We start from the raw sequence: 57,671 nt of genomic DNA, 5'->3' as shown, positions 1-57,671 counted from the left end.
AATTTATTTTACTTTGTCGCCACGCCGATAATATGAGGACTAACAATTGGCATTTTTGCATCAAATCGCTCATAGTTGACACTAGTAAAACCAGCATTTTCTAAAGCAATCAAAGTTTCTCTATCTGGATGACAACCATCACCTATCACTTTCCAAATGGGACTAATTTTGCTTTGTAGTTTTCGCAATAGAGTTCCTTGAGGTGCGGCGACATGTTCAATAAATAAGAAGCGTCCACCAGGTTTGAGTACTCTTAAAACAGCTTGTAATGTATATTCTATATTCGGCACTGAACATAAAACTAAAGTACTCACAACATTATCTATGCTATTATCTTCAGCATCTAACCATTCAGCATTACCAATTCGGAGATCGATTTTTAAGCCCAGTTTTTCTGCTTGTTTTTGGAGATAGTAATGCTTATGTAGGTTTGGCTCGATTCCTATCCATTGGATATCTTTAGGGTAGTAGGATAGGTTAGGGCCTGTTCCTGGGCTGATTTCTAACACTTTCCCTTGGAGATTTGCAAAAAGAGAACGTTTGCGTAGGCGTAGGCCGTCGTAGACATCGCTCATAATTTTATCATACGTACTACTACTTTGAGCCATCATCCAGGCAAAGAAACGTTCACCAAAGTTGGCAGAAGTGTGATTTTGGGAATCTCCAATAATTTGGTTTACGGTCATCATCCATTTCCTAATTTCTAAGGCTATAAATTGGTGTGCCAAGCAACCATTTATAGCCTTAAGGTACGATAGGTTCTGTTTTTTTTACCTCACCCATTTGATTCACCTGATTGGGTGATTTTGATTCATAGACACATATAGCAACTTACTACAACCTCCCACGGAAAGAGCAAAAGTAGAATTCTCCTATACAGTCTTTTCAAGGTTGAGCGTTTTCTGATTTGTTCAGATTTTGATGATTTCAAAAGGTATTTATGATTAAAACAAAGAGCGTTCCGCAATTGGGAACGCTCGTTTATAGTAAATTCTGTTAAGATAATATGAATTAAATGACATCAAGCATGGAGATTTGCTTGTTCCTGCAACCAAGGATCTACAGATTGTCCATCTTTGCGGCGTAATTCAATTTCCACTACCATCACTTCTTTGGAACCAGGAGGTGCAGGTTTTTTATGGAAAATAACGTCATAATCTTCTGGATTGTGTTTGTGTTCTTTCAACCATTCTTGCACCTTGGTTGTGGCAAAAAATGATTGCCCTTGCTCAAACATTCGGGTAATCTGCAATTGCAGTGTATAAGGATTTATCCGGCTCATTTTTTACCGCCTTTGTTAAGTAAATTTTAAGACAAGTAATCTGCTTACCCTAGATAATCTAATATTAGTGCGAAGTACACACACCAGCCCAACTCCTGAGCAATATTTGATTTTAATCAGGTTAGAGATGGGGTAGGTGACGAATCGCCAATGTCACGTATAACCTATTATTCCCATTCCTCATTCCCTATTTTCCCTCTGCACACAATTGCTGCACTTTTTGAGGAACTTGCCGACACATTTGCTGGAATGCTTGAGGATTAATTTGCCACCAAGCAAATAATCCTAAACTTGTACCGCCTACAAGCAATGCCACTACTCCCCCCAGCATTACCAAGCGTTTACCCCAATTAGGTTTTGTAATTAAGGTTGGTGGAATTTCTGGGCTTATAAATGGTTCCCCTGGAATATCTAAATCTAGATCCAAATCTAGCAAAGTTTGCGAACTTTCTGTGAAGGAAATTAATTCCTCTAGTTCCTCTAGTTCCTCTAGTTCCTCTAGTTCTTCTAGTTCTTCTAGTTCTTCTTGTATTTCTGCTTCTATAATCTCTTCTGGCAACGCCGGAGTTACAGGTACTAAGTATTCTGGAGAAACACGGCAATAACTGAGAACAACCGACGTATTATCACGCCCATTTTTTTCGTTTGCTAGGTTAATCCAGTTGCGGACGGCATCTTCAACTGTCATGTCACCTGTTAACACGGGTATTGCATAATCCTGCCAAGATTGTTCCACCCTGTTATTATCACTTAAACCATCAGAACACAGTAGTAATATGCCATCTTCTTCTACAATGAATCGCTGAACCTTGAGACGCAAAGATTCTGAATTTCTTGTCCCCAATGCTTGAGTTAAGGCAGTAGCATCTGTTCTAATCAGTGCTTTTCGATACAAATTTTTGGCAAAGCGGACTTCCCGCGTCGCCACATCATCATCTACTGTCAGTAACTGACAATAGTTTCGAGTAATCCAGTAGGCACGGCTATCACCAACATTAGCCAAGTAAAGTTCATGGGTATTATTTGATTGCCACCCAGTACTTGTCTGCACTCGTTGTGGAACTTGGAACGCCATGACAATGGTTGTAGCCATGCGTTCTTTGCCTTGGCGTTTTTGTTCGTTATTGCGGGCACAAATCACATTATTTACCACCCGCAAGCTTGCTTCTAATTGTTCCTGCAACAACTCTGGTGATACAAGTACAGTTTGTTCTGTTACCTCCGCTAGCAAGGCGCGAATTTGCAACTTTACAGACTGCACTGCTAATTTACTCGCAACCTCGCCGCCTTCGTGCCCGCCAATGCCATCGCAAACAATTGACAAGTGGGACAATAAAGGTTCATCTAAATCACTCAAAGCATTGGGGTAGCAAGCATCTTCATTTTGCGCCATAATTGGGCCAATATCCGTAGAGCCTGCCACCTTCAAAACCAATGGCAATTCTGCCGCAGATGCTAGTAATAAACCATTAAGTTGAGTAGCAACATCATCCAACTCAACTTCAGTTTCACACATTTCCTGGACTATGTTTTGTAACCCTTTAGCTACTGATGTCTTTGCAGTAGCTACCCAAAACTGCCAACACTCACCCAGATTTTGTAAACTCAGCTTCTTATCTTCTGGTGTTTGGTAGAGTTCTAATAGTCGCACACACCAACCTTGGACTCTTAAATTGTCTACTACCAGTAAACTGCGGCTAAGTCCTAATTCTGATAAAGGTGTCCAAAGTTGAAGAATTTGCCACAGCCAATAAACTTGTCGTACTGCCGTTGCTTGCTCCCATGCCTCAACAATAGTTGGATAGATATTTCCTCTCTCATCTATCGGTACATTTTCCAATAAGAGGATATCAGTTGTATCTTCCTCACCATCACTAGCAAACCCATAAGCTTGGGGCAGATGTAACCGTTCTTGATATAACTGTAGATAAGGAATTACTTCCTTTGGCAATTCTTCAGGGACATCTGGCGGCAGTCCCGGTTGAGTATCGAGCCAAATCTGGTGAGTAATTACCCCATACCTGTCTGCTACCTTTGTGCCTGGTGTGATTTGAGCAGACAATGAGCCAGTAGCCCAAAGATAACGGTGAACCAAGGGAGTTTGGCAACTGGCACAAACACGGTCTCCAATAGGATTAATGGGGCTATTACACCCTGGATTTATACAATAAATTGTCAGTTGAGTAGAAATCATAAAAGTATAAATTCAAAAAACCAATCAACTCATGAATTTCGATTACATTTAGCTGGCAATGACTTGAAGGCTAGAATAGACTGGATTCGTGTACCGCTAGCTACACCTGGTTACTGAAAGTAATCAAAATTATTGGTAAAAAGACCAAATTTTGCTTTCTGTAAATAACTTACGTCTGGCTGTATCTAATCGTAGAAATGCGTTTACGTCAATGTTGAGTCTAGGATGACGCTATGCCAAGTTTGACCTTAATCTGGCTTCTGGCAGGAGCAGTTTTATGTCTCATGGAACTGTTCTTACCATCGGCGTTTGTCGCCTTCATGATGGGAATTAGCGCTTTTGTGGTGGCGCTGCTGTCTGGAGTTGGTTTGGGAAGTGTATGGTTGCAAGTTTTAGTTTGGCTATTATTTTCCACGTTCCTAATCGTGCTTTCTCGTCGCTTTTTGCAACCACGACGACGCAAATCGAAAATTCAGGATGCTGTCATAGCTGAAACCTTAACAGAGATTCCGCCTGGGAAAACAGGACGGGTGCTGTATGAGGGAAATTCCTGGCAAGCACGGTGTGACGATGACAAATTTACCATACCACCCCATCAAAGAGTTTATGTAGTTCGGAGAGAAGGTACGACTTTGATTGTGATACCAGAAAATCTGTTGAATTCTTAGTTATTTGTCATTTGTCATTGGTCATTAGGAATGGGGGATTGGTTATTCTCCTTATCTCCCCTTTTGTTTGACATTTAATACTTAAAAATCAGGAGATTTACAATGGAACAGTTTTTTTTACTCGTGTTTTTAGCCCTTGGTGGTTCTGCCGTAGCGGGATCTGTGAAAGTCGTCAATCAGGGTAATGAAGCTTTGGTGGAAAGATTGGGTAGTTATAACAAAAAACTGGAACCAGGACTGAACTTTGTCATTCCTTTCCTAGATAGAATTGTTTATAAAGAAACTATCCGCGAAAAAGTTTTAGATATTCCTCCTCAACAGTGCATCACCCGCGACAACGTTGGTATTGAGGTGGATGCAGTGTTTTACTGGCGCATCGTCGATATGGAAAAAGCCTGGTACAAGGTAGAAAATCTCCAGTCGGCAATGATAAATATGGTGTTGACTCAAATTCGTGCCGAAATGGGGCAACTGGAGTTAGATCAAACCTTTACTGCCCGTTCCCACATCAGTGAACTTTTATTACGAGATTTGGATGTTGCTACCGATCCTTGGGGTGTGAAAGTGACACGGGTAGAACTGCGAGATATTATTCCGTCTCAGGCAGTGCGAGAATCGATGGAATTGCAAATGTCAGCAGAACGACGCAAACGGGCAGCAATTTTAACTTCTGAGGGCGATCGCGAAGCTGCTGTCAATAGTGCCAGAGGTAAAGCTGACGCGCAACTCCTGGATGCCGAAGCTCGTCAAAAATCGGTAATTTTGCAGGCTGAAGCTGAACAAAAGGCGATCGTTTTGAGGGCTCAAGCTGAACGTCAGCAGCAAGTTTTGAAAGCACAAGCGATCGCAGAATCAGCAGAAGTAATTGCCCAAAAACTCCAGACTAATCCCAATGCCAATAAAGCAGTGGAAGTTCTGTTTGCTTTGGGCTATCTGGATATGGGCGCGACAATTGGTAGAAGCGATAGCAGCAAGGTGTTATTTATAGATCCTCGCACTATTCCTGCTGCTTTTGAAGGTATGCGTTCAGTGATCTCAAAGGGTCAGGTTGACTCTGAGGAGTTGTTTTCTAAGCAAATCCCAAGGTTAGAAAATAACCGTCCTAGTTAAGAATAGGGAAGCAGGGGAGGCAGGGGAAGAATAATAATTCCTAACTCCTGACTCCTAAATCCTGACAAATGACAAATGACTATCGCTTGTAGATAATATTGCTTGAAGAAGAATTCCGAATCCCGAATCCCGAATCCAGCAATCTTTGAGTGGGGGATTCAAACCCGCCACTAATTGTAGGTTGCTAAATCTTAAATATGCAGAAATTAAATAATTTATTTATTGGAAATCCCTTAGTTCATTTTTGTGGTTGGGAATTTGGTGTTGGACAAGTTTTATTAGGAAAATCACACTGATAAATATAGGATTCTTGCCAACTCAGAGGGATTTCTAATAAATCTCGCGTTCCAGTCATCCCTTGTCCAATAAATAGCAACAAGGCAATGCAGTTTAAAATTGTATGGACGATGCGCCACCGATGAGACTTATCTTGATAAATATCTGGAACAATCGCTAATGAAAAAATCATCAGCAGTGCTGCCGTAATGCCAATATAATAGTGTGACCAATACCACTGACTGGTGAGGCGATATACTCCATCCTGACAGCCTAGAATTACTAAACCTGCACCAGTTAAAGTTGCAAAAACTGCCCGCCACAATCGCTGCTTTGCCCGATAAAGAAATACTAACGAGGTGATGGTAGCAGCAAATATTAACAAGATAAAAACAACTTGAAAAGGTGCTTTATTCCACAATTGATTTTTGATAATATTTTTGCCAATAGGGTAGCTTAATCCGATTAAAGTTAATCCAACAACTGCACCAGTTAGTCTTTCGCCTAACTGTTTATGTTCTGTACCTACCACTGGGGGAATTTTGCTCTTACTCCCGGCTAAAATTTGCAATCTGCGTTGGCGTGTTTGCCAAGCAAAATTAACGACTGTCCCGATAAGTGGAAATACGAATATAACTGCGATCGCTGGGTGTAAAAGACTAAGAAAATCTGTTATTTGCATACAACACCTTTAAATAAACCACTAAATTTATCTCAAAGAATAATTTAGAGCGTTGTCGCATCACTTAAATTAATTTCAGATAAGAATCTGTTTAATATTTGTTTTTGTTATTTTTAGCTGATTTTAAGAAAGTAAATATTTGAATATCTTATAAAAATTTGTCATTATAGCCAATATTGACTTATGATTCAAGACAACTGCCAAAGCAACTAGAAACTGGCAGATAACTTGTTAGATGGAATATTGCGTCAGCGCAACTTAGGAGATTTAGCTAATTTCCAGACCGAATAATAGTTGTCACTGTAAACAACATCTGTATATGATTTATACTTTTTTTCGATTGTTTCGCGCCAAGTATCTGAAGGATTGAATAAAAATATATTGGTATATCCATCAGGAATTTTAGGAGTTTTTTGATTTTTCACTAACAAAAATCGCACTTTTGGTTCCAAAAGATAGCTCAGAGAAAAGATGTTGCCATAATTATTGCCCAAAGCATCACTAATTAAAAGTGGACGAGTTGTTTGATTGATAATTTGGGCAACTTGGGGATTGCCATAGCTTACACCCTTATTCCACCAAGTTTCTGCCTGGGAATTCGCCTTAGAAGAAATCAGACCACAAATAATCACTAATGCCATGATTATGTGCCAAATCCTGCGGCGTGACGCGCTGCCATTATATAATTGTGTCGCTAATAGGTAAGCAACAGTCACTTGAATTCCCAAATAAGATGGTATGAAATATGCTTCGCTAAATGATTGTATACCTCCAGCACTTGGCAGTATTAGAGGTAGTGCTGGTACTACAATTAATGTGACGAGAAAAAACCAGACTTTATAGTTAGTTGTCAGACAAAGAAAATAAATTGAATATCCTACCAAAGTTAAAAAAATTGATGTAACTAAATAGTTCAGAGGATTGTCTGAACTAAGGTCTATATCAAAAAAAATCCGGCTTAACTGCATCATAAAAAATGGGAAAACAGGCATCAAAGATGACTGCATTGTTGTCTTGTCTGCTGAAATCAAAAATTGAAAAAAGTCACCTATCACAATTGTTATCCAAGGCATGAAGGCTAAAAAACCTACCAGTGATGCTAGCAAATAAGTTCGGACAATTTTAGTTAACTTAAATTTGGCAGTAATCATCACATAAATTCCGTGAGCAACTGCTACAAACCCACTCCAAATAAATGTGTAAAAACTAATTGATAAAGTTACTGCATAAATGCTCCAGATAGCAAATAAATCTGGTCGTTGTCGTTGTTTTGCTAGCTCATCTTTATCTTGTGATTCCAGCCGCATTGCTTGCAGCAGAGATGCACTGGATAGTAATATGGTGACTAACCAGAGAATATATTCTTGTGCTTCTTGGGCGTATACTAGGTGAATTGGAGAAATTGCCATGAGTGCAATCGCTACACCAGGAACTGATAATGGCACATTAAATAATTCTCGACATAGCCAATAAACACAAGGAAAAACCAGCAAACCAATCAAAGCAGATAAACTTCTGATCGCCGTCACCGAATTACCAAAAACTTCCATCCACAATCTCGCTATTACGTAATAAAGCGGTGGATGCAAAGAATCTTCTCTAGCCAAAGTCATGATTATATCATTTAAATTTTTTTGATTTACACCTTGGAACTGAGCAAAACTTTCTCCGCCAATGACACTACTATTAAATAGTTTATTTTGTGCTTCAGTTCTTGTATAACCAGAAATTCGCAATGAGGTGTAATTCGTAATTCGTAATTCGTAATTCGTAATTCGTAATTCGTAATTCGTAATTCGTAATTCGTAATTCGTAATTACGAATTATATCTGAGCCTGTTTATGGGACATCCAAACAGCATTATGGCTAAAGATATTTTTACCGAAGAAGAATTCAGCAGTCAGGAGCCAGAATACATTCTGTATTCTGAAGTAACAAAATGGATGAATTGTGGTAGGCGAGCAAGGGATTTTAATCGTGGAGATCAATAAAAATTTTCCTTGCTTGAAACCCCTGACTTGATTACTAGGGTATTCTGACTCCTGGATTCTGCTAGCGGATAGCTAAGGTTTAGCCCATTCTGACTCCTTTTCATAATATTTGATAACGCCATCTAGCAAAGTCTTTGGTATTAGATATGGTTAAAAAATCAATAGTCTTAAAGTGTCGGTCGATAGCTGGAATACTGCATATTTTAGCTCCAATATTTAAGTATGCCTGCAAAATTTTAGGAATTTCAACATTATATGAATCTGGGCAAGTTGGAGGCAGTTCTAGACAAGATTGTGAATTTGGATAAACCAAAATACTTGGATGCATCAAGCCATTATGCTGAAAATAATCATAAGTACAAGTAGCTTGAAAAGGACACTGTGTTAGTAATGATGCACAGCCAAAGAAATATTGATTCTCACTCCAGATGAGATAATTTGCTAGCCCTTTCCATAATAGTAAAAGTGCCTGACTGTTGCGGTATTCTTTAGCTATACATGCACGGCCAACTTCAACTGATGCCTGAAGCACAGAATTGGGAATTGCATTAAGATTAAATATATCAGCAGCATCAAATCCGAGTCTTTGAGAGGCCATTATATAAGTTTGCATCCGATAAGTTCCAATGGTTTTACCCGTTTGTTTGGAAATCATAATTAAATGATGGCAAACTGCATCAAACTTATCTATATCCATCTGGGTAAAGTTAGAAGTAGAAAATCCCAAGCCTAGTTCAAGATTAAAAACTTCAAAGCGCAACCGAAAAATTGATTCTAATTCTTCTTCAGTTGACGCTAGCCGTAGGGTATATTTTTCAGTTTGAAGGACGGGAAAATCTTCAAGAGGGGGAGGAGGATTCAGTGGGTAATTGATGTTGCGTCCAGAAACTTCCATCTATCTTCCTACTTAGATTTGCGAAAATATCCTACGATGATTTAGGCACTATACAAATAGCTCACATTATGCATTAATGTGTCGAAGCGTAATTGAGACAGTTTTCGATAAAATAACCTCTAGAGAGCTTTCTCACTCTTTTGGATTAGAGGTACAGTGCTTTTATTATGGACATTAATTCCGAAAAAATCTGGCAATAAGATACAAAATTTTCCTTTGATATACGCTATAAATGCAAGTCACATCGCTTTGCCCCGAATTAAAAATTAATAATTCCCATCAATAAATTTAGAGGCTTATGTCCTTTTCTTTATCGGTCAGTTAAAAAATCAAATTCAGGGCAGAAAGCCCCCAGATTAATCCAGGGGCTTGGATGGTTTTGGTGCGATGCCTGCGATCGCCTAGGTTGGGTGGGGACGCGATCGCAATCTGCGGTAAATGCACTCTAAAATACTTAATTACGGTGATTATTGCTGTAGTGAACCCTTGTACCTGCCCAAAGCAACTTATCCCGCAGCGTCTGATAGTAGGAATTGTTCTCGCGCAAAATAATAAATTTAGCCCGACAATCTGCCATCCGCACATCAACGCGGTGTCCCGGCCAAATTGAAGTCCCTAAAACTCCATCTGTCCACAGCTTAGTACTCAAATCATAATCCCCCAAAGGCCAAATACTCACCACAGAACCAGGGGGTAAAACGAGGGGGCGACTGGAAAGGCTCATTGCACAAATAGGAGTGATGGTAAGCGCCTCCATACCATCATGCATAATCGGCCCATTAGCAGAAACTGTGTAACCTGTAGAACCTGTGGGAGTAGAAATAATCAACCCATCCCCGACATATTGATCGACTACCTCACCGTCGATTTCCATTTCTAGAATTGAGGTAATCATTCGGTCAGCAGAGGCGGGTTTGACACAAAATTCATTCAAAGCCAGGTAACGCTCGCTCACGGGTTCCAAATTAGACCCGTGACCCTCATACACCGCAGCTTGTAACATCATCCGTCGTTGGATAGCATAGCGATCCTCAAACAGCCGATCCCAAACTTTCTCTGTATCCTGAAACTCTTCTACTGACTCAGTTAAAAACCCCAGATGACCTCCCACATTCACTCCCAGAATCGGGATGCCAGCTGGGGCTAAATGCCTGGCACCAGTTAAAACAGTGCCATCGCCACCGAGTACCAAGGCGAGATCGATTGGTTGAGCCGCCGAAGCCAAAAAGACTGGATAGGGGTTGTCTTTCGGCCCGCTAGGCCCCATCAACACCTGGCACTCGCGGCTTTCTAGTTGTTTAGCACAGACTTCTGCCCATTCTTTACTCCGGGCATCCCGCGCTTTATAAGCAATGATTACCTGCTTGAGTTGCACGCACAATTACCACTTCAGGAGATTAAACTGCTCCATATCGACGGTATCGCGGTTGCGATAAATGGCCAGCACGATCGCTAAACCCACCGCCGCCTCGGCCGCGGCCACGGTAATCACAAATACTGTGAAAACCTGACCCTTAATTAATGTTGAGTCGAGGAAGTTGGAAAATGCCATTAAATTCAGATTAACAGCATTGAGCAGTAACTCAATTGACATCAGCACCCGCACGGCGTTGCGGCTGGTAATTAAACCGTAGATGCCGATGCAAAATAAAGCTGCTGCTAGTAATAAAAAGTATTGGAGTTGCATGAATCTGGGTATCCCTCCTGAAAAATCTGGCTATTTATCTGCGAATGAAGTCGCAAATATTACTCTTTTGTTTCGCTGGTTGTTGATACCAGTTCTCTGGGGCGTTCTGGCAAAGTCAAAACAGTTTGCCGCAGATCGGATTGTGTTAGTTGATCTGGCAAATATTCACGACGTGCCAAAATAATTGCTCCTACCATCGCTATTAGCAGCAAAATGGAAGCCAATTCAAAAGGTAGTAAAAAGTCGGTGAAGAAATGCTCTCCGATCAAAACTATAGAACTTTCACCACCCGCCACAGGAGCGGCTGAGTAAGCCCAAGGAGTAGCCAGCACCATCGTACTTAAAAGACCAAACAATCCTACACTGACTAGACCTGTAAGTAATTTACGCACCCAAGAATTGGGAAATGCGACAAAATTCTCACGCTTGTTTACCAACATAATGGCAAACAAAATCAGCACGTTAACTGCCCCAACGTAAATTAGTATTTGTGCGGCGGCAACAAAATCAGCATTTAACAACAGGTAGATTCCCGCCATGCTGATGAACACACCCCCCAGCAAAAAGGCAGAATAGACGATGTTGGAGAACAGCACCACACCAATGGCCGACCCAATCATCATCACGCCCAGTATGCCAAGCGATACTAACTGTACTCCTTCTGCTAGATTCACTGTTTTTTGTCCTTAGTCATTGATCGTTGGTCATTGGTCACTGGTCACTGGTCATTGGTCATTGGTCATTGGTCATTAGTCAAATAACAAAGGACAAATGACAATAGACAAATGACAAATTGACAAATGACATTTATTTTTCTGTTTGTTCTACCAGGTCTTCTGGACGCGCACCTGCACGTGGCGCATCTGCGGGCAATCCGTGGGGTTCGAGGACACCTTTGGGTAGATAAACTAGTTCGCGCAGTGGTGTAACCATTGGATCGTTTGTTACCTTATAAGGCAGACGACCTAGTGCTACGCTGTCATAGTTCAATTCATGGCGATCGTAAGTGGCAAGCTCATACTCTTCTGTCATCGATAGACAGTTAGTTGGGCAGAATTCCACACAATTACCGCAAAAGATACAAACTCCAAAGTCAATGCTGTAGTGGTTGAGTTTTTTCTTTTTGCTGGCTTTGTCGTATTCCCAATCTACTACAGGCAAGTTAATTGGACAAACGCGAACGCAAACTTCGCAAGCAATGCATTTATCAAATTCAAAGTGAATCCTACCGCGAAACCGTTCGCCAGGAATCAGTTTTTCGTAAGGGTATTGTACGGTAATTGGTCGCCGCCGCATGTGGTCGAAGGTAACAGAAAGCCCCTGACCAATGTAACGCGCAGCTTGTACCGTTTCTTTGGCGTAATCACCAACTTGTTTTAGGAACTTGAGCATTTTGTCTCACTCTCTCTTTTTAAGCTATCAGCGTTATTTGTCCCTTGTCCTTTGTCCTTTGTCCTTGGTCATTAGTCATTAGTGCAAATGACCCTTACGGGTTCGCCAGTCACTCATGGGGGAAACCCCCAAGACCGCGCTGGCTCACTAACGACTAATGACTAATGAATGACTAACCACCAAAAGCGAAGGGAAAGGCTAGTTTCAGGGCGGCGGTTAATAGAAGATTAACTAAACCAACTGGCAACAAAAACTTCCATCCTAAATCTAACAGTTGATCGATCCGTACCCGTGGCACTGTCCAGCGCAATAGGATGGCGACAAACACTAGTAAATAGGCTTTGAAGACGGTCATTGTGATTCCCAAAGCAGCAGTTACTATCTGGAACACGGGATTTAGTTCACTGACTCCCAGCCAACCAGCGATGAGGTTGAGGGGAATAGGAAAGTCCCAACCGCCCAGGTAGAGAATTGCTACTAGTAAGGAAGAAAGGATCAAGTTAACGTAGGAACCCAGGTAGAACAGACCGAATTTCATGCCTGAATATTCAGTCTGATAGCCTGCAACGATTTCTTCTTCCGCTTCGGGTAAGTCAAAGGGTAAGCGTTCGCATTCAGCGAGGGCGGCTATCCAAAAGATTAGAAAACCGATTGGTTGTCGCCAAATGTTCCAGCCCAGAATGCCGTAGCCAGATTGCTGATTGACAATATCAACGGTGTCGAGGCTATTAGACATCATAGCGATCGCTAACACCGCTAATGCCAAAGGAATTTCATAACTGATAGATTGCGCTGCTGCCCGCAAGCCCCCTAAGAGGGAGTATTTGTTATTAGATGCGTAGCCAGCCATCAGCAAGCCAATGGGTTGAATACTAGACAAGGCAATCCACAAGAATACGCCCATGCCCACATTGCTAATAACGATATTCTGCCCAAAGGGAACGATCAGGAACGACAGAAACACCGGAATTACAACAATAATAGGGCCGAGGGTAAACAGCCAGGGGTCAGATTTGGCTGGTACTATATCTTCTTTAAATACCAATTTCAAACCATCCGCTACAGGCACTAGCAACCCAAAAGGCCCCTGGTATTCTGGCCCAATTCGCTGCTGTGCGGAGGCGGAAATTTTTCGTTCTAGCCAAGTAGCAACTAATACCCCCACTGTTGCCCCAATCAGCATCAGTATCATTGGCAGGGGCATCCAAATCGCTTTGGCTGTTCCTGCTGGTAAACCTAAATCCCGGAGGGATTCAATAAAAGTTCCTTGGAGGTCAATTCCTGAGTTCATGTTTCCGCTCTTTAAGACATCGAGTCATGGTGAGTTACAACTATTAGTTAAATTAATACCTGTAAATTCACCCATTTTTAATTTTTGCCCAGATGATGCTTGATAGAAGATTTGTCGCTAATTCCCATGCCTAGTATATCCTTGGATGGTTTTAGCCCTCTGAAGCGATATGAGAACTTCTACTTATGGTTGGCATTGGGATTGGCTATTCAAGGGACAAGGGGACAAGGGAGACAAGGGGACAAGGAGAATAACGAAAGCCCAATTCCCAATCTCCAATTCCCAATACTTCTCTACGAGAGGCTGCGCCAACGGCTGCGCTCAGTACAAGTTCCCAATCCCCAATCCCCAATCCCCAATCCCCAATCCCCAATTACCGTTTGTCAATTGGGGTATAAGTCACTTCGTGATGACCGTTATAAACCTGGGTAGGACGGAAAATCCGGTTTTCTGCTAGTTGTTCTTTCCAGTGGGCTAACCAACCGGCAACGCGAGCGATCGCAAATATTGGCGTAAACAAGTCTGTAGGAATTCCCATCTTCCTATACACCAAACCAGAGTAAAAGTCAATATTGGGATAAATCCCCTTGCTACCGAGTTTTTCCTCTACTACTTGTTCCATCTCTAGGGCGATGTCATAGAACTTGTCATGCCCAAACTTTTCAAACAGTTGTTCTGCTAGACCTTGTAAAATTATGGCTCGTGGGTCTTTCACTTTATACACACGATGTCCAAAGCCCATAATCTTAGATTTAGTTTCTAGACAATGGTCTATGTAGGGACGGACATTTTCTACAGAGCCAATTTTTTCCAACATCTGAATTACTTCTTCATTGGCTCCACCATGCAGGGGCCCTCCCAAAGTTCCCACAGCGCTAGCAACCACAGCATAAGGATCGGTTAATGTAGAAGCTGTCACCCTAGCACTGAAAGTGGAAGCATTCATTGTATGCTCGACTTGAAGTATCAAGCAGATATCAAAAATCCGCGCCATCAGAGGATCGGGTTCTCGCTCATCAAGCATGTATAGAAAGTTGGCGGAGTAATCTAAGTCATCACGGGGACGTATCGGATCGTTGCCTTTTCGCATCAATTGGAACGCCGCCACCATCGTCGGAATGGTTGCTATGAGGCGCACGACGGAATCTCGAATGTAGGCAGGATTATGTAAATCCCGGAGTGAATAAAACAAGCCTAAAGCCGCAGCAGAGGCTTGTAGGGCATCCATTGGGTGGCCGCTTTCTGGAAAGCATTTCATCATGTCCCGAATGCGGTATTTTATCCGCCGGTGGTAACGAACTTCATGCTCAAATGCTTCCAGTTCTTCCTTGTTTGGCAGTTCACCCCAAATCAAGAGATAAGCAGTTTCCAGGAATGTACTTTTTTCTGCTAGTTCCTCAATTCGGATGCCACGATATTCTAGTATTCCTTTTTGCCCATCAACATAGCTGATACTTGATTGAGCGGCGGGAATGCCTTCTAAACCAGGCTTGTATTCGCACACCATCATGGCACCACCATTTGCTTTTTGAAATATCTGATCGAGTTAACTTACCAGAAATTTATTGTCGCCATAACAGTAGCCGTTCTAACAACAATCGAAAATGTTGAAAAACTGTTATAGCAGGTACTTGGGTGGTGTCAACCAAAACATCTGACTCCGACCCACAGGAGAACCTGTTTCTGGTAGTTTTATCCCAATCATACCTGCTTTTTTCAAGACTAAGCTTTCTTTGACTTCTCCCCACAGGAGAATTTCTGCCCAATTGGTTAAATCAGGTTCGTGTCCAACCAGCGCCAGTTGGGTATTTTGGGAATAATTTCTCGGTTCTAACCAGTCTTTTAGCCAACTAGAAATTTGACCATCATGGGCGAGGTGGCTAGATTCTTCTAACTTGGAGCTTAGTTTTTCTTCTATAAGGATTTCAGCCGTTTGGCTGGCCCGCACTAAGGGGCTGGTGAGAATTAAATCAAAGCTTAAACCCAATTTAACAAGTTTTTCGGCAACTTTCTCAGTTTTTTGCCTTCCTTCTTTGGTAAGGCTGCGTTCTTCATCCTTGATGTCTAATGCCTTGTCTTCGGCGATGCCATGACGAATTAAGTATAGTTCCATACTTGGTATTACAAGTGAGCGGTTAGGTTACTCTTAGGCAATGTTAGAACGCTATCCACCACTTAGCAATCTGTCATACTCTGGATGTGACCCAATCCAAAACCAGACAAAATTATCATCTTCTTTTACAGCAAGCGCCCCATAATGTATACCAATACGCACTGACCAAAACTGACCGACTTTTTTGAAATGCAATGATGGGTGTTTGGGATCTTCCTGAAGAAACTGGTAACATCGATTGGCAAGCTCTTGGATATCAATTGGTAACTGGCGATAGTAATACCAAAAATCTGGGGTTGCTCATGATTATCATGATGTTAGCCATTTCTCATACTAAATTTAAGCCGTATTTTTACTTAATTTAGACTATGAGTAGCGGTTGTTAGAGGGTAAATAACTTTACGATTATTGGTCAGCGTTAGGATAAAAGTCTAAGTCTAAAATCTCATCAACAGAAAACGGACAAGCGATCGCAAAGTTATCCTCTGATAAACCAGTTTCCACCATTGCCTCTCGCCGCGCTCTTTGATAAGTAGTATTAATCCACTCGGCATCATTTAAAAAACGCCGCAAGCTAGGACTTTCTTGCAGCAATTCATCTATATTTAGTCGCTCACGGGTAATTGTCACTTGCCAACTGTGACTACGACGTTCTGGTTGATACTTGCATTTCAACAAATGCGATAAGACTAACCGTAACGCACTCTGCAAGGCACGCTGTTGACTCTTACCCAAGTCCACCACTTCCTCAATTAAGTTTTCTAAATCCAGCGTGTCCCACTGATGCGATCGCAAAAGCTCTGCTGTCTGCTCTACCCAAGCATAAAAATCTTGCTCATACAGAGTTTGTAACATTTGCAGTTCTATAATCTTCATGGGATTCTTCTTTTACAAATAATATTAAGCACGAATTACATCCTTAATCTGTTCAGCCTCAGTGAAAAGACCAAAATTCCCGACTTTTATAAAAAGTCGGGAAATACGTTGATCGCGAATGACTTAGGGATGCTATCTGACCAAACACTTTGACTGCTGCATAAGTTAGGAGTTCTCCCCATCTCCTTAATCTCCCTCTACTCCGATTGAATCGGGTTGTCTCTAGGATTAACCAACCTCAGCAGTTTTTGCTTAATTTGAGTGTCGAATACTTCCCATTTCATTTTCGCATAGGCAGAATTTTCGTTGCTGCCGGATAAGAAGCCCATCGGAATTTCAAAGCCGCCTGCGCTTGTCCTTCCACCGCCGAAAAACCGCCCTGCACTATCTTGTCCAAAGGCTTCTTTGATGAATTCATCAGGGTCAAGGGTCAGTTTGCTAGTTCTCAGGGAACCGATGACTATTTCCAGTTCATCGTCTTCATCGTGAACAATGCCGTAAACTACGGCAGTGTGGACGTTTTCTTCTGTGACGAGAAAATCAGCCGCTTGAGGGATGGCATCGCGGTCTTCGTAGCGTAGATAACCAACACCAGCAATGGAAAAGTTATTTTGGACGATGCGATTTTTTAGAGATCGCTCGATCACATCCATTACCCGCTTGGAACGGTTCGCCTGTAAAATAGCATTCAGCAGTTGGGCATCATAAAATCGGCTTAAATACGCCGCTGCCATAAAGTCTTCTTCTTGCGCTTGCATTAACCGATTTGTATCCGATCGCAAGCCGTGCATCAAGGCAGTGGCACATTTCACGTGTTGATTGATGCTGCTATCTAATGCCAGTAATCCTGTTTGAAGATATTGCGTAAAAATTGTTGCCGTCGCTCTTACGTAAGGACGGATATCCTCAAACTCTGAGTGCAGATCGCCTTGGATACTGTGATGGTCAATGAGTACCACTAGGGGAATTCCGGCTTGCTGCACTGCTGACAGTAGCTGTGAAGTGGTTCCTTGGTTATCAATTAATACAAAACCTTGATAAGATGACAAATCTTTAGTTTTCAAGGTTTGCGTTGTCCAGCGTTGGATTGGTAAGTTAGTCAGCCTTACCAAGGCAATATTTTCTTGATGGCTCAATGCGCCAGCATAAATTATCTCACATTTGATATCATATTGCTGGGCAATTAACTGATAAGCCCAGGCACAAGAAAGGGCATCAGGATCGGGAAAATCTTGCAGAATTACCAGTTGGCGATCGTGTCGGTGTGCCAGAAGAGTTTTTTGTAGTTCTTCTGACTTTTGTTGTGCCAGAGAATTACCACGGTGATTGAGATATATGGCCCCATCGCCTACCGATGGCGGTAATGATGGACTTTTAAATGCAATTTCCACTGGCGCTTTCTCTATTTCAGGTTCCTCTGGGTTTGGCTCTGTAGTCAATGACAAACTCTCAAACTGAGTAACGGGAGAATTCAAGTACATAGGGAACTTTTTTAAAGTGTTAGGCTCCTTTAATTCAGAAATACTACGATCGGTAATTCACTGAATTTAGCCACATTATTTTGATCTTCGCAAAAATATCAAGACATTGCACTATACATCTAAGTATATTTTTTGTCAGTAACAGCGCTTGACATCAACTAAATTCCATTGGAGGGGGGTATGAGTGCTGGAAACAAGGAAGTTTTGTATATTGGGCTGAATCTGGCAGCATAAATCTGTTTGAGAAGCTTTTTTCTCTTCGGTAAATTTAATCAGCAGAATTTTTATCTTACTTAAGGCATACTTTCTATCTTATACTTTCGGGTTAGTCCTTGATATTTTAAATATTCTTATGCTCAATCCTCTCATTATTGTGACTATTGAGCAATTAACAATTATTTTTGATTAACAATGGGTGTTTTATCCCCTTGGAAAATTATGAGAATTCAGAGAAGATGCAAAGCAAAAGGTAAACCCCATACACAAGTATCGAGGCTTGAGCGTTAACGGATTGCGCCTATCTACAAGACGCGATCGCCTTCGTTGCAAGCCATATAGCCGCCAATTTTCAGCACTCCATAACTAAAGTTGTTGGTTGTGTCCCAAAGCAGCAAGGTCTTTATTCTTTCTCCTCCGCTTTTTTGCTCAAAGCCCTATAACATACTTTTGCCACTCTGTATGCAATCCACTCTTAAGATGTTTGCTAACCTCGAAATAGAGGCTGCTATAAGGTTGGCGGGGAGGATGACGTAAAGGCATGTGAGCTTCATGGGGAGTGCGACTGCCTTTTTTAACATTGCAACGGACACAAGCGGTCACAATGTTCTCCCAAGTATCGCCCCCGCTGCGCGATCGCGGTATTACATGGTCTAGAGTCAACTCATCTCCTGTGTAACCACAGTATTGACAGGCATGACCATCGCGGTGCAATATATTTCGGCGAGTCAGAGGAATTTCTTTATAAGGAACGCGTACATAATGACGTAACCGGATTACGGTCGGCAATGGAAAATCCGAGTACAGGAATTTACCGTTGTGTTCTACGCGTTCTGCTTTGCCTTTGATTAACAGAACCACAGCACGCCGCCAACTCGTTATATTGAGAGGTTCGTAAGATGCGTTTAAGACTAAAACCTTCCCCATGTATCTGCGCTCAGGGTATTAGCTTTACATAAATGTTAACACAAATACACCCTGCTAGGGAGATGAGAATAAATTATACTTTCGGCAGAATTCTACAATTAATTGATGAGTTAAGAGTTATAAATCAAGAGTTAGCAGTTTGAAAGTAAAACTTCTCACCCGACAGCAGGAATTTTACGTAGGCTAATGCAAATAACACAGCAAAAAGCCGAGCCATAAGATTTACTTCTAACTCCTTGCGAATAAATCTTAACTTTTATTTTACTAACGCAACATCTTGTATCAATTCCAATATGAAGGTTAAACTTCCTATTTAATCTGATCTCGCTTTTAGGAGCGTGTATAGATAGATAACTTGAAAGTTTAGCCGTGGTGGGATAGGAGTCAGTACAAATGTTAAGTCGCAAAGAAATCCCTGGTGTAGTTCCTAATCAGCAGTGCGACCCCTACGCGTGGTTTTCGCAACGAGCTTGGGTAGAAATTGATTTAGGGGCATTGTCGTATAACGTACAGCAATTGGTGCAGTTTTTATCGCCGCGGACTCAGTTGATGGCAGTAGTAAAAGCTGATGCTTATGGACATGGAGCGGTAACAGTCGCCCAAACTGTAATTCAATCGGGAGCTAGTTGGCTGGGAGTCGCTACAGTTCCAGAAGCTATTCAATTGCGAGAAGGCGGGATTGAAGCGCCCATTTTGATTTTAGGAGCAACTCATACACCAGAACAGATTCATGCGATCGCACATTGGAAACTTCAGCCCACACTCTGTAGTCCTAAACAAGCTTTGGTATTTTCCGATACTCTGGAATCCATGAATCATGGTTCTCCAGTGGCCGTACACATCAAATTAGACACGGGAATGTCTAGGTTAGGAACTAATTGGCAGCAAGCTGGTGAATTCGTGCAATTAGTGCAGCGTTTACCACATCTATCTATTGCCAGTATTTATTCTCATTTGGCAACAGCAGACGATCCTGATACAACGGCAATGGAAGAACAGCATAGACGATTTGAGTCAGCGATCGCCCAAATCAAAGCAATGGGAATTGAAGTGCCATGCTTGCACTTGGCAAACTCAGCAGCTGCACTCACAGATCAGTCATTGCACTACGACATTGTGCGAGTAGGTTTAGCTGTTTACGGACTCTACCCAGCACCGCATTTACAAAATGCGATCGATCTCAAACCCGTTTTGCAACTTAAAGCACGAGTCACCCAAGTTAAAACAATTGCCGCTGGAACTGCTGTCAGCTACGGGCATAAATTTATTGCCCCGCGCGAACTTCGCCTTGCTGTCGTGGGAATTGGCTATGCTGACGGCGTTCCTCGCAGTCTTTCTAACAAAATGCAGGTGTTAATTCGCGGTCAGAGAGTTTCGCAAATCGGGACAATTACAATGGATCAGCTGATGCTGGATGTGAGTGCCATACCCAATATCCAAGAAGGAGAAGTAGTCACTTTGTTAGGGGAACAGGGAAAAGAACAGATTTCAGCAGATGATTGGGCTGAACAATTAAATACTATTTCATGGGAAATTCTCTGCGGGTTTAAGCATCGTCTGCCTCGTGTTGCAGTTATGTAATTGGGCATGGGGAAGAGGCAGAGGGGCAGGGAGAAGGGTGCAGGGGGAAAAACTCTTTCTTCTCGCCGACTCATTTATTCCCTATTCCCAAAAATAATTTCTTGTGGTAAGATAGTAAACTGATGCGGATATGGCGAAATTGGCAGACGCGCTAGATTTAGGTTCTAGTTCCGAAAGGAGTGAAGGTTCAAGTCCTTTTATCCGCACTTGTGACTTTGCGATCGCTCATTTATTGGATGATATCAAACCTGAAGACAATCATCTCTTATGGTGATTGCTGCGATCGCTTATCCTACCTTTTTTAGAGAAAATTTTAATTGTGACTGTGCTTTGTTGTTCCATGTAGCACTGCACTATGGACGCTGGTTCGCTTTCGGGTGGGCGAATGCTATGGCAGGGCTTCGCCAATCGCATTTGCTACAAGGCTAAACAGTAACTTCAAGGGAGCCTTGGGATTTTCAGTTAAGTAAGTCGGCATGAAAATTTCAATGTATGTCATTGCGAATGTAACGAAGTGGAATGAAGCAATCGCAAAGGTCTTGTAGTTTTTACATTCTGTTACATGCTTAGATTTATTTGTACCGACTTACTTATATAAAAAAGTTTTGAATAATCACCTCTAAATATAGGAATCCAACTTGAATCTTGCTAGGCATACTAGGGTATAACCCATGTCAGGGAAGATTTTGACCATTAGAACTTTTCAAAAATCAAATATAAATCCTAAAAATAGTTACTTTTGTAACTATTTCAACATGACTTTGTATACAGGCATATACCTGATTATTCCGATTACATTGAAGATGTACAAATCAAGTAATGCAAGGCACATTAAAGGATATATGAACCGCTTTAAATCTATTCTTCTTGGAGGCTTATTAGCAGCTGCTTCAATTGCTGCTGTTTCTCAAAATGCTAATGCTGCTGAATTTAAATCTGAGCATGATAACTTTAATCGTAATACTGTAGCTTTTAACAACAGTAAAGTCGAACACGAACGTCAAGTTCGCGAACAACGCGCTCGTGAATTACGCGAACGTCAAGCTCGTGAATTGCGCGAACGTAAAGCTCGTGAGTTACGCGAACGTCAAGCCCGTGAATTGCGGGAACGTCAAGCCCGTGAATTGCGGGAACGTCAAGCGAGACTTCATCACTAAACTGAAAATTTTCCCTCACTCATATTACGTTAGGAGAGTAGCAATACTCTCCTTTTTTTTGCATAAATAAATCTGCTTAAATTAATGCCCAAATTCAGCTAAATCTGAGGTGATGAGTTTTTCAATTAGTTCCATAACACCATCCCCCCGACTACCATTAGTCACAAAATCTACACGCTCTTTGAGCATCGGCAAAGCATTGGCAACCGCTACTGAATAACCACAAATATTGAGGAAATCATGGTCATTTTCGGCATCGCCAATCCCAACTACATTTTCAGGTGATAACTGCATCTCATCCAAAGCGGCAGCTAACCCTGTGGCTTTATTAATTCCTGATGGTAGCACCATCACCGCACCTTTATTCAATATAACTTGTAATTCTAATCCCATCTGGCGGATAGTTTCTAAAACTATAGTTTCTTGGGGATGCCAAGTCGCAACAATTACACGGCCAACTGACAGGGAATTGACTTGGCGATCGCGCAATGCGTTAATAAATTCTGCTGATGGTTGCGAACCTAATAGTTTCTCCCGACGGGTAGCTGGCGAATACAGCAAAGCGCCGTTTTCTGCTACTACATAATCAAATAAATCTACTTGTCCAAAAACTTGCAGCAATTCATCTAGCTGTCTACCTGTCACCAAGATGAGTTTGTAACCAGAATTCCGCAGACGTGAGAGTGCTGCCAAAGTATTATCATTTACATGATTGTCAGTTGCTAGTGTACCGTCGTAGTCAGTGGCCAATACAGAATAACGCATAAAGCCAGTAAATAAAGACACGAAGCATTCAGAAATTATACATCCTAATGCTTAATCAGCGCACTAACACTACATCCACAGTACGAATAAACTGGCGATCGCGCAAATTTTTTGGACAACCAGAAAAATTCACCTGGAGACTTGGTTAATTTCATACCTTTGGCCGATCTAGTTATTATTTCCTCTGAATTGTGTTTTATTTTTTTCAAAAAAATCAGTATTATCCCTGTAGTCACAACAGGGTTGCTTAATGAAGAGTGGCTTTATTTAGTACTTATATGCTTAAAGACTGGATTTTTTTAAGTGTAAATACAGAAGTTCAAATATATTGATTTAAGAAAATCAGTATTATTCCTGTGGTCAGATTGGGGTTACTCAATGGAAAGTGGCTTCATCTAGTCTTGACATTTCTATGTCTTATTCTCCAAAGATGTCTGTAAATCTCAGTAACAGGAAGTAAATTAATAAGAATTTACGAATTTGCTGAGATTTGATCGTTTGAAAAGAACGCTATTTTCGTTGAGTTTCACCACAAACCCTAAATATAAACTGATGTACTTTAACATACAAAAGTTTGATGCTTTTTACTTGATTTTAATTGTGGAATAACTCTATACGAATTTAGTTTACACGGATCGAATTTAGCTGAAGTAAAAGCAAAATGAGCACAACTCCTATAGGTAGCTACAGGTTGTTCCAGAAACTACATCCGCTATCTCTGTTGGCACAATTAACCAGTCGGCGTGCTACAGGGTGCTTAAGCATATTTACTGGAATAGTTTCTTGGTCAATTTATCTAGAGGACGGTAAACTTACTTATGCCTCCTATTCAGATAAACTGTTTGAGCGGCTTGACAGCCACTTGCGACGCTTAAGCCAGCAAATCCCCGCTCTCAACAGCGCCACTCGCGTGCAGATGCGGCTGATGTTTGAGACAAAGAATGAACATCAATCAATACCCAATGCGGATTACCAAGCTATTTGTTGGTTAGTAAATCAGGACTATATTACTTCTGTACAAGCAGCAAGCCTGATAGATGAATTAGCAAAAGAAGTACTGGAATCATTTTTATGCTTAAAAGAAGGTAGCTATGAATTCAGCCCGGAAAGCTCTTTGGATGAACTACCAAAGTTCTGCCGCCTGGATTTGCGGTTACTTGTTGAATACTGTCAAAAGCAATTACGAAATCGGCAAAATATCCAGTCATCAATTCCGGCTGGTGGGAGTTCCCAAGTTTTGTCTAAAATACAACCGTCTCAAGTTCAGCCACAACTACAAATAAAACTTGGGCAAAAGTTGCCGATACCAATCAATTTTGATATTCCTGAAAATAATAAAACTACTCAGCCAACTGTTGGCAAAAAGCTATATACAATTGCCTGCATCGATGATAGCCAAACAGTTTTGAATTCCATCAAACACTTTTTGGATGAAAATACATTTTCAGTTGTAACTATCAACGATCCTGTGAAGGCTTTAATGCAAATTCTTCGGAGTAAGCCCGATCTGATTTTGCTAGATGTTGAGATGCCAAGTTTAGATGGTTATGAGCTATGTTCATTATTACGAAAACATTCAGCTTTTAAACATACACCTATTATTATGGTGACTGGTAGAACAGGATTTATCGACAGGGCAAAGGCAAAAATGGTCAGATCGTCAGGATATTTGACTAAGCCTTTTACACAATCAGAATTGCTAAAAATGGTTTTTAAACATCTTGGTTAATTTATTAACAACCAATAACTATAACCAAATTTAATCGCCTTAAGTTATTTGTTAGGAGATTTAATAGTGAGTCTGACTTTAATTGGCACAATTCTGATTGTAGAAGATTCTCCCAGTGAATTGGAATTAATGAGCCATTATCTCAAAGAGAGTGGTTACAACGTAATTAAAGCAAGTGGTGCAAAAGAGGGTTTAGAAAAAGCTGTGTTAGAAAAACCAGATGCGATCGTTACTGATGTAGTAATGCCAGAAATGAGCGGATTTGAGTTGTGTCGTTCTTTGAGAAGAAATCCGATTACTTCAAAAGTGCCGATTGTGATTTGTAGTTCCAAAAATCAAGAAATTGACCGTTTATGGGCGATGAGACAAGGCGCAGATGCCTACATAACTAAACCTTATACTCGCGAACATCTGCTACGTACTATTAAATCAGTGGTAATTTGAATCAATGACTAGTACAAACATTACACTTCCTTTAAAACCAACTCAAAATAATTTAGCAGACGGTTATCTAAAGTTTCAGCTAAATCAACAGACTGCTGCGGTTTTATCAATGAAGCATACGCAAGAAGCAATTCTTGTGCCTATTGAATCTGTAACCCCAATGCCTAATATGCCCACCTGCATATTAGGATTAATGAATTGGCGGAGTCGGATAATTTGGGTAGTTGATTTGCCAAGAATGCTCAATTTAGAATCTCTTGATTATCGACTGCGGCAGTACAGTGCGATCGTTATTCAAGTGGAATCATTGGTGCTAGGTTTAGTTGTGCAAGAAATAAAAGGTACCACTAAGTTCATTCCTGATGATATTCAATCACCTATAGGACAAGTGGCATCCAGTTTAGTTCCTTATTTATGTGGCTGTGTTGTCCAACAAGAAGAAATATTGCTGGTATTAGATGCACAGGCAATTGGGCAATCTTCTATTCTCCGCAGTGAGTAGGGTGTACTACTAAAAATTTTAGTGTTCTTATTCACATAGTTAGGATAACTATTTTTATGTTTAATAAAACCAACGGAAATCAAGGTAGTAGCGCTCAAAATCGAGCATCACTGATTTCATCCCAAAAAATAACTGGTAGTGCCATAAAATTGCCAACTAAAAATAGTAGTGAAACGGCTAATAATTCTTCGCTAAATCAAGCTTTTGCCTCTTTTACAAAACTTGGATTGGCTAAGAAAGCGACTATTTTAGCGATCGCAATCGGTACAATACCAGTATTGGGTATTGGTGCGATCGCTTTTACTTTTGCCAATAAGTCCATTACTAAGCAAATTACCCAGTCTCAACAAGCTGAAGCCACTGGTTTAAGTGATAAAGTTAACCGTTTTATGTTGGGACGCTACAGTGATATTCAGGTCATATCAAGTTTGCTTTTTTTGACAAGTCCTCAAGCTAGTGTAAATATCACCACTCAGCAAAAGCAAGCAGTCCTAGATCGAGTTGTCGAAGCCTACAAAGCTTATGACAGCGTTGCTGTTTTCGATCGTCAAGGTAACTTGATTGTCCAATCCACAGGCGAACCTTTGGATAACCAAAAAGACCTTACCTACTTTCAAGACGCTTTACAAAAAGATACTCCTGTCATCAGTAAACCGGAAGCAGCAAAAAACACTGGTGTAGTGAATATTTATATAGCTGCACCTGTGAAAGAGACAAGGACGGGCCAAACCATTGGTGTGGTCAGAGCGCGGATGCCCGTAAAATCTTTAGAGGAAGTCATCAAGAACTACGTAGCCAATGGACAACAATACTATTTGCTCGATGCTTCAGGAACAGTTTTCTTGAGTCCCCAAAAGGAATTATTGGGGAAAGAAGCAAAAGCAGAGTATTCTAATTTACCTAAACTGCTGGCAGCAAATAAGGTAGATAGTTTTATAGATGTTTCCAAAACTGACAAAAAACCAGAATTAGTCAGCTACGTACCAGCCAGTAGGCTAGACGGCTTACCAGATTTAAACTGGCAAGTACTTTTATCCACAGATACAGCAATTGTATTTGAGCCGCAAAAACAGTTGTTGTGGACTATAGCCATCGGTACAGCAGTGACAGCATTGATTGTGGGTGCGATCGCATCTCGGTTAGCTAAACTGACTACACTGCCAATTATCACTGCAACTGCGGCATTAGCAAAGCTTGGTCAAGGTAAATTCAATACCCGTGTGGAAATCGAAAGTGAAGACGAATTAGGGGTATTGAGTGCAAACATCAACCTTATGGCCGAACAATTGCAGGTTTTAGTTAAGGAACAAGAAGTAGATATTGAAGGGGCAAAATTACTAGCAGATATTACCCTACGAATTCGGAAAAGTCTCAAAACTGAAGATATTTTTCACGCAGTAGTGAAAGAAGTTCAGCAAGTGCTAAAAACAGACCGAGTAATCATTTATAGTCTGAATCCAGATAAGCGGGATGGTGTTGTTGTTGCGGAATCGGTAACTGGTAATTGGCCAGAAATGCTTGGAGTGAAAATCGACGAGCCTTATTTTCGGGAACGTTATCTAGAAACTTCTCATGATGGACAGGTGCAAGCAATTGCCAATATTCATCAAGACCAAAGCCTGAAAAATGCCAACGGTTACATTCAATTTTTAGAAAAATTTGCTGTCAAAGGTAATTTGGTCGTACCAATTCTTGTCCAAGAGCAACTTTTAGGCTTATTAATTGCTCACCATTGCGAAACTGTGCGTGTTTGGCAACAACCGGAAATTGACTTGTTTCAACAGATAGCAACTCAAGTCGGTTACGCCTTAGAACAAGCCAAGTTGTTAGAAGAGATAGAACAAGTTAGAAATGTCGCAGTCACCGATTCTGACGATGAACGGCACCAAAAAGAAACACTGCAACAGCAACTTTTAGAACTACTCAACGATGTAGAAGGTGCAGCCAGAGGCGACTTGACAGTGCGTGCAGACGTGACAGCCGGAGAAATAGGCACTGTTGCCGACTTTTTCAACTCCATTGTCGAAAGCCTCCGGGATATTGTTACCCAAGTTCAACAAGCTGCCACCCACGTTAATACTGCCATTGGCTCTAACGAAGGAGCCATTCGCCATTTAGCAGAGGAAGCACTTACCCAAGCTGCCGAAATCAACCGCACCCTCGATGCTGTTGACCAAATGACCCAATCCATGAAAGCCGTAGCCGAAAGTGCCGAAAAAGCTGCTTTCGTTGCCAATCATGCGGCGCACACCGCTACCAAGAGTGGACACGCAATGGATTTAACAGTCCAAAATATCCTGTCTTTGCGGGAAACTGTGGGTGAAACTGCTAAGAAAGTGAAACGTTTGGGAGAATCTTCGCAACAAATTTCCCGTGTGGTTTCCTTGATTAACCAAATCGCCATTCAAACTAACTTACTGGCCATTAACGCTGGTATTGAAGCAGCGCGTGCGGGTGAAGAAGGTCAAGGTTTTGCCGTAGTTGCGGAAGAAGTCGGCGAACTAGCAGTCAGGAGTGCCGCAGCAACCCAAGAAATTGAACAAATTGTTGAAAATATCCAACGAGAAACCAGTGAAGTGGTGCAGGCGATGGAAATAGGCACTACCCAAGTAGTGGAAGGAACTCGAATTGTAGAGGAGGCTAAACAAAGTCTGAGTGAAATTTTGGATGTATCCCTTCAAATTGACTCCTTGGTGCAGTCGATTTCCACTGCAACTGCATCTCAGGTTGAAACATCACAAAGTGTTAGCCAATTGATGAAAGATATTGCTGCTATATCACAACGCACCAGCGATTCTTCTCGTCAAGTTTCCCAATCTCTACAACAAACTGTGGAAATTTCCCAGCAGTTGCAAGAGACTGTCGAGGCTTTCAAAGTTAGTTAAGTTTGTCATTTGTCATTTGTCATTTGTCCTTTGCTAGTGACCAATGATGAATGACTTTTGTTATTTGTTTGTTGTCTTTTTACTAATGGCTAATGACTAATAACTAATGACCAATGACCAATAACTAAGGACAAAAACCATGTTACAAGACAAAGAATTAGAAATCCAGATGCAGTTTCTGGAAGAAGCAACTGATTACTTAAATACGTTAGAAGGTGTGTTGCTAGAAATCGATACTAGTAACCGCATCGATTTAGATAAAATCAATGCTGCACTCCGCGCCGCTCATTCTATTAAAGGTGGTGCGGGGATGATGGGATTTAAATCGCTAAGTCATTTATCTCACCGTTTGGAAGATTCCTTTAAAGTTTTAAAAACTAAAAAAAATTCTCTAGAAATTGACACCCAATTGCAAAGTTTATTGCTATCTGGAGTTGATTGGCTGCGTCAAATTGTCGAATTGCTTGCAGAAGGAAATGTTGTTGAAGATGCGTGGTTAGCAACCTTTTGTTATCCAGTTTTTGATGAGTTGCACGATCGCTTAGGCGACCCCACCCCAGAGGATGCCTCGTCCATGTTATCCCCGGAGGATGGACAAGACGTTATCCCCTTGCTATTTGCCACAGAAGTAGAAGAGTGTTTGCAGCGTCTAGAATCTTTATTGGCAGATAGCCAACAGCCCGGATTGCATGAAGAAGTTGTGATTATGGCGGCGGAATTGGGTGGTTTGGGCGAAATGCTCCAGTTGGTAGCTTTTAGCAAGCTTTGTGAGTCAGTAACGCAGCAATTAGAAACGGCTAGCAGCGATCGCATTCCCGAAATTGCCCAGTTAGCATTGCAAGCATGGCGGCGATCGCAAGCTTTGGTGCTGACAAATCAATTAGATAACTTACCTACAGAACTTGATTTTGGTAGTTATACGCAATCCCAGCTACTATTACCACCAGCAGAAGTAACACCACAACTTCCCCCCGCAGACACAGATATCATCGATACAGAAGTCGTGCCAACATCTGTTTGGCAGCCAGAAAACATTAGAGAAAATTGGACTAATGATGAAGCGTTGGCGCAGCCTAGTGCAGGTATCGCTGCTAATTTTACATTTGTAGATGCAGAGTTTGCCGATGATGTTAATGCTATCAATGTTACAGAACAAAATCCCATATTTGCCAGAGAAAATAATTCTCCAGATGCCAAATCTAGCGAAGGTAAAGGAGAATCAAATGGCGTTGTTAAAGATCGGGAAATTCCTGAGAATAGCGTCCGAGTTCCCAGCAAACAACTAGAGCAAATTAATGATTTATTTGGCGAACTGATTGTTCAACGAAATGGCTTGAACTCGCAACTAGAAAGATTACGCAAACTCGTTCGTAACCTGAACCAGCGAGTACAAGTTCTCGATCGGGAAAACCAGGATTTACGTATAGCTTATGACAAAATTTCTACTCAAGCTGCTACGTCTGTGGGAGTGCAAGCTGAAAATGGACACCAAACACAAGGTACAGAGAGGGAATTTGATGCTTTAGAAATGGATCGTTATAACGATTTAAACCTGCGATCGCAGGAAGTTATGGAAACCATTGTTCAGGTACAGGAAGTTACAACTGATGTGCAACTCAGTGTAGATGATACAGACCAAATTGCTCGTAAAATTAACAAAACATCCAAACAGTTACAGACAAAGTTAAATCACATCAGAATGCGGCCGCTATCCGATTTAACCGAACGTTTTCCTAGAGCTTTGCGCGATTTAAATGTAGAGTATGGGAAAAATGTCCAGTTAAAAATTGAAGGTGGCAACACGTTAATTGAACGCAGCATTTTAGAAACATTAAACGAACCTTTAATGCATCTCTTAAGGAATGCTTTCGATCATGGTATCGAAGATTCTGGCACTCGCCGCCTTCTGGGTAAACCAGAACAAGGATTAATTGAAATTACAGCCAGTCACCGCAGTAATCGTACCCTGATTACCATCCGTGATGATGGTTGGGGCATTTCTTTGGAGAAAATTCGCACCCGCGCCCTCGCTATGGGATTAGATGCTTCTCTACTCGCTAATGCTAGTGATGAAGAACTATTATCACTAATTTTTGAACCAGGTTTTACCACCTCCGAGCAAGTTACAGCATTATCTGGTCGCGGTGTCGGTATGGATGTAGTTCGTAACAACCTCAAACTGATTCGAGGAGATGTGAAAGTTGATACAGAACCAGGAGTTGGTACTACCTTCACCCTATCAGTACCATTTACACTTTCCGTTGCCCGAGTTCTGCTGGTAGAAATCAACAAAATGCTGTTGGCATTTCCTACAGATGTCATTTCAGAAATATTCTTACTCCAAAACGAGCGAGTTTTTCAAATGGCAGGTAGCGAAGTTCTAAATTGGCAAGGAACTATGCTGCCACTGATTCGCCTGACTCCTTATTTAGAGTTTAATTGTCTGCGCTATGATACTTCAGAATTAGAGACTCCAGCAGCAATTAATGCTAACAGTGTATTAGTAGTCAAAGGGAATAATCAGCCAGTAGCAATCCAAATAGACCGTTGCTGGGGCGAACAAGAAGTTGCTATTCGCCAAGTTGAGGGAAATATACCTTTACCGGAAGGCTTCAGCAACTGCACAATTCTCGGTGATGGTCGAGTAGTGCCACTAGTTAATGTTAATGAATTGCTGTATTGGATTGCTACAAATCGCCGGACTCCTAAAGGTATTCAATTACCATCGGCAAGGTTAAAAACGCCATTCTTGATATTTGATGAAAATAAAATATCAGCAGCATCTGTGAAGCAGAAAGGCACAATTTTAATTGTGGATGACTCGATTAATGTTCGCCGCTTTTTAGCCCTGACTCTGGAAAAGGGAGGTTATCAAGTAGAACAAGCTAAAGATGGTCAAGATGCTTTAGAAAAACTCCATAGTGGATTAAGAGTTGAGGCGGTAATTTGTGATATTGAAATGCCTCGACTTGATGGTTATGGCTTTTTAGGTAAGGTAAATTCAGATGTTGATACAAAAAATATTCCAGTTGCGATGTTGACTTCTCGTAGCAGCAATAAACATCGACAACTAGCTATGCAATTGGGGGCGCGGGCTTACTTTTCTAAACCTTATAACGAGCAAGAATTACTCCAAACGTTGGAGGAAATAATTCGTAATGTGGCAGAGAAGGCAGCTTCTAATTGATAATTCATAATTAGATTTCATATATTTTGTAGGGTGCGTTAGCCAAAGGCTAACGCACCGTTTATTTTATAGTGCCTTGGCGATTAGAAATCACGGCTATACAGACAAAACCCCCCTGTGCGGGTTAAAAAGCTGGGTTATGTTCAGTAATAATCGCCCAGCTTTTGCGTAATACTATTTGTATTATTTAATTTAATTTGTAGTGAATTTATGATAACTGTAACACTGACGGCTGTTGCTACTGCGATCGCAACTACGCTTTGGACTAAAGCACAGGAGAAAATCGGCGAAAATATTGGTGATGCTACATGGACCCTAGGTGGCAAGTTAATCGGATTACTCCGCCAGAAGCATCAAGCACCATCTCTCACTAGTGTTGTAGAAGCAAATGAACCGCAACGATTAGATTATGGTCAAGCAGTGCTGGAACTTCAAGCAGCAGCACAAGACCCAGAAATTGCTCAAGCTGTTGTAGAAGTAGAAACAGCAGTCAACAAAGATCAATCTGAGACTGCTAAGGAAATTCAAAAATTAGCAGCAGAAATCAAGTCGGAGCCTTCAGTTATCAACAACTTTGCAAAGTTAGCAGAGAATCTTACGATCGAAAAAACAGCAATGGTTGCCCAACAAATCAATAATACTGGGTCAATCACTAATAACTTCTGACCAAAGTCGTCTCAAGGGGAGGATGGGACAAAATTAACTCCCGATGACTGGCGTAAAATCTGCCGTGAATTGTTGGCAGAACGGCAAAAGCTGACTACAAATCCTCTGACATCGACTGAAGGGGTAGCGCTGCAAGTTAATGATGTTTACGTACCATTGGGATTAATTGAGCGTAAAAAACAATCTAAGCGTCAGGGTGATATTTCTCCAGAACAGGGGTCAGAACTGTACAAAGAGACAGAAATCACCAAAACGTTTGAGCATGATGCTTTTCTTGAACAAGTTCTCAAACAGAAGAACACGCCTAAAAGTCAAGGTAAGCGAATTGCAATTATTGGCGAACCAGGTGCAGGAAAGACAACACTATTACAGCAGATTGCTGATTGGGTATCTCGTGAGATTCACCAGTCAATTGTCATTTGGGTATCTTTAGCCGATTTGCGAGAGAAGGAACTAAAATCTTATCTGTTTGAAACTTGGTTAACTCAGGTTGCTGAGAAAATAGGTAAAGCTGAAGCCACTAAGCAATTGAAGAATGATTTTGTTACTCTGTTTAATCAAAATAATGTGTGGCTGTTGTTAGATGGGTTAGATGAAATGTCCGCATCTAATCCTCTAACAGAGATTGCACGGCAATTTCGTGAAGGGGGGTTAATTTCTCAAGTGCGAATTGTGCTAACCTGTCGGGTTAATCTGTGGGATGGCAGCATTAATGCACTTAATGATTTTGATACCTATCGCACTTTAAATTTTTCTTATCCACAACAGGTAGAGAAATTTATTCACAAATGGTTTGCTGCTATTCCTGAAACTGGAAAGCAGTTATGTACTGCGTTAAAAAAATCAGGTAAAGAACGGATTCAGGATTTAGTGAAAAATCCTTTGCGGTTAACGCTGCTGTGTTTAAATTGGCAATCGGGAGATGGTAAATTACCCGATACTCAAGCGGGACTCTATCAACAATTTGTTGATGACTTCGACAATTGGAAAAAAGCCGAATTTGCTACAAATTCTGACCAGCGTCAGCAACTCAATATCAAATTGGGGGAATTAGCTAAAGAAGCAATAGACAAAGAAGCAACCCGTTTTCGCTTGCGGCAGGATTTTGTTAATCAGTTTTTGGGTGATGCTGATGATGAAAATTCGCTGCTGAAATTGGCACTAAATCGCGGTTGGCTAAACTGTGTTGGGATAGATACGAATAGAAAACATGTTTACGCTTTCTTTCATGCCTCATTTCAAGAGTATTTTGCTGCTAAAGCAATTGATGACTGGCGTTTCTTTCTCAAGCACGTTCCTAAAAATCCCAGTCAAGGAACTTATCGCATCTTTGAACCGCAATGGAAGCAAACAATATTACTTTGGCTAGGACGACCAGAAGAAAACCTCAAACAGCAAAAACAACAGTTTATCGATGCTTTAGTTACTTTTAAAGATGGATGTCGTAAATGTTATGAATATCGTGCCTATTTTTTAGCTGCCGCAGGCATTGCAGAATTTAAAGATTATTTTAAAGCAGATGAAATAATAGCGCAAATTGTCAAGTGGACAATTGATAGTCTGAGGTCAATCGAAGAGGAAGCTAAGTCAGCATTGCAACAAACAGACCGCATAAAAGCGATCGCAGCCTTGGTAAAACAGTTGCAATCAAAAGATGCGAACGACTACACCCGTATACAGATAGCATCTAGCTTAGGGCAAATCGACCCTGGTAATAAAATTGCGATCGTAGCCTTGGTGCAACTGCTGCAATCAAATCATCTAGATGGCTTCATCCGTTGGCAAGCAGGATATAACTTAGGGCAAATCAATCCTGGCGATGAAATTGCGATCGCAACCTTGGTGCAACTGCTGCAATCAACTAATGTGGATGACATTACCCGTAGCCTCGCAGCATCAAGCTTAGGGCTAATCGGCACAGGCAATAAAATTGTGATCGCAACCTTGGTGCAACTGCTGCAATCAACTAATGTGGATGACTTCACCCATAGCTTGGCAGCATCAAGCTTAGGGCAGATCGACCCTGGCAATGAAATCGCAATCGCAACCTTGGCGCAACTGCTGCAATCAATTAATTTGGATGTCTTCACCCGTTGGCTGGCAGAATCTAGCTTAAGGAGAATCGTCACAGGCAATGAAATTGCAATCGCAGCTTTGGTGCAACTACCGCAATCAACTAATATGTATGACTTCGCCCGTAGCTTGGTAGTATCAAGCTACGGGCAAATCGACCCAGACAATGAAATTGCGATCGCCGCCTTAGTGCAACTGCTGCAATCAACTACTGTGAAGGACTCCACCCGTAGGCAGGCAGCAGATAGCTTAGGGGAAATCGACCCAGGCAATGAAATTGCAATCGCCGCCTTGGTGCAACTGCTGCAATCAACTACTGTGGATGACGACACCCGTAGTGAAGCAGCAGATAGCTTAGGGAAAATCGCCACAGGCAATGAAATTGCGATCGCAGCCTTAGTGCAACTGCTGCAATCAACTACTGTGAATGACTCCACCCGTTGGCAGGCAGCAGAAAGCTTAGAGAAAATTCTACAGGATAATAAACATCGCTTTGAGGTAGTTAAAGCTTTAAGTGGTTATTGGCAATTGGATAATGACTGCTACGATTTAACCTGGAATTGCGCCCAGAATATGCCTTACCCCGATTTCTATCAAGCTTGTCATCAGCGTAATCTTGCTACTCGTGTAATGCAAAGCTTAAAGAAAATCCTCTTCACAAGAATAATTTAAGTACTTTTGCAGCAGCGAACTTACAAATGAAGTTCTCATGGTAACGGCAGCTTGTCCATTTGTTACCAACACAGAAGCGGACGTTAAGAATAAAGTTGTTGTCGTTACCACAGCTTGTCCATTCGTTAAGAACACAAGTTGTTTCGTTCAAAATGCTTATCCGTTGGCAACAAAAACTTGTCCATTCGTTCACAACACAAGTTGTTTCGTTCAAAACGCTTATCCGTTGGTAACGAAAACTTGTCCGTTCGTTCACAACACAAGTTATTTTGTTCAGAACGCTTATGTATTTGTGACAAAACTTATGCGATCGTTACCACAGCTTAAGCAAAACTTATCAATGCAGTTGTTTCGTTACCAAAGCTTATCTATTTGTGGCAAACGCTTATGCAATTGTTACCACAGCTTAAGCAAAATTTATATATACAAGTCCTATACAATTACCAGCATAATTCAGATTCACGAAAGGTTGGTACGATGCGATGACCGGAAATACTGTACCTATCTCTCAGTTGTGGCAAGGTATTGATGCAGAGTGAACCACCTTTGATTCAAGTCAAAGCCACGAATAGGCGATCGCTATTCGCTGCATATTGAAGCATTTCTAGCGATACGGGCAATATTTCACAGCCTTTTGAAAATTATTCAATTACATTTTGAATCTGTTAATTATTAAAACCCGCTTTGCAAATTAAATTTAAACATTATGATGTATCTATGTAATTGTACAAATAACTTTTTTATTCTTTGACAAATTAATACCAGGAGTTTTAGGTGATAAAAAACAATAGAAAAAAGGCTGTCGCTCAAGCTATTTCCACAGCCGTTGCTTTGTCCTGGGTAATAATGCAAGTGGAATCAGCCCAAGCTGCTACCTTGACGGTTAACAATCTCAATGACACTGGCATTGGCTCGTTGCGAGACACTATCAACATTGCAACTAGCAATGACGTAGTAGAGTTCCTATTGGGTAGTAATCCCAGTACAATTACCCTGACGAGTGGGGCAGTTGCGATCGCTAAAAACCTAACTATCAATGGCCCAGCTGCTAATTTACTTACTATCAGTGCCAACAATCAATTCCCCGTCTTTGACATTACCGCCGCCGATGTTATACTTTCTGGGCTAGCGATCGCTGGTAATATCAATGGTTACAATTCTAGTAACCTAACGTTTATCAATAGTACTGTTAGCAGTGACGATGTGAAAATAGATAACAGTACTGGTAACGTAACGTTTATCAATAGCACTATCAACGGCAATAGTGTGCAGATTAATGCTAATTCACTGACACTGATTAATGATAGTAATGTAACAGTTCCAAGTAACCCAACCAGCGGCGGCAATTCTGGGCAAAGCAGTAGCGGTGGCAATATTTCAATCGGAGCAGGCACCATCAGTATTACAAACCCTAACGTTACTGTGAGACAAGTACCCGAACCAAGTGCGATCGCTGGTGTTATACTTGCTGGTGGTCTGGCTTGGTTAGTGAAGAGAAAGCAAGTATTTATTAGCTAAAACTCTGAATGAGATTTCCCATAAATGACTATCAGGGTATACTTCTGAGTCTGTAATTGAAAAACTGCGATCGCTTCAGTAAATCACATCCCAAAATCCTTACTGATACTTAGCAAATATTTTAAGACTGTGGAGGTTGACACAAGCCAACCTCCACAAAGTTTAGTTTGATGATTGCTGTAAATTGTGAATCAATTTCCCGGAAACAAAATACTTCTAGGAACCTTTATTAAGCCTCAACTTTTACACCCTTCCAGAAGGCCACATAACCCTCAATATTCTTAGCCTTCTCTTTAGTGCTGGGATAGTACCAAGCAGCATCTTTGTTGATTTGTCCATCAACTTCAATACTGTAGTAGCTAGCGACACCTTTCCAAGGACAAGTACTGTGAGTGTTGCTGTCTGTGAAATACTCCTTGTTAATGGTGTCAGCAGGGAAATAATGGTTGTTTTCCACAACTACGGTGCGATCGCTTTCGGCTAAAACTGCGCCATTCCAAATTGCTTTCGGCATAAGTGAGTTTGCAAATAAACTATACACTTAACATTTTGACACGCTCGGCTTACTTTATCCTCCTGAACGGCTAACTTACATCAGAGTCCATTCAAGCTCAAATTAATAATCAATAAGGTCTATCGAAAACTTTGCAATGCCAATTAATACTGGCATCACTTTTGTTTATCAAATTAAAAATTAAAAGTATTTGCTTCCCTCATGAATATTTCCTAGCATATTGGTATAGAAACGTAGTTAGTAAAAAACTTGAATTTCAGTTTCTAGCCGACAGAAAAAAACTTAGAAGATAAGAGCCTCATTACTATGAAATTTACAAGTTTTATAAGTTATGCACATATTGTTGCTTGGATGAATTCTATGCTTAAAATCACTAGCGTTCGTACAGCCAATAATAACAATAGCGCATCAATAAACCCAGCAGTAAACTCTGACGCTTTATCTAGCTATTCGAGGAATGTAAATTCTCTCAAATCATTTGACACTGCTTTTATTGCATATCAGATGATGGGTCTGAGCAATTTTGATGAAAGAAAATTTTAGAAAGTAGTAACTTAATAACAAAAAAACAAAACTACTAACAATAGGGTTTTATTACTAGATAACGCTAATTAATCTAGTTGAAATTAGGAGAAAATTATGAAGATTATAAACTTGATAAATTCTGCACTGATTGTTGCGTGTATTGCTTTTCTACCTGCAATTGTTGACGCTCAAACAGTTAATACAAACAATAGTGCTGAACAAATCAACACAGATTCGTCAAATGTCAGCTATCTTCAACCTTTCAATATTGCCTTTTTAGCTTATAAAGGTGCTTTCAAAGAGCAGGGTATTCCCAGTGCTGGTCGTTTGATATCTGAATTCCAAATAGGAAATGTGACTGCAAAAGATGTGGTTGAGGCTGCTATCAAGGCTAAAAAGTTACCAGCACAAGTTTTGAACGATCGAGGTTATGTCAATGCGGTCGAGTCGCAGTTGAAATCAACGATCGATGGTATTAGTCAGTGATTTAAGTAACTAAGTGCAGATTGGTCAAAGTTTGTAAATACGCGATAAAAAGTGATGTCTCCGAGGGGCTGTGCCTTCGCTCCTGCCTCTTCTATAGCAAAACAAGCGATCGCAGCCTATAGCCCCTTTAAGGTGGTGAGAACTACCGCAGAAGCAATATCTGCGTTGCTTGTCAAGGCCAGTTTTGCTCAAGGAGGGTAACTGGAAATTAGCTCACCGGTTAAAGAAATTTCCTGACTTTGTTGCGGCTCTAGAGGCTGCTGCTTCTCAAAGTTAGATAAAAATTTATTACACTAATGACCAGCTATATGATAGTATTTCATGGCATTATGCTAAAAAACTTTGCCTGAAACCAAAGAGTTACCAACCCATGAGTTTAGCTGTAATTAAGTTCTCTTCAGAAGAGTGCGGCATTTGCCACAAAATGTCTTTTTATGACAAAAAAGTGGCTGAAGAACTGGGTTTAGAATTTATTGATGTGAAAATGCAGGATACGACTGCTTACCGCAAGTATCGCAAGATTTTATTGACTCAGTATCCCGACAAATCAGAAATGGGATGGCCTACTTACATCATCTGCAATTCTCCAGAAGGGGAATTTCAGATTGTCGGTGAAGTAAAAGGAGGTCATCCCAAAGGTGAATTTAGAAGCCGTCTTCAAGAGGTTCTGAATTCCACAGCTAATCAGAACTAATTACCTCAAAAGATTTAACCTCTAGGACAGGGCCAATCATGGCAGTTGTCATGATATCTTCACGCACCTGTCCCTTAACTTTTGCTTTTTGTGCTTCTTTGAGTAAGTCTTTGTCAGCCCCTCTGAGGATCTCGTAAGTAACGCCCTCTTCTGTGACTAATGCCCATGCGCCTGTGCCAATATCACGGCGTTGGATTGTACCTGTAAGTGTAATGCTCATAAATAGTGCTGATTTGTGAGTGCTGTTAGCGGTAGCGGGGCGTTTAGCCCCTGCTGAGTGGGGAAGTTAGGAGTTATTAAGAATTCTTCCCAATTCCCCATTCCCCATTTATGCTATCTTTTCTTCGTTTTTCAATGCTAAACGAACAAGTCCATAACAGATTAGGGCATTGGCGATGAGGAATAGGCGTGCTATGTTACCACCTCCCAAACCCCAAACGGCTGGATCGAAAAATGCACTTACCGTCAAGCACGCTGCGACACCTAATGTCGAACCAATGGCAAACCATTTCCAACTAGGATGTCCCAACAGCAATGCCATCAACACAATGGGAATCAGTATGCTAGCAAATAGGGGATTCAACGCATCAGTTCCTTGAAGGGTATTACCTAGTTCGGGAATTGAACTGCCCAAAACTCGGAAAGGCCACTGGGGAAGATCAAAAATATAGATTCCCTTAAGGAAGAATAACCCAGAACTGCCGGCAGTTAATCCACTGAATAAAGACCAACTCCAAGTGAAAGGGAAGTAAACTCGTAAAAACCAAGCCAGCAGATAGGAACCAACTACCATTAAAATCTTAGGTAACAGTGCGATCGCACCACCATCAATCCAAAAGCCGGGGTTAAGATAGCCGCTATCCCGTAACCACCGAAAGAAATCTGGAAAACTGATTTGTCCGCTAAAGGCTAGTTTGACTGCTGCTTCTGCATTGAGTTGTCCAGCGCCATAATAGTTCAAACCATCATCCTGAATCACTCGTGCTGACTGTTTGAGGACTTTTAAAACTTCATCTGGTTCTTTGATACCAGCCGCTTTAATTAAAGCTGCAACACCAGCAACATGGGGAGCAGCCATGCTTGTACCCTGGAAGCCTAGAAAGACCCCTTCGCCCTTTTCATCAATAGTTTCTTGGAGAATCTTACCAGCTTCACTACCACCAGGAGCCGAGATATCTACCCCAGCGCCAAAGTTAGAGTAGGGCGCTCTTTCGCCATCTGGGCCAATTGCCGAAACGCCGATTACATAAGGATAGCGGGCTGGATAGCTTGCCCCATTGGTGTTTTCATTCCCAGCTGCGGCAATAATAACTACACCTTTTCTATGGGCATACTCGATCGCTTCTTTCATCAACTTGCTTTCACCGCCACCGCCCAAGCTCATATTAATTACATCTGCGCCTTTATCAGCAGCAAATTTAATCGCTTCGGCAATATCGGCAACTGTACCGCCGCCATAAGAACTGAGTACCTTAAGTGGCATCAGACTGGCTTCATAAGCAATTCCAGCTACGCCATATTTGTTATTTGTGGCTTGGGCAATAGTTCCGGCAACATGAGTACCATGACCATTATCGTCTGTGGCTTCTTCTCGGTCGTTAACAAAATCATAGCCTTTGACGAATTTTGTCTCATATAAGTCGCGCACCTTAGTAATCCCGGTGTCAATTACCGCAATTGTGATGCCACTGCCTTTGGTTTGACTCCATGCGCCTTCAATACCGATTTTGTGCAAGTTCCACTGCTTGCTGTAATATTGGTCATTGGGGCCAGTTAATGAAGGACTTGCTTCATCATCTTCTTGGGGTGTCAAAAATTCTCCAAGCCAAGCAGCTTTGCCGGGTTGTGGAATCTTCCTGTAAATATAATTTGGTTCAATGAATTCTGTAGCTTGGGCAAATTGAGATTTTTTCAGTTCTTGGAGTCGCTGGCGATCGCCTTTGACAATATACACATTATCTTTTTTGGAAAACTTGTTGTCTAATTGGGGTGTAACGTTGTATTGTTTGGCGATCGCTTGCAAATCCTGTTCCACCACAACTGATGGAATATCTTCCCGAAAATCAAGCAAAATCGTCTCAAACTCTCCTTTCGCTGCCAGTCCCTGAAAATTCAGGAAACCAAACATGGCAGATCCCAGCCCAATGACAAACAAGCACAATAATATAAGTTTTCTCATATTAACTCATCACCGCTTTTTGCCAGTTTGCTCACTACCATAACTTATCTGCATCCCTTGTTGGTGGATTTTGCACTTTTAGTTACAAGTTTCGCTCACGACTCAGGATTTTTTAAACGATGGAACGTGGTCTTTTGTGGTTGCCCCTGTTAGTAATGTTTTTCTGGTTGGCTTGGCAAGGCTCGAAGGAGTATCAAAAAGTTGAAGCCTATCGCACTTGGGCAGAGCAATTTGAACGGGCTAAGTACGATATTTATTCAGTATTAGGTCAAAAAAGCAACAATATAACTTGGGGAAAACCAACGCCTAAAGGGCCTATTAGACTAGAAACATTCTCTTTGCTTGATGTAAAACAAATCCATCTTTTAGTAGATGATAAATCAGTAAATATGGAAAACGCACCTGATAAAGGTCGTTCCATAGAATTAGAATTTATATTTTCCGAATCTACTAACTCAATACGCATTCCATTTACAGAAATTCCTTTGGCGGCGCAATGGGGTAAGTTTTTGCAGGAATTATTACAAGATTTGCACTCAGAACCACAGCAGTAGTTATATTTAAACTACAAATCCCAGATGATAAGTAGTCGTACAGAATTAATTACACAAAAACTGGGCTGAAATTCTTGTCTGGGAAAGAATCAATATGTAATTAATTCTGTCGGGGTACTTATAAGAAGTAAAAATTTTGCCATTAAATTACAAAATTATAGGGGCACAAATATATTGCACCCCTATACGATCTATTTAATTTAAAACTGTCTTAAAAGTCGATTCATGTTTGGATTACACTTCGACTCAGTTGAACCGACCCAACTATGCTTGAACGATGAAGTCGGAGGCAGTAAGAGTGGGCGCACCAGTAAGTTTTGCAAATTGACCGCCAGTGCCGAAACCCGCAGCACTACCATTTTGATTGTATAGTAATTGCCCAGTCATTGGGTCGTAAACAATCACAGCATTACTAACTGCCCCTAAACTAGTGATTTGAAAATCGCTAGCGTTACTAAAACCGGTTCCCACAACGGAATTAATAGCATTAAAAGTGGTCTTATCAAGGATAATCTTGTCACCTTGAGAGTGATTGAAGTCAGCGATCGTATCAATACCTACAGCAGCGCTATTGAAGGCAGCATTGATGTCGTAGAGGAAAGAGTCAGCACCCATACCACCCACAAGAGTATCATTGCCTTGTCCACCAATGAGAAGATCGTTGCCAGTACCGCCCCGCAGTAGGTCGTCACCACCGCTGCCATTGATGGTGTCATTACCCCCTTGACCATTAATCACATCGTTGGAATTGTAAAAACCGCTGATGTTATTGTTCAAGTCATTGAGGAATGTGACAGCATTTGCGGTAGAAATATACGGTTGAGTGGAGTTGGCATTAATCACATCAAAGCTTTTGGTAACACTGGCTTCTCCGTTAAATTGGATATTACCGATGGCTGATCTTGTTGTTGATGCGACTAAGTTATCTAGATTTTCTAAGTTAAAGTTTTGCAGAGTGACTTTGGTATTAGCCACATCTTCAAAGGTGACTTCTAAATTGTTGCCATTTTGAGTTAATTGCAGATTTCTCGCAGTTAAGCCAGCCCCAATAAATTGCAAGGTGTCTATTTTGGCAATCACCGCAGCCGAAGGGTTTGAGCTAGTACCTACACCACCAAAGTCCGTGATGATGTCATTGCCATTGTTTAGCTTGGTAATAAAGGTGTCATTGCCGGCTGTGCCATTGATAACTTTAGTTTTGGGTTTAACTATGCCACTAATGGCAAAGTCAAAGGGGCTTTCATCACTATCATTGTTGTTTAAAGTAAAGCTACCACTATAAGTACCGGGTTTAGTGGTATCGAGTGCCACTGTGATGGCTGTAGAAGCATTAGCAGCCACACTCGTCGGAAGAGTTCCTACCAAACTAAATCCGTCGGGAAGTTTCAGATTACTTAGGTTGAGTGCGGCTGTACCGGTGTTCTTGATGGTAAAGGTTTTGGTCAAAGTGTTACCGGCAACGATATCGCCAAAGTTAATCGCAGTAGTACTGCCATCTACAATGTCAACTGTGCCATTGAGAACTTGAATTTCAGGAGCCGGAACGGGTTTAACTATGCCACTAATAGCAAAGTCAAAGGGGCTTTCATTAGTATCATTGTTGTTTAAAGTAAAGCTACCACTATAAGTTCCAGGTGTAGTGGTATTGAGTGCCACTGTGATGGCTGTAGAAGCATTAGCAGCCACACTCGTCGGAAGAGTTCCTACCAAACTAAATCCGTCGGGAAGTTTCAGATTACTTAGGTTGAGTGCGGCTGTACCAGTGTTCTTGATGGTAAAGGTTTTGGTCAAGGTGTTACCGGCAACGACATCGCCAAAGTTAATCGCAGTAGTACTGCCATCTGCAATGTCAACTGTGCCATTGAGAACTTGAATTTCAGGAGCGCTAATAGTGCTGCGGGGGGCTTCGTAGGCACCAATGTCAATCAATGCAGTGCCATTGCCATCACCATCCTGGGGAGTATTCGTACTAATGCCATTGAAAAGATTGGAACCCGCATCAATTGCAGCACTTCCAGTTTTGAGTGCAAAATTTCCTTTGGCGGCATCAACAAATTGGGGATCTTTACCCAAAATATTCTGCAACCCTGTGGCCTTTAGATTATCTGAAGCTTGGAATAGATTCGAGTTATAAACAAGGTTGCGATCGAAAGTTACATCTGTAGAGAACTTGATGAGATTGGCATTTTGATTGTCATTTGCATACATGATGTTGTTATAGACCCGTACATTATCTGAGTAACTAACACCAATCTCTCCAGAGTTTTTAAGAACACGGCTATTCTGATAAACCGTGTTGTTAACAATATCTACATTCGTAGCTTTGAAAGCCTCAATGCCAGAGCTACCATTGTTGTAAACTATGTTATTAGCAACTAAGGTCTTACCGCTATAAGGCACACTATTAGTAGTCTTAGTAGTAGTGTCAAGCATAATCCCGTGACCTTCGGTGATTTTGCCAGCTTCATACCACGGAACTAGGCTTTGATTATCGTAAACAATATTGTCTCGAAAAATCATCCTGTAGTCAGTAGTATTATTATCGTAATTAAAACTACGGAGAGCGCTAATTCCCTGAGTCCCCCAAGGCGAATACCAAGCGTTTCCAGACACAATATTTTTCTCAACAGTAATGTAGTCTGTATTAGTGAATCCCATTCCTGCACCGGAGAAGTTACGGACTGTGTTACCGGTAATGACAATATGATGGGGGTTAGTACCGCCTACCCCTTGACTATTTGTCCAAGCTTTTACTTCAATTCCACTGGCATTAGTTAAAGGGTTGTTGAGGTTATTCTTTTGTTGTAATGCATAGTCTAAAGTTATATTTTCCCGATTGCCTTCTATATCAAGTCCTTCAATCCGCACGTAGGATGAACTAAATACAAGAATGCCACTTCCTGTTGTTTGGATCTTAGGTGTAGCCCCTGGATAAGCTTTTATTGTTGTCCAGTTATCTGGCGAGCCATTTTTGTTAAAAAGCATCGCTCCTTTGTCATAAGTCCCATTCATGACGTAGAGCGTGTCGCCTGTTTTCATCTCATACACGGCTTTGCCCAAGGAGCGAAATGCAGCGCCTTCCTTCAAGCCATTATTGCTATCATTACCTGTTCCAGAAACGTAGTATGTAGTCATTTATTTACTCCGAATGTGTGTGTAAGGGTAATTGGAAGTAGACCTCAGCAACTTTCTTAGGTTGCTAAGGAGCGATTTGAATGGTTAATCTGTCGGGATTTTTCAGACAGTCACAGCTGTCCGATCGCAACTTGAAATTGCGTCAGTTGTAGAAACGCTGTTGTCAAACTGAAAACTTTTTCTCCTGTTAACCGTTGATGGTTAAATCAGGGATATTAATATCGTCAATCGTCAGTGTTTTATTGAGGGTGAGCGGACGATTAGCACGTAGACAAGGCAGCGCAAAGCCGGAGATGTTTCCTGTCTTCTCTGAGCTTTTTGTTAGATATCCTGTGATGAAGTCGAATTGAATAGTATCTTTATCTGTAGCAACCGCGTAGGCATAGCCCGTCGTAGACATCGCTGCTCTTTGCGAGCCAGCTTATCTGCTATATTTGATACGAGAATCGTAAATCTGCATAGTAATTCCTCTGAACTTTGTCCGTTGTTTTAGGTCAGGAAGTTGCCAAATCGGCATGGTAGAATGAACCTCCGGGCTAATAACTGAGGACTTAAAGTTACAGCGATCGAAGTTAAATTGGTTGAAACTTTAGTAGGTTGATCCCTTAACTTAAGGGAACTAATGTAACAACTTAGTCGAACCTGTTGTAGGCGATGTAACTGTGCCTTGTGAACTTAGTTAAAAGTAACCTTTACAAATAGCACTTGATATCAGTGAATATTCTGAATGTGGTAAGTTTTTTTACAACAAAATCAAATAAACTATGGAGGTATAGTGGTGAAGTCCTGTTAATTTCGAGAGTGATATGGGGATAGAGAGTGCTTTGTGCGAGGATTTGATGAAGTTCCTTCAAACATTTTTTGCGAGTTACGCCTACGCCAAGCAAAGACCATCTCATCAGTAAGTAGGTTGCTTTCAGGAGGCACTAAGAAAGAGGGTTTTAGCCGAATTCATCAATCTTTGAGATAGTTTGGTTTGATGATGCCAACTGACTTAATCTTCATAATATGAATACTGAAATAAACTCCAGAATACCTGTTGCTTTAACCATTGCTGGTTCAGATAGTGGTGGCGGTGCAGGAATTCAAGCTGATTTACGCACCTTTGCTTTTCACTGTGTCCACGGTACTAGCGCCATAACCTGCGTCACGGCACAAAACACTTTAGGAGTCAAAAGAGTTGATGCCATACCAACAGAGGCTGTTGTGGCGCAAATTCAGGCAGTAGTTGAAGATATTGGCGTACAAGCTGCTAAAACTGGTATGTTGCTCAATCAGGAAATTATCTTTGCTGTTGCCCAACAGGTGGAAGCTTTACAAATCGAGAATTTAGTAGTCGATCCAGTAATGGTTTCACGTACAGGGGCACAATTGATTGATGATGATGCTGTGAAGACTTTATGCCATGCCCTGATTCCCAAGGCAGTTATAATCACGCCGAATCGCTACGAAGCCCAGATTTTGAGCGGTTTAGAAATTAATTCTTTGGAGGATATGCAAGCTGCGGCTGAAATTATTCACAAGACTTTACGGACGAAGGCTGTTTTAGTCAAGGGTGGTGGTATGCAGGGAGATTTGCGTGGAATTGATATCTGGTTTGATGGGGACAAGTTGGAAGTTTTGACTTGCCAGCAAGTAGAGACAAAAAATACTCACGGTACTGGTTGTACGCTATCGGCTGCGATCGCTGCTAATCTGGCTAAGGGAAATAACTTGTGGTCAGCAGTGCAACAAGCAAAGGAGTATGTGACTACTGCGCTTACTTACGCCCTAGATATTGGCGAAGGGCAAGGCCCTGTAGGACATTTCTTCCCAATTGTGGGGACTAGAGACTAGAGACTGGGGACTAGGGACTGGGGACTGGGGACTAGGAAGATTAACCAATTCCCAATTCCCAATTCCCAACCCCTCATAATAAATCTTTGCCCTTTCGGCATTTTTCTATTATTCTTGGGCATAGTTTCAGGGCTGACTATCTCTGTTAGCATCTCTGTACGATCTACTTACCTTGATTTTTAATACCAAGCCCCGATGCGAACAACCATAGGTTCTGTTCACAGAAATTCGCCAACACCGACTACTCAAGCCTACCCTCCCTCTGTACCACTATCTGTATACAGGGAATTGTCAGCAGAGTTGCAAGCAGCACAGGCGAGGCTAAATGCACTCACCACCCAAAATCAGCAACTAGCACAAGAAAATCAACTATTACGCCAAGAAATTATCAAAGTTGCCGAGTCTTTTTCTCATTTGCAAAATTTTGTAGATTCCCAAGCTACGCCTAGTTATCACCAAGCTTCCCAAGCTTATAGCGGCGTGAAAAGGGCTACCAAACAGCCAGGAACTGAAGCGCCTCCACGTCAGCAGGTTGCTCATCCACGTCCACCTGTTGTCCCCAAAGCCCCGCCCGAAAAAAGCCGCCGCCAAAACTTTTCGACACCTGTAATGGAAATTAATTTCCCGATCCAAGAACCAATTTTTATAGAAGAGCAACAAGTAAGTTATTATTCCACTACTGAGCCAGATGCCAAGGGACTAAGTGGTTGGTGGTTAATTATCACTATTTTGTTAATCATGCTTACTGCCTTTAGCGCCGGATATTTCGTTGTGCGTCCCTTATTTGAACATCAAAAACGTTAGTTTGAAACTCCCACAGTCAGCAGTAGGCTACCAAGCAATTTCTCTGCATTCACTCTCTAAATATTTGAGGATATCTGCTAAATAACGCAATTTATCTATTTCTAGGTTATAAAAGCTACATAAAATGCTAACTTGACAGCAACTTCTTTTTGTTAGAACCTCAAAGATTATCCAATTAATAAATCCTGGCTGGTTCTCATGTCTCAAGCATCAGGCAATGCATCTACACTTTAAGAAAGTGGTAATTATTACATATCTTTTAGGAAAAGCACTGCTAGTTACAGCTTCAGACTGCGGATCTGGTTAGATATATAAACGAAGCTAGTAGAAGTCAGGAGTCAAGAAGATGAAAAAAGTAGAAGCTATTATCCGCCCATTTAAGCTAGATGAGGTAAAAATTGCCTTGGTTAACGCTGGTATTGTCGGCATGACTGTTTCTGAAGTTCGGGGGTTCGGACGGCAGAAAGGCCAAACTGAACGTTATCGCGGTTCTGAGTACACTGTCGAGTTTCTGCAAAAACTCAAAGTGGAAATCGTAGTTGACGACAATCAGGTTGATATGGTAGTAGACAAAATTATTGCTGCTGCCCGCACTGGTGAAATCGGCGATGGTAAAATTTTCATCTCGCCTGTTGAGCAAGTGATTCGGATTCGTACTGGCGAAAAGAACACAGAGGCGGTTTAAAAAAGTGATGAGTAGAGACGCGATTAATCGCGTCTGTACAGGAGTTATGAATTGTGAGTAAGGACTAAATGAATGAAGATTTAGCAGAATTCATAAATCCTAACTCCTAATTCCTAACTCCTAACTCTCAACTCTTTCCAGTTGCGGAAGTAAAGCTGTAAAAGCCTTGCCTCGATGGCTAATTGACCGCTTTAACTCCCGTGTCATCTCAGCAAAAGTCAATTGTAACTCTTGCACATAAAAAATTGGATCGTAGCCGAAACCTCCATCACCACGAGGTGTATGGAGAATTTCACCACGACAAATTCCTTCAGATTGTAATACGATCGCACCATCGGGACGAGCGATCGCTACTGCACAGACAAATTGCGCTTGCCGATTTACCTCGTTGCCTAATTCGCTCAATATCCTAGCAATCCGTTCTGAGTCGGTTTTGGCGTAACGTGCAGAATATACCCCTGGTGCGCCATTTAGGGCATCTACTTGCAAGCCCGAATCATCAGCAATCGCCCAATTTCCCGTAGCTTTAGCAATTTGTGATGCTTTCAGACAAGCATTAGCGGCAAAAGTTTCGCCCGTCTCTTCAATTTCCAATTCTTCGGGTTTGAGGGTTAATTCCCAACCAGAATTTTCCAGGTAAGCTTGCATTTCCCGCAACTTACCTGGATTTCCTGTGGCTACTACAAGTAATTTGGTCATTGGTCATTAGTCATTAGTCATTGGTCATTGGCCATTAGTCATTAGTTATTTACCAAGGACAAAGGACAAATGACTAATGACTAATTAATGAATTTTACCCCGCCCACTGTTTCGCCCAAACAAGAGTTTGATGCACTTGCTCAATTGTTGGGGCTTCACAATAGAGGCGTAAAACTGGTTCAGTCCCGCTAAATCGAATCATTAACCAGCTTTTATCGGCTAGACGATATTTGTAGCCGTCAATTGTTTGGCAATCAATTACTGCTTTACCTGCAATTTCCGTTAAGGGTTGGGTTTGCAGTTGTTGCAAAAGACGCGATCGCACTTGCATATTTGCTAAGGGTAAATCAATGCGATCGTAAGCTGAGTTAAACCCGGTTTGTTTCTGTAAGTAGCGATAATACTCACCTAAATCCAAACCAGATTCAACGATCGCTTCTAAGACGTACAATGCTGACAGCAGGGCATCACGTTCGGGAATATGGCTACCATAGCCAATTCCTCCCGATTCTTCGCCACCGAGCAACACTTTTGCTACTAACATTCTGTCAGCAATGTATTTATAACCAACTGCTGTCTCAAATACTGACAGGTTATGTAGTTTTGCCACAAGGGGCATCAAGTCGGAACCACTAACAGTTTTGACTATTTCTCCAGTAAAACCGCGCCGCAGGGTTAAATGGTCGATTAATATCGGGATTAATACTTGGGAACTTAGGAAGTTGGCTTCTCCATCCACTGCGGCAATGCGATCGCAGTCTCCATCAAATACCAACCCTACCGTTAAACCTGATTTATCGGTTTCTCGGTGAGTCTTGATGACTTCAAATAGCTTTGAAAGGTATTTAGGCAAGGGTTCCGGCGCACCACCACCAAAGAGGGGATCGCGATCGCTGTTGATTTCTTTGACTTGATTGCCTAGTAGTCTCGCCAATCCGCCAGCCGCAGCGCCATGCATCACATCGGCAAATAACGTTAATTTACCAGATGCGATCGCTTCTCTAAGTTTGGCGATATCAACTTTACGTTCTAGTGCTTGGGTATAACTAGGCCAAGGATCGAATTTCTCTTGCTTACCTGGGGTAGCTGCTAGTGGTATATCCACCACCAACTGCTCTTCGATCTCTTTTGTGACTTCTGGCGGTACCGATCCACCAAAATAACCCTTGACTTTTAAACCCAAATATTTACCAGGATTATGGCTGGCTGTAATTACCAGCGCCCCTAAAGCATTGAGTTCTTTTGCCGCCCAACTATAAGCTGGGGTTGGGGCATAGCTCTCGCTCAGTAGCACATCAAATCCGACAGCGGTGACAGTATCGGCGACAACACGAGCAAAGTCTTCGGCCATGAATCGGCGATCGTAACCGACAATTATTGTCCGGCTACCAACCGTAGAAAAATACGTATCATATAATACTTTTGCGGCAACTGGCGCGACCAGGGCTAGGCGTTCAAAGGTGAACTCATCACCAATAATGCCCCGCCAGCCGTCTGTACCAAACTTGATTGAGTTAGCTACAACTGGCATCTAGGTATCCTAACTGTCTACTTGAGGATTCTAGCATTTATACAGTGTGCAGAGTAAAAAAAGAATCTAGTAATAATATGTACTAATAATATTCAAAATAAAATTTGTGATTAATTTTTTAAAATCTAGGGATAGCTTGAACAGAGGAATAAAACCAAACACTTAGAATCCTTGATTTTCTTAGTTGAACAAAGTTAAACCTAACCTATAAATATTTGATTTTTTCAGAGGGATAAAAGAGCGCTAACTGGGTACTCAGAAATGTTTTGGTTATTTGGGCGTTGGCTAGTTGTCTAGTGGAAAAATCGATGATTTGAAAGTTGATATTAAATGTGGGAGCAAAGAAGATAGGGCAGAGATTAAGTGAGTTATCTTTGTATGCGTTAATTAATGCAAAAGGCGAATTATGAACGGTAAACAATTGCTGAGACGTTATGCTGCTGGGGAAAGAGATTTTAGCGGGGTCGATCTCAAAGGAGCTAATCTTAGTGGAGTCAGTAGTCGCTTTGACGTTGGGGCTTATGCCGAACCCTACCGTCAGGGAATCACCTCCGATTTGAGCGGGATTAATCTCAGTGGTGCCGATTTGACTCAGGCTAACTTGAGGGGAGTTAATTTGGAAGGAGCCAACTTGAGTAATGCTAACTTGACCCGTGCTAGTTTGAACTATAGCAATCTCACCAATGCCGATCTGAGTGGAGCTAACTTGACCAACACCTTTCTGGAGTGTGCCGAATTGGATGGTACTAATATGAGAGGGGCTAACTTGTTTGATGCTGTAATCAGAGTTGGCGATGCATTTAGTCCCGATCTGACTGGAGCTAAAAATGTCGATACGGTCGATTTTACTGGTATGGCTATAGAGTTGACTTTGGAGGACGGGACTGTTATCGACACCACCGACTACGATTGGTAAATTAACTGCTTCTTGAGGCCCAACTAATAGAGGAGCTTGCAATATTGGTTTTCAATTTTTAATTCACATTAAACATGATTTATAAAAAGTATTTTATGGATATCGCTCTGTATAACTTGAATAGACGCGATCGCATTTCTAAAAAATATAAACATTAATAATCCTTAATAGTGAATACTATTAAGGATTGTTAATATGAGCAAAAACTGCTCACCAACCTGATTTTTACTTAAAAATCATCGAGAAACTGACTAAGGCGACTGATTACGGGGTCAACCTCTTGAGGAGGGGTAGCAACAGTATAAGAAGTATTATTTACTACTTCTAATTGAGTTGGAGACGGAATGAACGATCGATCGTTGACTATGAGCGCCAGTTGTGCAACTTGTTGAGAAAGTTGCAGTAGATGATGTTCCATCGCCTCCAAACGATTAGATCCCTTGGCAAAAAAGCGTTCCTCAAGTCCAGCCACTTGACGTTGCAGTTCACCGATTTGTTGTTCAACCGGTGTTGTTGCTGCTGTTTGTGGAGCAGGTTGTACAGATTCCGGTACACATAAAGATTGCCACAAGGCTTCTTTACAGAGGTCGCTGAAAGTCTTGTCTGGTTGTTTTTCCAAATAACTTTCTACTTGCGCTAACAAGCTTTCATCAGCAAGCTCTGGGTTGAACGTGACGGATTTAACTACCTTTTTTGACCATTGGAACATCAGCTTTATGCCCTAGCAGCGCGATTGGAGGATAATTGTGCCTCTCCATAAATATACTGCCCCAAAGCATTCGCCTGACGTGAAGGTGCTGCTAAATGAGCATTAATCTTTGCTTCTTTGAGCAGACGTTGAACGTCATCCCAGAAGAACTCACCACCCCCGCCAGTGAGAATCACATCGGTGACGCGTTCTGGCAACCAGGCTAGCACACGGCTACAGATTTCGCGAGAAAACATCTCCGTAAGGTTAGGAAGAAAATCATCTAGGTTGGTGGGCTTGCTAGCGCCTTTAGGACGGTAATAGCGTTCACCTCTGGGTTTGTTCACAGCAGAAATCAGTGCTAGAGATTGACTATCGGCTCCCTCGATTTCGGCGGATACCAATTCATAAAACTTATTCATCCCGAAGTCTTCGCTCTTAGAAGCACCTCTAGCAAAACGGAAGTTATCTACCATCAAAAGATCGACAGTTTGATGTCCAATATCAACGATCGCCACCGATATTTTTGTAAAATCGGGACTGCCAGGGCTTTTCTTTGGTTGAGCTTCAGACCACAATAGGCTGCCGTAGCCTTCTGGCATTACCCATACCTTGCTAACGTTCAGCGATATAGATTCGCCTCGGAAGTTCAACACATGAGGGCCACCTACTTGGCTAATCAACTGTGCTTTTTCTTTTTCAAATTGCTCTAAGGAAAGAAAAGGCAGACCTAGTACAACTGAGATATCGTCTCTGAGTTTGAAGTAGCCAGCACTTGCTAACACTTTTACCAGTGCAGCCTCTACCTTAGATTGTCCGACTCCTAAATTCGCCCCAAAATCTGCTGCTAGTTGACCAACAGCATATCCATTTCCTTGATACTCCAGCCACAAATCCATTAAGGGGTCAGTAGCTCTGGCTTCAAAAACACCACCGCGGACTTGTTCTATCGACATCTGCTTGACGTTAGCAGGTACGAACACCACACTGCCTGGTTCGCGACTCACACAAGTTTTTGTGGAAGTTCTGCCTAAATCAACACTGAGAATGGTTTTCCCGGAACCACCGCCTGGCTTGCTAGTGGGAGGATTATTATTAACAGCATTGATGGGAGTCGTCGATGCTAACGGCTGCCTATTCATGGGTATAGCAGCAGTATTCATAGGGTTAGCGGCGGAAGGTTGGTCTGTCATGAAAGCTCCTAGTTCAAACTTAACTGTAAAAAGTTGTCATGCTCATCTTACAAAAATGCGAGCAACCAGAAATTCTAGGTTGCGTCAAGTGTAGCTAGAAATACGCCAAAAATTAATTCGGGCGATATCTCCGATGGGCTCATGCCTTCGCACATCTAGTATTATTTGGCATAGTGTAGGCGAATTTTGGCCAGATGTAACCCCTGCTTTTACTGCTTTCAAACCAAAAGCGTCCGTGTTTCATCTTCTAGTACGTCTTAACTGGCGCTTGAATATCCAAGAAACAAATGCTAGAACCAAACCCCCAAGTACGATTTTGGATACAGGAGCAAGGTAATTGTCCACAAGTTCATACTGACTACCCAAGGCGTATCCAGAGTATGTTAGCAAACCTACCCAAGCCGCGCTACCTACCGTTGTGTAAAACAAAAATGGTAGTAAAGGCATATTGCTGATCCCTGCGGGAACAGAAATCAAGGTGCGGATTCCTGGCACAAGGCGACCAATTAATACTGCTTTTCTACCTTGTTGGTCAAACCACTTTTTCGCCTTGGTAATATCTTTACTGGATATAGCCAGCCATTTGCCATACTTGTCAGCCCAAGCTTTCAAACGGGTTTCGCCCAAAAACTTACCTGGATAGTACCAAATAAGTGCGCCCAATACAGAACCTAAAAGTCCTGCGAAAAACACACCAATGATATTCAGCTTTGGCCCTCCTGGTTGATGTGGACTTGCTGCAAATCCAGCCAGTGGCATGATCAATTCTGAAGGAATGGGGGGAAACAGGTTCTCTAGGAACATTAGTAGGGCGATTCCCCAATGGCCAAAATAGTTAATAGTATTAGTTATCCATTCAAGCATTGAGTCAATTCCTGAAATTACTGCACTACTCTTGTTATTAAATTCAGCCTTAGCTTTTTTTAAAGATATAGGACTTATGCAAACCTACATACTGTAGGTTTGCATAAGTCCTCAAAAGATAATTATCCTCGCTTGCTAGAATCAAGGTAACTTAGCTGCACTAAAAGTTGGCATCCCAATTTAGAAACATAGTAAAACAAGTGGAAGCTAGGGGTCTGTTTCATTAATTTTGAGGGTTATAAAAGTTCGCAGTCAGTAGCTCTAGTGTTTTAAATTGAGCGATTTATGCCTCACTACGAACCTCACAAAATTCATGAAACGAACCACTAGGTTTTGTTTTCTAATTTTTTAGATCCCTCTTGGTCGGTTTTTTAAAAGGACTAGGAAGGATCTAAAAATTTGATGACCTAATTTCAAAATATCCTTTTGGATTTTCTTCTGAGATTGATGCAGTGGAGGGGATGAGGCAGAAAGGGAAGGTAAGGAAGAAAATTTTACTTTCTCCCCCTCATCTCTATCTGCCAATCTTCTTTTAAGCTGTCGGGGTCAATGATTGTACTCTTGGTTCCGATTGCCAGTCTAATGGATTCCAAACTCGATCTTCTAGCGCCATTTGCTCAATTAAACTTGCGAGTCTCAGAGCTTTGAGAGCTTGTTCGCCACCTACTGAGGGTTGATTGCCACCATGCACGCAGTTGACAAAATGTTCTAATTCTGCACTAAGGGGTTGAATATTGCTGGTGTAGACTTTTTCAATCACACCATCTTGTCTGTAAAGTACTTGTCGGTGGTCGGTGAGAGAATTTACCGTGGTTTGTCGGTGAATCAAAATTTCATTCTTGAGAAAATCTGCCTCAGTAAATGAATTTTTGCAATGGGCGACAATCCGACGAATTTTTCGGTGGGTGACTTTACTGGCGGTCAGAGTAGCAACAATACCATTAGCAAACCCCAAGGTGGCGGTTACATAATCTAAATAACCAGAGTCTAGGGAGCGAGTACCGCTAGCAGTCAATTTTGTGACTGGGGAAGCAGCTAATTCTAAAAGTAGGTCGATGTCATGGATCATTAAATCCAGCACAACTGAAACATCATTTGCCCGATCTGAGTAAGGACTCATTCTGTGGGCTTCTAGCGCCAGCACTTCCTCTGTTTTCAGAACTTGGCTTAGTTCTTTAAAAGCTGGGTTGAAACGCTCAATATGACCTACTTGCAGGATACACCCAGACTCAGCTGCGGCATTTACTAAAGACTCTGCCTCAGAAATACTGGCTGCGATGGGTTTTTCAATCAAAACATGAATTCCCGCTAACAGACAGTTGATACCCACGGCATAGTGCAGACGGGTGGGAACAGCTACACAAACTGCTTCCACAAGGGGTAGCAGGTCACAGTAATCTTCAAAAAAACGCACCTTGTAATTGCTGGCAGTTTCTAATCCTCGTTCGACGTTAATATCTGCCACTCCGACCAGTTCAACATCTTTCATTGAACTCAGCACGCGAGCGTGGTGTTGTCCCATGTTACCCACTCCAATCACGCCTATGCGGATCGGTCGTGGTTGGTTGCGCTGTGTATATAGATTCGATTCTGCCACTGACATGCTATCTTGCACTATTATTCTCTCCTCAACCACCAAATTTAGAGACGCTACGGCCGTTGGCGTTTATACTCGAAAGCCAGTTACGATCCGTCTAAAACCATCCAGATGGTAACATAGAGCCTATGTTTATGAAGAATTTCAAAGTTTGCGATCGGTTCCCGTAATCCAAATATCTTTTGTATAGATAGTTCGGGTTGGTTTTGGATTTTGTGCTTTCTACAATAAATATGTATCTTTTTATTAAGTTTAAAACATTCAGTAAGACTTAAGTGTAAATTTTCCTTGGCATTGCCTTCTGGCATTTGGTTGAGGTGGAATTTGGTGATTTGAAATCTAAAATTTGCAACTGAGATGAAAGCTGTAATTCTGTTATCTGGGGGATTGGACTCTTCCACAATTCTGTATCAAGCTAAGGCTGATGGCTGTGAATGTCATGGGATCTCCTTTGATTACCAGCAGCGACACCGAAGAGAGTTACACTCAGCCCTCAGCGTTGCTCAAAAGGCTGCGATCGCAAAACATCAGGTGGTTAATTTTGATTTACGGCAATGGGGCGGTTCCGCACTTACCGATGATGCGATTGATTTACCCCAGGAGCGATCGCTGGATGAAATGTCTCAAAATATCCCTGTAACTTATGTTCCGGCTCGGAATACCATCTTTTTAAGCTTTGCTCTTGGTTACGCCGAAGCGATCGCAGCTGAACGTGTCTATATCGGTGTCAATGCCTTAGACTACTCAGGATATCCTGACTGCCGCCCCGACTATATTCAGGCAATGCAGGAAGTTTTTCGGCTGGGAACCAAACAAGGGCGTGAGGGACAGCCAATTAATATTGTTGCACCCTTAATCAACCTGAAAAAAACCGAAATCATCCAACTGGGGAACCAATTGGGAGTTCCTTGGGAGCTAACTTGGTCTTGCTATGCCGGTGGTGATGTCGCCTGTGGTGTATGTGATTCTTGTCGTTTGCGGCTAGCAGCTTTTGCCGAATTGGGACTTGTCGATCCAGTGGTCTATGCTTCTTGAGTGAGGAGTTAAAATTCATAACTCCTAGCTCTTAACTGTCAACTATTAACTCTTCTAACCGTCGAAGTTGAATTTGATGGAGGCGCGGGCCAACAATTGATACTACAGTGAATTCAAGATTTTCATAACAGAAGGTTTCACCAATGGCCGGAATTTTCTGTAACTGATATAGCAAAAAGCCTCCCAGTGTTTGATATTCTCTGGTCAAAGGCAAATTGAGATTTAAAACCTCATTGAGGTCTTCGAGGTTGATTTGTGCCTGCACCAGAAATTTCTGCTCATCTAACATCTGAATCAGTAAGTCGTCACTGCTTTCAGGAACGCTTGCGTCACCAATGATTTCGGCAATGACATCTTTGATTGTCACGAGTCCCACAATACCGCCAAATTCATTCACTACCATAACCATAGCGGGTTTCTCTTGCTGCATCATGGGCAAAAGTTCACTCAAGGGCGTGTGTTCTGGAACAAACCGGGCGGGACGCATCCAAGGTTGGATTTGTGTCTCTAAACTGAGTTTTCCGACAGCCAAAGGTTGTGCCAAATCTTTAAAATAAACAATGCCGCGAACATCGTCTAAGGATTCACCAATCACCGGATAGCGAGAGTAACCAGTAGCAGCCATTTCTTTGAGTAATGCCTGGAAGGTAGCATCTTTTGGCAGCGTGATAATACTGGTGCGGGGGATCATCACATCTTGGGCCATGACATTTCCAAACTCAAAGACATTATTGAGCAGTTCTCGCTCCGCACGCTGTAAACCAGTAGATCCCCATTCTGTAGAGATAATCAGTTGCAATTCTTCGGGAGTCACAGGCGGCCGCCAGCCTTGTCCTGTGTATTGGATACCAAAAATCCGCAATAAAAAACGAGTTGATTGGTTGAGAATCCAGATGAAGGGGCCAAAAAAACGCACGATCGCTTTTACCGAAGGCCCCAAAAACCTCGCTAGCTGTTCTGAGTACAGCATGGCTAAGGATTTGGGACATAGTTCTCCGATCACAATTTGTAAATAGGCAATCAAGAAAAAGGCGATAGGAATTGATAGGGAATGGGCCAGGAAGGTAGTCATCCCAATCGGTAAAGGCCAGGATCTTAACCAGGCATTTACCAGCACAACAATCGTACTTTCGCCAATCCATCCCAGCGCCAAACTAGAAAGGGTAATGCCTAACTGGGTAGTAGATAGCAATCGGTCAATACTACGTTGTAGCATTTCGACAGCGATCGCGGGAATATCCCCCGCCTTAACTAGCTGGTGAATACGCGATCGCCGCACGCTGACCATCGAAAATTCCGCCGTCACAAAAAAGGCATTTATGGCAATCAGTAGTAGCACTGACAACAACCGCAGCGCCACATCCGTCCAAATTAAGTTAGGAAAACCAATCACCGCCAAAGCTCGTGTAAAACTCACGTCCTCCATTTAGGAGGATTGGGGATTGAGTATTGCTAAGAATTCAGTCCCCAGTCCCC

The 57,671-nt window shown here is 41.8% G+C and carries 55 protein-coding genes and 1 tRNA gene; 25 read left to right on the top strand and 31 right to left on the bottom strand.

Going from position 1 to position 57,671, the window contains the following annotated elements:
- Positions 1–8 precede the first annotated feature (8 nt).
- From CDG77_RS00270 to CDG77_RS00260, 3 genes are all read right to left on the bottom strand, one after another.
- Positions 9–689: a class I SAM-dependent methyltransferase gene (locus CDG77_RS00270; protein ID WP_094327308.1), complete on the bottom strand. Its 681-nt coding sequence runs from the start codon at positions 687–689 to the stop codon at positions 9–11.
- Between the two features lie 332 nt (positions 690–1,021).
- Entirely contained in the window at positions 1,022–1,282 is a 261-nt protein-coding gene (locus CDG77_RS00265) for a hypothetical protein (RefSeq protein ID WP_094327307.1), read from the bottom strand.
- Positions 1,283–1,469: 187 nt separating this feature from the next.
- On the bottom strand, positions 1,470–3,476 hold the full coding sequence (locus CDG77_RS00260; RefSeq protein WP_094327306.1) for a protein phosphatase 2C domain-containing protein: 2,007 nt from the start codon (positions 3,474–3,476) through the stop codon (positions 1,470–1,472).
- 233 nt (positions 3,477–3,709) lie between these two features.
- Here CDG77_RS00260 and CDG77_RS00255 point away from each other — a divergent pair, with 233 nt between their 5' ends.
- Positions 3,710–4,144 (top strand): NfeD family protein, encoded by a 435-nt coding sequence (locus tag CDG77_RS00255; RefSeq protein WP_094327305.1) that lies wholly within the window; start codon positions 3,710–3,712, stop codon positions 4,142–4,144.
- A gap of 102 nt (positions 4,145–4,246) precedes the next feature.
- Complete coding sequence (locus tag CDG77_RS00250; protein ID WP_094327304.1) at positions 4,247–5,254, top strand: SPFH domain-containing protein; 1,008 nt, start codon at positions 4,247–4,249, stop codon at positions 5,252–5,254.
- Positions 5,255–5,492: 238 nt separating this feature from the next.
- Here CDG77_RS00250 and CDG77_RS00245 read toward each other — a convergent pair whose 3' ends face one another.
- Together CDG77_RS00245 and CDG77_RS00240 are read right to left on the bottom strand one after the other, a co-directional pair.
- On the bottom strand, positions 5,493–6,212 hold the full coding sequence (locus CDG77_RS00245; RefSeq protein ID WP_094327303.1) for a DUF4079 domain-containing protein: 720 nt from the start codon (positions 6,210–6,212) through the stop codon (positions 5,493–5,495).
- Between the two features lie 248 nt (positions 6,213–6,460).
- Entirely contained in the window at positions 6,461–7,825 is a 1,365-nt protein-coding gene (locus CDG77_RS00240; RefSeq protein WP_223269669.1) for a glycosyltransferase family 39 protein, read from the bottom strand.
- A 249-nt stretch (positions 7,826–8,074) separates the two neighbouring features.
- Here CDG77_RS00240 and CDG77_RS38390 point away from each other — a divergent pair, with 249 nt between their 5' ends.
- A complete protein-coding gene (locus CDG77_RS38390; RefSeq protein WP_262985131.1) occupies positions 8,075–8,203 on the top strand; it encodes a hypothetical protein in 129 nt (42 codons plus the stop codon).
- Between the two features lie 100 nt (positions 8,204–8,303).
- On the opposite strand, the gene CDG77_RS00235 is transcribed toward CDG77_RS38390, so the two are convergent.
- The 7 genes from CDG77_RS00235 to nuoH all read right to left on the bottom strand — a co-directional run bounded on the left by CDG77_RS00235 (position 8,304) and on the right by nuoH (position 13,468).
- Positions 8,304–9,098 (bottom strand): GNAT family N-acetyltransferase, encoded by a 795-nt coding sequence (locus CDG77_RS00235; RefSeq protein WP_094327301.1) that lies wholly within the window; start codon positions 9,096–9,098, stop codon positions 8,304–8,306.
- Between the two features lie 321 nt (positions 9,099–9,419).
- Positions 9,420–9,542, bottom strand: a complete 123-nt coding sequence (locus CDG77_RS38385; RefSeq protein ID WP_258169689.1) for a hypothetical protein — start codon at positions 9,540–9,542, stop codon at positions 9,420–9,422.
- Between the two features lie 10 nt (positions 9,543–9,552).
- Positions 9,553–10,473 (bottom strand): NAD(+) kinase, encoded by a 921-nt coding sequence (locus CDG77_RS00230; RefSeq protein WP_094327300.1) that lies wholly within the window; start codon positions 10,471–10,473, stop codon positions 9,553–9,555.
- A gap of 6 nt (positions 10,474–10,479) precedes the next feature.
- A complete protein-coding gene (gene nuoK, locus CDG77_RS00225) occupies positions 10,480–10,785 on the bottom strand; it encodes an NADH-quinone oxidoreductase subunit NuoK (protein WP_006199065.1) in 306 nt (101 codons plus the stop codon).
- A gap of 59 nt (positions 10,786–10,844) precedes the next feature.
- On the bottom strand, positions 10,845–11,459 hold the full coding sequence (locus CDG77_RS00220) for an NADH-quinone oxidoreductase subunit J (RefSeq protein WP_094327299.1): 615 nt from the start codon (positions 11,457–11,459) through the stop codon (positions 10,845–10,847).
- Positions 11,460–11,592: 133 nt separating this feature from the next.
- Positions 11,593–12,177, bottom strand: a complete 585-nt coding sequence (gene ndhI / locus CDG77_RS00215) for an NAD(P)H-quinone oxidoreductase subunit I (RefSeq protein ID WP_094327298.1) — start codon at positions 12,175–12,177, stop codon at positions 11,593–11,595.
- Between the two features lie 172 nt (positions 12,178–12,349).
- On the bottom strand, positions 12,350–13,468 hold the full coding sequence (nuoH, locus tag CDG77_RS00210) for an NADH-quinone oxidoreductase subunit NuoH (RefSeq protein WP_094327297.1): 1,119 nt from the start codon (positions 13,466–13,468) through the stop codon (positions 12,350–12,352).
- Between the two features lie 126 nt (positions 13,469–13,594).
- On the opposite strand from nuoH, the gene CDG77_RS37300 reads away from it, so the two are divergent.
- Positions 13,595–13,900, top strand: coding sequence for a hypothetical protein (locus CDG77_RS37300; protein ID WP_094327296.1), 306 nt, complete (start codon positions 13,595–13,597; stop codon positions 13,898–13,900).
- Here CDG77_RS37300 and CDG77_RS00200 read toward each other — a convergent pair.
- The 3 genes from CDG77_RS00200 to CDG77_RS37295 form a co-directional block, all read right to left on the bottom strand.
- The gene (locus CDG77_RS00200) at positions 13,842–14,978 is read right to left on the bottom strand and encodes a citrate synthase (protein WP_094327295.1); all 1,137 of its coding nucleotides are present in this window, start codon (positions 14,976–14,978) and stop codon (positions 13,842–13,844) included. The two genes, CDG77_RS37300 and CDG77_RS00200, sit on opposite strands and share 59 nt — an antisense overlap.
- A 108-nt stretch (positions 14,979–15,086) precedes the next feature.
- On the bottom strand, positions 15,087–15,581 hold the full coding sequence (gene sixA, locus CDG77_RS00195) for a phosphohistidine phosphatase SixA (RefSeq protein WP_094327294.1): 495 nt from the start codon (positions 15,579–15,581) through the stop codon (positions 15,087–15,089).
- Positions 15,582–15,632: 51 nt separating this feature from the next.
- Entirely contained in the window at positions 15,633–15,842 is a 210-nt protein-coding gene (locus CDG77_RS37295) for a ParE family toxin-like protein (protein ID WP_094327293.1), read from the bottom strand.
- On the opposite strand from CDG77_RS37295, the gene CDG77_RS36140 reads away from it, so the two are divergent.
- Complete coding sequence (locus CDG77_RS36140) at positions 15,776–15,946, top strand: hypothetical protein (RefSeq protein ID WP_190233876.1); 171 nt, start codon at positions 15,776–15,778, stop codon at positions 15,944–15,946. The genes CDG77_RS37295 and CDG77_RS36140 overlap by 67 nt on opposite strands.
- A gap of 40 nt (positions 15,947–15,986) precedes the next feature.
- On the opposite strand, the gene CDG77_RS00185 is transcribed toward CDG77_RS36140, so the two are convergent.
- The 3 genes from CDG77_RS00185 to CDG77_RS00175 all read right to left on the bottom strand — a co-directional run bounded on the left by CDG77_RS00185 (position 15,987) and on the right by CDG77_RS00175 (position 19,081).
- Complete coding sequence (locus CDG77_RS00185; RefSeq protein WP_094327292.1) at positions 15,987–16,457, bottom strand: DUF29 domain-containing protein; 471 nt, start codon at positions 16,455–16,457, stop codon at positions 15,987–15,989.
- A gap of 197 nt (positions 16,458–16,654) precedes the next feature.
- Positions 16,655–17,938, bottom strand: coding sequence for a DHH family phosphoesterase (locus CDG77_RS00180; protein WP_094327291.1), 1,284 nt, complete (start codon positions 17,936–17,938; stop codon positions 16,655–16,657).
- A 645-nt stretch (positions 17,939–18,583) separates the two neighbouring features.
- Entirely contained in the window at positions 18,584–19,081 is a 498-nt protein-coding gene (locus CDG77_RS00175) for an HNH endonuclease (RefSeq protein ID WP_094327290.1), read from the bottom strand.
- A gap of 393 nt (positions 19,082–19,474) precedes the next feature.
- Between CDG77_RS00175 and alr the strand changes: the two genes are divergently transcribed.
- From alr to CDG77_RS00160, 3 genes are all read left to right on the top strand, one after another.
- Positions 19,475–20,662 carry an alanine racemase gene (gene alr / locus CDG77_RS00170; RefSeq protein ID WP_094327289.1) on the top strand — a complete coding sequence of 396 codons (1,188 nt, stop codon included), beginning with the start codon at positions 19,475–19,477 and terminating at the stop codon, positions 20,660–20,662.
- Between the two features lie 124 nt (positions 20,663–20,786).
- Positions 20,787–20,868: transfer RNA gene (locus tag CDG77_RS00165), tRNA-Leu, on the top strand.
- A gap of 636 nt (positions 20,869–21,504) precedes the next feature.
- Entirely contained in the window at positions 21,505–21,819 is a 315-nt protein-coding gene (locus CDG77_RS00160; protein WP_094327288.1) for a hypothetical protein, read from the top strand.
- Between the two features lie 81 nt (positions 21,820–21,900).
- Here CDG77_RS00160 and CDG77_RS00155 read toward each other — a convergent pair whose 3' ends face one another.
- Entirely contained in the window at positions 21,901–22,584 is a 684-nt protein-coding gene (locus CDG77_RS00155) for an HAD family hydrolase (protein WP_094327287.1), read from the bottom strand.
- A 661-nt stretch (positions 22,585–23,245) separates the two neighbouring features.
- On the opposite strand from CDG77_RS00155, the gene CDG77_RS00150 reads away from it, so the two are divergent.
- The 8 genes from CDG77_RS00150 (at position 23,246) to CDG77_RS00115 (ending at position 36,260) form a co-directional block, all read left to right on the top strand.
- Positions 23,246–24,313 carry a response regulator gene (locus tag CDG77_RS00150; RefSeq protein WP_094327286.1) on the top strand — a complete coding sequence of 356 codons (1,068 nt, stop codon included), beginning with the start codon at positions 23,246–23,248 and terminating at the stop codon, positions 24,311–24,313.
- A gap of 66 nt (positions 24,314–24,379) precedes the next feature.
- Entirely contained in the window at positions 24,380–24,757 is a 378-nt protein-coding gene (locus CDG77_RS00145; RefSeq protein WP_094327285.1) for a response regulator transcription factor, read from the top strand.
- A gap of 4 nt (positions 24,758–24,761) precedes the next feature.
- Entirely contained in the window at positions 24,762–25,259 is a 498-nt protein-coding gene (locus CDG77_RS00140; protein WP_094327284.1) for a chemotaxis protein CheW, read from the top strand.
- Positions 25,260–25,315: 56 nt separating this feature from the next.
- A complete protein-coding gene (locus tag CDG77_RS00135; RefSeq protein WP_094327283.1) occupies positions 25,316–28,144 on the top strand; it encodes a methyl-accepting chemotaxis protein in 2,829 nt (942 codons plus the stop codon).
- A 139-nt stretch (positions 28,145–28,283) separates the two neighbouring features.
- Positions 28,284–31,331 carry a hybrid sensor histidine kinase/response regulator gene (locus tag CDG77_RS00130; protein ID WP_094327282.1) on the top strand — a complete coding sequence of 1,016 codons (3,048 nt, stop codon included), beginning with the start codon at positions 28,284–28,286 and terminating at the stop codon, positions 31,329–31,331.
- A 210-nt stretch (positions 31,332–31,541) separates the two neighbouring features.
- Positions 31,542–31,997, top strand: a complete 456-nt coding sequence (locus CDG77_RS00125) for a hypothetical protein (RefSeq protein ID WP_094327281.1) — start codon at positions 31,542–31,544, stop codon at positions 31,995–31,997.
- A 72-nt stretch (positions 31,998–32,069) separates the two neighbouring features.
- Positions 32,070–34,742, top strand: coding sequence for an NACHT domain-containing protein (locus tag CDG77_RS00120; RefSeq protein WP_223269668.1), 2,673 nt, complete (start codon positions 32,070–32,072; stop codon positions 34,740–34,742).
- A 774-nt stretch (positions 34,743–35,516) separates the two neighbouring features.
- Complete coding sequence (locus CDG77_RS00115; protein ID WP_094327279.1) at positions 35,517–36,260, top strand: PEP-CTERM sorting domain-containing protein; 744 nt, start codon at positions 35,517–35,519, stop codon at positions 36,258–36,260.
- Between the two features lie 229 nt (positions 36,261–36,489).
- Here the strand turns inward: CDG77_RS00115 and CDG77_RS00110 are convergent, their stop codons facing one another.
- Positions 36,490–36,774: a DUF427 domain-containing protein gene (locus tag CDG77_RS00110; protein WP_094327278.1), complete on the bottom strand. Its 285-nt coding sequence runs from the start codon at positions 36,772–36,774 to the stop codon at positions 36,490–36,492.
- Between the two features lie 639 nt (positions 36,775–37,413).
- Here CDG77_RS00110 and CDG77_RS00100 point away from each other — a divergent pair.
- From CDG77_RS00100 to CDG77_RS00095, 3 genes are all read left to right on the top strand, one after another.
- Complete coding sequence (locus CDG77_RS00100) at positions 37,414–37,785, top strand: hypothetical protein (RefSeq protein WP_094327276.1); 372 nt, start codon at positions 37,414–37,416, stop codon at positions 37,783–37,785.
- A gap of 54 nt (positions 37,786–37,839) precedes the next feature.
- On the top strand, positions 37,840–37,986 hold the full coding sequence (locus CDG77_RS36130) for a hypothetical protein (protein WP_190233874.1): 147 nt from the start codon (positions 37,840–37,842) through the stop codon (positions 37,984–37,986).
- A 169-nt stretch (positions 37,987–38,155) separates the two neighbouring features.
- Entirely contained in the window at positions 38,156–38,479 is a 324-nt protein-coding gene (locus CDG77_RS00095; RefSeq protein WP_094327275.1) for a thioredoxin family protein, read from the top strand.
- Here CDG77_RS00095 and CDG77_RS00090 read toward each other — a convergent pair.
- Positions 38,466–38,699: a hypothetical protein gene (locus CDG77_RS00090; protein WP_094327274.1), complete on the bottom strand. Its 234-nt coding sequence runs from the start codon at positions 38,697–38,699 to the stop codon at positions 38,466–38,468. The two genes, CDG77_RS00095 and CDG77_RS00090, sit on opposite strands and share 14 nt — an antisense overlap.
- Before the next feature lie 108 nt (positions 38,700–38,807).
- Positions 38,808–40,658, bottom strand: a complete 1,851-nt coding sequence (locus CDG77_RS00085; RefSeq protein ID WP_094327273.1) for a S8 family peptidase — start codon at positions 40,656–40,658, stop codon at positions 38,808–38,810.
- 119 nt (positions 40,659–40,777) lie between these two features.
- Between CDG77_RS00085 and CDG77_RS00080 the strand changes: the two genes are divergently transcribed.
- Positions 40,778–41,212: a hypothetical protein gene (locus CDG77_RS00080; protein ID WP_094327272.1), complete on the top strand. Its 435-nt coding sequence runs from the start codon at positions 40,778–40,780 to the stop codon at positions 41,210–41,212.
- Between the two features lie 264 nt (positions 41,213–41,476).
- Here CDG77_RS00080 and CDG77_RS00075 read toward each other — a convergent pair whose 3' ends face one another.
- Both CDG77_RS00075 and CDG77_RS00070 read right to left on the bottom strand, forming a co-directional pair.
- A complete protein-coding gene (locus CDG77_RS00075) occupies positions 41,477–44,347 on the bottom strand; it encodes a choice-of-anchor D domain-containing protein (RefSeq protein WP_094327271.1) in 2,871 nt (956 codons plus the stop codon).
- 187 nt (positions 44,348–44,534) lie between these two features.
- Positions 44,535–44,747, bottom strand: coding sequence for a hypothetical protein (locus CDG77_RS00070; RefSeq protein ID WP_094327270.1), 213 nt, complete (start codon positions 44,745–44,747; stop codon positions 44,535–44,537).
- A gap of 608 nt (positions 44,748–45,355) precedes the next feature.
- Here CDG77_RS00070 and thiD point away from each other — a divergent pair.
- From thiD to CDG77_RS00055, 3 genes are all read left to right on the top strand, one after another.
- Entirely contained in the window at positions 45,356–46,183 is an 828-nt protein-coding gene (gene thiD / locus CDG77_RS00065) for a bifunctional hydroxymethylpyrimidine kinase/phosphomethylpyrimidine kinase (protein ID WP_094327269.1), read from the top strand.
- A 195-nt stretch (positions 46,184–46,378) separates the two neighbouring features.
- On the top strand, positions 46,379–46,987 hold the full coding sequence (locus tag CDG77_RS00060; protein ID WP_094327268.1) for a hypothetical protein: 609 nt from the start codon (positions 46,379–46,381) through the stop codon (positions 46,985–46,987).
- A 346-nt stretch (positions 46,988–47,333) separates the two neighbouring features.
- Complete coding sequence (locus CDG77_RS00055; protein WP_012410794.1) at positions 47,334–47,672, top strand: P-II family nitrogen regulator; 339 nt, start codon at positions 47,334–47,336, stop codon at positions 47,670–47,672.
- A 120-nt stretch (positions 47,673–47,792) separates the two neighbouring features.
- Here the strand turns inward: CDG77_RS00055 and rdgB are convergent, their stop codons facing one another.
- Together rdgB and CDG77_RS00045 are read right to left on the bottom strand one after the other, a co-directional pair.
- The gene (gene rdgB, locus CDG77_RS00050) at positions 47,793–48,371 is read right to left on the bottom strand and encodes an RdgB/HAM1 family non-canonical purine NTP pyrophosphatase (RefSeq protein WP_094327267.1); all 579 of its coding nucleotides are present in this window, start codon (positions 48,369–48,371) and stop codon (positions 47,793–47,795) included.
- Positions 48,372–48,465: 94 nt separating this feature from the next.
- Entirely contained in the window at positions 48,466–49,902 is a 1,437-nt protein-coding gene (locus CDG77_RS00045; RefSeq protein ID WP_094327266.1) for a phosphoglucomutase/phosphomannomutase family protein, read from the bottom strand.
- A 406-nt stretch (positions 49,903–50,308) separates the two neighbouring features.
- Here CDG77_RS00045 and CDG77_RS00040 point away from each other — a divergent pair, with 406 nt between their 5' ends.
- Positions 50,309–50,818 carry a pentapeptide repeat-containing protein gene (locus CDG77_RS00040; RefSeq protein ID WP_094327265.1) on the top strand — a complete coding sequence of 170 codons (510 nt, stop codon included), beginning with the start codon at positions 50,309–50,311 and terminating at the stop codon, positions 50,816–50,818.
- 229 nt (positions 50,819–51,047) lie between these two features.
- Here the strand turns inward: CDG77_RS00040 and CDG77_RS00035 are convergent, their stop codons facing one another.
- The 4 genes from CDG77_RS00035 to CDG77_RS00020 form a co-directional block, all read right to left on the bottom strand.
- Complete coding sequence (locus CDG77_RS00035) at positions 51,048–51,527, bottom strand: plasmid segregation centromere-binding protein ParR (RefSeq protein WP_094327264.1); 480 nt, start codon at positions 51,525–51,527, stop codon at positions 51,048–51,050.
- A gap of 5 nt (positions 51,528–51,532) precedes the next feature.
- The gene (locus tag CDG77_RS00030; protein WP_094327263.1) at positions 51,533–52,699 is read right to left on the bottom strand and encodes a ParM/StbA family protein; all 1,167 of its coding nucleotides are present in this window, start codon (positions 52,697–52,699) and stop codon (positions 51,533–51,535) included.
- A 240-nt stretch (positions 52,700–52,939) separates the two neighbouring features.
- Positions 52,940–53,563 carry a DedA family protein gene (locus CDG77_RS00025; protein ID WP_094327262.1) on the bottom strand — a complete coding sequence of 208 codons (624 nt, stop codon included), beginning with the start codon at positions 53,561–53,563 and terminating at the stop codon, positions 52,940–52,942.
- Positions 53,564–54,095: 532 nt separating this feature from the next.
- Complete coding sequence (locus CDG77_RS00020) at positions 54,096–55,178, bottom strand: Gfo/Idh/MocA family protein (protein ID WP_094327261.1); 1,083 nt, start codon at positions 55,176–55,178, stop codon at positions 54,096–54,098.
- Positions 55,179–55,517: 339 nt separating this feature from the next.
- On the opposite strand from CDG77_RS00020, the gene queC reads away from it, so the two are divergent.
- On the top strand, positions 55,518–56,195 hold the full coding sequence (gene queC, locus CDG77_RS00010) for a 7-cyano-7-deazaguanine synthase QueC (RefSeq protein ID WP_094327259.1): 678 nt from the start codon (positions 55,518–55,520) through the stop codon (positions 56,193–56,195).
- A gap of 31 nt (positions 56,196–56,226) precedes the next feature.
- On the opposite strand, the gene CDG77_RS00005 is transcribed toward queC, so the two are convergent.
- The gene (locus CDG77_RS00005; RefSeq protein ID WP_190233873.1) at positions 56,227–57,621 is read right to left on the bottom strand and encodes a hemolysin family protein; all 1,395 of its coding nucleotides are present in this window, start codon (positions 57,619–57,621) and stop codon (positions 56,227–56,229) included.
- Positions 57,622–57,671: the final 50 nt, after the last annotated feature.

Source organism: Nostoc sp. 'Peltigera membranacea cyanobiont' 213 (genome assembly GCF_002245975.1).
Classification (GTDB): Bacteria; Cyanobacteriota; Cyanobacteriia; order Cyanobacteriales; family Nostocaceae; genus Nostoc.
Note: the sequence above shows the minus strand (reverse complement) of the source record. Positions and strands in the feature narration are given on the sequence as shown.

Excerpts from the sequence above, each read along its gene's own strand:
- CDG77_RS00270 (WP_094327308.1), bottom strand. The coding sequence starts at position 689 with ATGATGACCGTAAACCAAATTATTGGAGATTCCCAAAATCACACTTCT.
- CDG77_RS00265 (WP_094327307.1), bottom strand. The coding sequence starts at position 1,282 with ATGAGCCGGATAAATCCTTATACACTGCAATTGCAGATTACCCGAATG.
- CDG77_RS00260 (WP_094327306.1), bottom strand. The coding sequence starts at position 3,476 with ATGATTTCTACTCAACTGACAATTTATTGTATAAATCCAGGGTGTAAT.
- CDG77_RS00255 (WP_094327305.1), top strand. The coding sequence starts at position 3,710 with ATGCCAAGTTTGACCTTAATCTGGCTTCTGGCAGGAGCAGTTTTATGT.
- CDG77_RS00250 (WP_094327304.1), top strand. The coding sequence starts at position 4,247 with ATGGAACAGTTTTTTTTACTCGTGTTTTTAGCCCTTGGTGGTTCTGCC.
- CDG77_RS00245 (WP_094327303.1), bottom strand. The coding sequence starts at position 6,212 with ATGCAAATAACAGATTTTCTTAGTCTTTTACACCCAGCGATCGCAGTT.
- CDG77_RS00240 (WP_223269669.1), bottom strand. The coding sequence starts at position 7,825 with ATGACTTTGGCTAGAGAAGATTCTTTGCATCCACCGCTTTATTACGTA.
- CDG77_RS38390 (WP_262985131.1), top strand. The coding sequence starts at position 8,075 with ATGGCTAAAGATATTTTTACCGAAGAAGAATTCAGCAGTCAGGAGCCA.
- CDG77_RS00235 (WP_094327301.1), bottom strand. The coding sequence starts at position 9,098 with ATGGAAGTTTCTGGACGCAACATCAATTACCCACTGAATCCTCCTCCC.
- nuoK (WP_006199065.1), bottom strand. The coding sequence starts at position 10,785 with ATGCAACTCCAATACTTTTTATTACTAGCAGCAGCTTTATTTTGCATC.
- ndhI (WP_094327298.1), bottom strand. The coding sequence starts at position 12,177 with ATGCTCAAGTTCCTAAAACAAGTTGGTGATTACGCCAAAGAAACGGTA.
- nuoH (WP_094327297.1), bottom strand. The coding sequence starts at position 13,468 with ATGAACTCAGGAATTGACCTCCAAGGAACTTTTATTGAATCCCTCCGG.
- CDG77_RS37300 (WP_094327296.1), top strand. The coding sequence starts at position 13,595 with ATGCCTAGTATATCCTTGGATGGTTTTAGCCCTCTGAAGCGATATGAG.
- CDG77_RS00200 (WP_094327295.1), bottom strand. The coding sequence starts at position 14,978 with ATGATGGTGTGCGAATACAAGCCTGGTTTAGAAGGCATTCCCGCCGCT.
- sixA (WP_094327294.1), bottom strand. The coding sequence starts at position 15,581 with ATGGAACTATACTTAATTCGTCATGGCATCGCCGAAGACAAGGCATTA.
- CDG77_RS36140 (WP_190233876.1), top strand. The coding sequence starts at position 15,776 with ATGATGGGTGTTTGGGATCTTCCTGAAGAAACTGGTAACATCGATTGG.
- CDG77_RS00185 (WP_094327292.1), bottom strand. The coding sequence starts at position 16,457 with ATGAAGATTATAGAACTGCAAATGTTACAAACTCTGTATGAGCAAGAT.
- CDG77_RS00180 (WP_094327291.1), bottom strand. The coding sequence starts at position 17,938 with ATGTACTTGAATTCTCCCGTTACTCAGTTTGAGAGTTTGTCATTGACT.
- CDG77_RS00175 (WP_094327290.1), bottom strand. The coding sequence starts at position 19,081 with ATGGGGAAGGTTTTAGTCTTAAACGCATCTTACGAACCTCTCAATATA.
- alr (WP_094327289.1), top strand. The coding sequence starts at position 19,475 with ATGTTAAGTCGCAAAGAAATCCCTGGTGTAGTTCCTAATCAGCAGTGC.
- CDG77_RS00160 (WP_094327288.1), top strand. The coding sequence starts at position 21,505 with ATGAACCGCTTTAAATCTATTCTTCTTGGAGGCTTATTAGCAGCTGCT.
- CDG77_RS00155 (WP_094327287.1), bottom strand. The coding sequence starts at position 22,584 with ATGCGTTATTCTGTATTGGCCACTGACTACGACGGTACACTAGCAACT.
- CDG77_RS00150 (WP_094327286.1), top strand. The coding sequence starts at position 23,246 with ATGAGCACAACTCCTATAGGTAGCTACAGGTTGTTCCAGAAACTACAT.
- CDG77_RS00140 (WP_094327284.1), top strand. The coding sequence starts at position 24,762 with ATGACTAGTACAAACATTACACTTCCTTTAAAACCAACTCAAAATAAT.
- CDG77_RS00135 (WP_094327283.1), top strand. The coding sequence starts at position 25,316 with ATGTTTAATAAAACCAACGGAAATCAAGGTAGTAGCGCTCAAAATCGA.
- CDG77_RS00130 (WP_094327282.1), top strand. The coding sequence starts at position 28,284 with ATGTTACAAGACAAAGAATTAGAAATCCAGATGCAGTTTCTGGAAGAA.
- CDG77_RS00125 (WP_094327281.1), top strand. The coding sequence starts at position 31,542 with ATGATAACTGTAACACTGACGGCTGTTGCTACTGCGATCGCAACTACG.
- CDG77_RS00110 (WP_094327278.1), bottom strand. The coding sequence starts at position 36,774 with ATGCCGAAAGCAATTTGGAATGGCGCAGTTTTAGCCGAAAGCGATCGC.
- CDG77_RS00100 (WP_094327276.1), top strand. The coding sequence starts at position 37,414 with ATGAAGATTATAAACTTGATAAATTCTGCACTGATTGTTGCGTGTATT.
- CDG77_RS36130 (WP_190233874.1), top strand. The coding sequence starts at position 37,840 with ATGTCTCCGAGGGGCTGTGCCTTCGCTCCTGCCTCTTCTATAGCAAAA.
- CDG77_RS00095 (WP_094327275.1), top strand. The coding sequence starts at position 38,156 with ATGAGTTTAGCTGTAATTAAGTTCTCTTCAGAAGAGTGCGGCATTTGC.
- CDG77_RS00090 (WP_094327274.1), bottom strand. The coding sequence starts at position 38,699 with ATGAGCATTACACTTACAGGTACAATCCAACGCCGTGATATTGGCACA.
- CDG77_RS00085 (WP_094327273.1), bottom strand. The coding sequence starts at position 40,658 with ATGAGAAAACTTATATTATTGTGCTTGTTTGTCATTGGGCTGGGATCT.
- CDG77_RS00080 (WP_094327272.1), top strand. The coding sequence starts at position 40,778 with ATGGAACGTGGTCTTTTGTGGTTGCCCCTGTTAGTAATGTTTTTCTGG.
- CDG77_RS00075 (WP_094327271.1), bottom strand. The coding sequence starts at position 44,347 with ATGACTACATACTACGTTTCTGGAACAGGTAATGATAGCAATAATGGC.
- CDG77_RS00070 (WP_094327270.1), bottom strand. The coding sequence starts at position 44,747 with ATGTCTACGACGGGCTATGCCTACGCGGTTGCTACAGATAAAGATACT.
- thiD (WP_094327269.1), top strand. The coding sequence starts at position 45,356 with ATGAATACTGAAATAAACTCCAGAATACCTGTTGCTTTAACCATTGCT.
- CDG77_RS00060 (WP_094327268.1), top strand. The coding sequence starts at position 46,379 with ATGCGAACAACCATAGGTTCTGTTCACAGAAATTCGCCAACACCGACT.
- CDG77_RS00055 (WP_012410794.1), top strand. The coding sequence starts at position 47,334 with ATGAAAAAAGTAGAAGCTATTATCCGCCCATTTAAGCTAGATGAGGTA.
- rdgB (WP_094327267.1), bottom strand. The coding sequence starts at position 48,371 with ATGACCAAATTACTTGTAGTAGCCACAGGAAATCCAGGTAAGTTGCGG.
- CDG77_RS00045 (WP_094327266.1), bottom strand. The coding sequence starts at position 49,902 with ATGCCAGTTGTAGCTAACTCAATCAAGTTTGGTACAGACGGCTGGCGG.
- CDG77_RS00040 (WP_094327265.1), top strand. The coding sequence starts at position 50,309 with ATGAACGGTAAACAATTGCTGAGACGTTATGCTGCTGGGGAAAGAGAT.
- CDG77_RS00035 (WP_094327264.1), bottom strand. The coding sequence starts at position 51,527 with ATGTTCCAATGGTCAAAAAAGGTAGTTAAATCCGTCACGTTCAACCCA.
- CDG77_RS00030 (WP_094327263.1), bottom strand. The coding sequence starts at position 52,699 with ATGACAGACCAACCTTCCGCCGCTAACCCTATGAATACTGCTGCTATA.
- CDG77_RS00025 (WP_094327262.1), bottom strand. The coding sequence starts at position 53,563 with ATGCTTGAATGGATAACTAATACTATTAACTATTTTGGCCATTGGGGA.
- queC (WP_094327259.1), top strand. The coding sequence starts at position 55,518 with ATGAAAGCTGTAATTCTGTTATCTGGGGGATTGGACTCTTCCACAATT.
- CDG77_RS00005 (WP_190233873.1), bottom strand. The coding sequence starts at position 57,621 with ATGGAGGACGTGAGTTTTACACGAGCTTTGGCGGTGATTGGTTTTCCT.